The 55,215-nt window shown below is 73.3% G+C and carries 52 protein-coding genes, 1 pseudogene and 1 riboswitch (2 of these 54 only partly in view); of the genes and pseudogenes, 30 read left to right on the forward strand and 23 right to left on the reverse strand.

Annotation, left to right across the window (positions count from 1 at the left end; genetic code table 11):
• The 6 genes from ureG to IF73_RS0112570 form a co-directional block, all read right to left on the reverse strand.
• Positions 1-636, reverse strand: the 5' portion of a protein-coding gene (gene ureG / locus IF73_RS0112545; RefSeq protein WP_031006754.1) for an urease accessory protein UreG. It extends 60 nt beyond the left edge of the window; only the first 636 of its 696 coding nucleotides appear in the window; its start codon is at positions 634-636; its stop codon lies beyond the left edge, outside the window.
• Positions 637-649: 13 nt separating this feature from the next.
• Positions 650-1,318 carry an urease accessory protein UreF gene (locus IF73_RS0112550; RefSeq protein ID WP_031006757.1) on the reverse strand — a complete coding sequence of 223 codons (669 nt, stop codon included), beginning with the start codon at positions 1,316-1,318 and terminating at the stop codon, positions 650-652.
• Entirely contained in the window at positions 1,318-3,039 is a 1,722-nt protein-coding gene (locus IF73_RS0112555; RefSeq protein WP_031006759.1) for an urease subunit alpha, read from the reverse strand. The genes IF73_RS0112550 and IF73_RS0112555 overlap by 1 nt, the downstream gene beginning before the upstream one ends.
• Positions 3,032-3,424 (reverse strand): urease subunit beta, encoded by a 393-nt coding sequence (locus tag IF73_RS0112560; protein WP_078868037.1) that lies wholly within the window; start codon positions 3,422-3,424, stop codon positions 3,032-3,034. The genes IF73_RS0112555 and IF73_RS0112560 overlap by 8 nt, the downstream gene beginning before the upstream one ends.
• 15 nt (positions 3,425-3,439) lie before the next feature.
• A complete protein-coding gene (locus IF73_RS0112565; RefSeq protein ID WP_031006762.1) occupies positions 3,440-3,742 on the reverse strand; it encodes an urease subunit gamma in 303 nt (100 codons plus the stop codon).
• A gap of 162 nt (positions 3,743-3,904) precedes the next feature.
• Positions 3,905-4,537: a TetR/AcrR family transcriptional regulator gene (locus tag IF73_RS0112570; protein ID WP_031006765.1), complete on the reverse strand. Its 633-nt coding sequence runs from the start codon at positions 4,535-4,537 to the stop codon at positions 3,905-3,907.
• Between the two features lie 174 nt (positions 4,538-4,711).
• Here IF73_RS0112570 and IF73_RS0112575 point away from each other — a divergent pair, with 174 nt between their 5' ends.
• On the forward strand, positions 4,712-5,713 hold the full coding sequence (locus IF73_RS0112575) for a hypothetical protein (RefSeq protein WP_031006767.1): 1,002 nt from the start codon (positions 4,712-4,714) through the stop codon (positions 5,711-5,713).
• 156 nt (positions 5,714-5,869) lie between these two features.
• Here the strand turns inward: IF73_RS0112575 and IF73_RS0112580 are convergent, their stop codons facing one another.
• Positions 5,870-6,169 carry a type II toxin-antitoxin system Phd/YefM family antitoxin gene (locus tag IF73_RS0112580; protein WP_031006770.1) on the reverse strand — a complete coding sequence of 100 codons (300 nt, stop codon included), beginning with the start codon at positions 6,167-6,169 and terminating at the stop codon, positions 5,870-5,872.
• Positions 6,170-6,227: 58 nt separating this feature from the next.
• Here IF73_RS0112580 and IF73_RS0112585 point away from each other — a divergent pair, with 58 nt between their 5' ends.
• The 4 genes from IF73_RS0112585 to IF73_RS0112600 all read left to right on the forward strand — a co-directional run bounded on the left by IF73_RS0112585 (position 6,228) and on the right by IF73_RS0112600 (position 8,720).
• Positions 6,228-6,851: an ATP-dependent Clp protease proteolytic subunit gene (locus tag IF73_RS0112585; protein WP_031006772.1), complete on the forward strand. Its 624-nt coding sequence runs from the start codon at positions 6,228-6,230 to the stop codon at positions 6,849-6,851.
• A gap of 7 nt (positions 6,852-6,858) precedes the next feature.
• Entirely contained in the window at positions 6,859-7,164 is a 306-nt protein-coding gene (locus tag IF73_RS0112590; RefSeq protein ID WP_031006774.1) for a hypothetical protein, read from the forward strand.
• 327 nt (positions 7,165-7,491) lie between these two features.
• A riboswitch (cyclic di-AMP (ydaO/yuaA leader) is annotated at positions 7,492-7,686 on the forward strand.
• A gap of 3 nt (positions 7,687-7,689) precedes the next feature.
• The gene (locus tag IF73_RS0112595; protein ID WP_031006776.1) at positions 7,690-8,166 is read left to right on the forward strand and encodes a C40 family peptidase; all 477 of its coding nucleotides are present in this window, start codon (positions 7,690-7,692) and stop codon (positions 8,164-8,166) included.
• Between the two features lie 110 nt (positions 8,167-8,276).
• Complete coding sequence (locus IF73_RS0112600) at positions 8,277-8,720, forward strand: cytidine deaminase (RefSeq protein ID WP_031006778.1); 444 nt, start codon at positions 8,277-8,279, stop codon at positions 8,718-8,720.
• A gap of 9 nt (positions 8,721-8,729) precedes the next feature.
• Here the strand turns inward: IF73_RS0112600 and IF73_RS0112605 are convergent, their stop codons facing one another.
• Together IF73_RS0112605 and IF73_RS0112610 are read right to left on the reverse strand one after the other, a co-directional pair.
• Positions 8,730-9,173 (reverse strand): ATP-binding protein, encoded by a 444-nt coding sequence (locus IF73_RS0112605; RefSeq protein WP_031006780.1) that lies wholly within the window; start codon positions 9,171-9,173, stop codon positions 8,730-8,732.
• Positions 9,174-9,413: 240 nt separating this feature from the next.
• Positions 9,414-10,592 (reverse strand): 8-amino-7-oxononanoate synthase, encoded by a 1,179-nt coding sequence (locus IF73_RS0112610; protein ID WP_031006782.1) that lies wholly within the window; start codon positions 10,590-10,592, stop codon positions 9,414-9,416.
• Positions 10,593-10,760: 168 nt separating this feature from the next.
• On the opposite strand from IF73_RS0112610, the gene bioB reads away from it, so the two are divergent.
• The 7 genes from bioB (at position 10,761) to IF73_RS0112645 (ending at position 17,584) form a co-directional block, all read left to right on the forward strand.
• The gene (bioB, locus tag IF73_RS0112615; protein ID WP_031006784.1) at positions 10,761-12,005 is read left to right on the forward strand and encodes a biotin synthase BioB; all 1,245 of its coding nucleotides are present in this window, start codon (positions 10,761-10,763) and stop codon (positions 12,003-12,005) included.
• Between the two features lie 9 nt (positions 12,006-12,014).
• On the forward strand, positions 12,015-13,295 hold the full coding sequence (locus IF73_RS0112620; protein ID WP_031006786.1) for an adenosylmethionine--8-amino-7-oxononanoate transaminase: 1,281 nt from the start codon (positions 12,015-12,017) through the stop codon (positions 13,293-13,295).
• 37 nt (positions 13,296-13,332) lie between these two features.
• A complete protein-coding gene (gene bioD / locus IF73_RS0112625; RefSeq protein ID WP_031006788.1) occupies positions 13,333-14,049 on the forward strand; it encodes a dethiobiotin synthase in 717 nt (238 codons plus the stop codon).
• A gap of 134 nt (positions 14,050-14,183) precedes the next feature.
• Positions 14,184-14,528, forward strand: coding sequence for a VOC family protein (locus IF73_RS0112630; protein ID WP_031006790.1), 345 nt, complete (start codon positions 14,184-14,186; stop codon positions 14,526-14,528).
• A gap of 67 nt (positions 14,529-14,595) precedes the next feature.
• On the forward strand, positions 14,596-15,027 hold the full coding sequence (locus tag IF73_RS0112635; protein WP_031006792.1) for a GNAT family N-acetyltransferase: 432 nt from the start codon (positions 14,596-14,598) through the stop codon (positions 15,025-15,027).
• A 200-nt stretch (positions 15,028-15,227) separates the two neighbouring features.
• Positions 15,228-16,568: a hemolysin family protein gene (locus IF73_RS0112640; RefSeq protein WP_031006794.1), complete on the forward strand. Its 1,341-nt coding sequence runs from the start codon at positions 15,228-15,230 to the stop codon at positions 16,566-16,568.
• Entirely contained in the window at positions 16,565-17,584 is a 1,020-nt protein-coding gene (locus tag IF73_RS0112645) for a hemolysin family protein (protein WP_031006796.1), read from the forward strand. Before IF73_RS0112640 ends, IF73_RS0112645 begins: the two co-directional genes overlap by 4 nt.
• Positions 17,585-17,671: 87 nt before the next feature.
• Here IF73_RS0112645 and IF73_RS0112650 read toward each other — a convergent pair whose 3' ends face one another.
• A complete protein-coding gene (locus IF73_RS0112650) occupies positions 17,672-18,751 on the reverse strand; it encodes a maleylpyruvate isomerase N-terminal domain-containing protein (protein WP_031006798.1) in 1,080 nt (359 codons plus the stop codon).
• Between the two features lie 64 nt (positions 18,752-18,815).
• Between IF73_RS0112650 and IF73_RS0112655 the strand changes: the two genes are divergently transcribed.
• The 3 genes from IF73_RS0112655 to mug all read left to right on the forward strand — a co-directional run bounded on the left by IF73_RS0112655 (position 18,816) and on the right by mug (position 21,700).
• A complete protein-coding gene (locus IF73_RS0112655) occupies positions 18,816-19,598 on the forward strand; it encodes an SGNH/GDSL hydrolase family protein (RefSeq protein ID WP_031006801.1) in 783 nt (260 codons plus the stop codon).
• Between the two features lie 99 nt (positions 19,599-19,697).
• The gene (purB, locus tag IF73_RS0112660) at positions 19,698-21,140 is read left to right on the forward strand and encodes an adenylosuccinate lyase (protein WP_031006803.1); all 1,443 of its coding nucleotides are present in this window, start codon (positions 19,698-19,700) and stop codon (positions 21,138-21,140) included.
• A gap of 62 nt (positions 21,141-21,202) precedes the next feature.
• On the forward strand, positions 21,203-21,700 hold the full coding sequence (mug, locus tag IF73_RS0112665) for a G/U mismatch-specific DNA glycosylase (protein WP_199806640.1): 498 nt from the start codon (positions 21,203-21,205) through the stop codon (positions 21,698-21,700).
• 99 nt (positions 21,701-21,799) lie between these two features.
• On the opposite strand, the gene IF73_RS0112670 is transcribed toward mug, so the two are convergent.
• Entirely contained in the window at positions 21,800-22,237 is a 438-nt protein-coding gene (locus tag IF73_RS0112670) for a hypothetical protein (RefSeq protein WP_031006809.1), read from the reverse strand.
• Between the two features lie 220 nt (positions 22,238-22,457).
• On the opposite strand from IF73_RS0112670, the gene IF73_RS0112675 reads away from it, so the two are divergent.
• Positions 22,458-23,615 carry an ROK family transcriptional regulator gene (locus IF73_RS0112675; RefSeq protein ID WP_031006811.1) on the forward strand — a complete coding sequence of 386 codons (1,158 nt, stop codon included), beginning with the start codon at positions 22,458-22,460 and terminating at the stop codon, positions 23,613-23,615.
• Positions 23,616-23,781: 166 nt separating this feature from the next.
• On the opposite strand, the gene IF73_RS0112680 is transcribed toward IF73_RS0112675, so the two are convergent.
• On the reverse strand, positions 23,782-24,522 hold the full coding sequence (locus tag IF73_RS0112680; RefSeq protein ID WP_031006813.1) for a GntR family transcriptional regulator: 741 nt from the start codon (positions 24,520-24,522) through the stop codon (positions 23,782-23,784).
• A gap of 365 nt (positions 24,523-24,887) precedes the next feature.
• Here IF73_RS0112680 and IF73_RS0112685 point away from each other — a divergent pair, with 365 nt between their 5' ends.
• A complete protein-coding gene (locus IF73_RS0112685) occupies positions 24,888-25,724 on the forward strand; it encodes an alpha/beta fold hydrolase (protein ID WP_031006815.1) in 837 nt (278 codons plus the stop codon).
• A 51-nt stretch (positions 25,725-25,775) separates the two neighbouring features.
• On the opposite strand, the pseudogene IF73_RS39480 reads toward IF73_RS0112685, so the two are convergent.
• Positions 25,776-26,669, reverse strand: a pseudogene (locus IF73_RS39480) (EamA family transporter); the annotation flags it as partial.
• Here IF73_RS39480 and IF73_RS0112690 point away from each other — a divergent pair.
• From IF73_RS0112690 to IF73_RS0112710, 5 genes are all read left to right on the forward strand, one after another.
• The gene (locus IF73_RS0112690) at positions 26,660-28,138 is read left to right on the forward strand and encodes a PLP-dependent aminotransferase family protein (protein WP_031006817.1); all 1,479 of its coding nucleotides are present in this window, start codon (positions 26,660-26,662) and stop codon (positions 28,136-28,138) included. The pseudogene IF73_RS39480 and the gene IF73_RS0112690 sit on opposite strands and share 10 nt — an antisense overlap.
• A 150-nt stretch (positions 28,139-28,288) precedes the next feature.
• On the forward strand, positions 28,289-29,902 hold the full coding sequence (locus tag IF73_RS0112695) for an alkaline phosphatase D family protein (RefSeq protein ID WP_078868038.1): 1,614 nt from the start codon (positions 28,289-28,291) through the stop codon (positions 29,900-29,902).
• A gap of 85 nt (positions 29,903-29,987) precedes the next feature.
• Positions 29,988-31,355: an SWIM zinc finger family protein gene (locus tag IF73_RS0112700; RefSeq protein ID WP_031006822.1), complete on the forward strand. Its 1,368-nt coding sequence runs from the start codon at positions 29,988-29,990 to the stop codon at positions 31,353-31,355.
• A 52-nt stretch (positions 31,356-31,407) separates the two neighbouring features.
• Entirely contained in the window at positions 31,408-34,119 is a 2,712-nt protein-coding gene (locus IF73_RS0112705; protein WP_051716720.1) for a DUF6493 family protein, read from the forward strand.
• An 88-nt stretch (positions 34,120-34,207) separates the two neighbouring features.
• Positions 34,208-35,635, forward strand: coding sequence for a GNAT family N-acetyltransferase (locus tag IF73_RS0112710; RefSeq protein WP_031006826.1), 1,428 nt, complete (start codon positions 34,208-34,210; stop codon positions 35,633-35,635).
• On the opposite strand, the gene IF73_RS0112715 is transcribed toward IF73_RS0112710, so the two are convergent.
• Positions 35,562-36,773 carry a trans-sulfuration enzyme family protein gene (locus tag IF73_RS0112715; RefSeq protein WP_031006827.1) on the reverse strand — a complete coding sequence of 404 codons (1,212 nt, stop codon included), beginning with the start codon at positions 36,771-36,773 and terminating at the stop codon, positions 35,562-35,564. The two genes, IF73_RS0112710 and IF73_RS0112715, sit on opposite strands and share 74 nt — an antisense overlap.
• Before the next feature lie 59 nt (positions 36,774-36,832).
• Here IF73_RS0112715 and IF73_RS0112720 point away from each other — a divergent pair, with 59 nt between their 5' ends.
• From IF73_RS0112720 to IF73_RS0112730, 3 genes are all read left to right on the forward strand, one after another.
• Positions 36,833-37,330: an Lrp/AsnC family transcriptional regulator gene (locus IF73_RS0112720; protein WP_031006828.1), complete on the forward strand. Its 498-nt coding sequence runs from the start codon at positions 36,833-36,835 to the stop codon at positions 37,328-37,330.
• A 40-nt stretch (positions 37,331-37,370) separates the two neighbouring features.
• On the forward strand, positions 37,371-39,080 hold the full coding sequence (locus IF73_RS0112725; RefSeq protein WP_037879036.1) for a DUF885 domain-containing protein: 1,710 nt from the start codon (positions 37,371-37,373) through the stop codon (positions 39,078-39,080).
• Between the two features lie 107 nt (positions 39,081-39,187).
• Complete coding sequence (locus IF73_RS0112730) at positions 39,188-39,634, forward strand: Lrp/AsnC family transcriptional regulator (protein ID WP_031006830.1); 447 nt, start codon at positions 39,188-39,190, stop codon at positions 39,632-39,634.
• On the opposite strand, the gene IF73_RS0112735 is transcribed toward IF73_RS0112730, so the two are convergent.
• The 4 genes from IF73_RS0112735 to IF73_RS0112750 form a co-directional block, all read right to left on the reverse strand.
• Positions 39,624-42,668 carry an AAA family ATPase gene (locus IF73_RS0112735; protein WP_031006831.1) on the reverse strand — a complete coding sequence of 1,015 codons (3,045 nt, stop codon included), beginning with the start codon at positions 42,666-42,668 and terminating at the stop codon, positions 39,624-39,626. The genes IF73_RS0112730 and IF73_RS0112735 overlap by 11 nt on opposite strands.
• Positions 42,665-43,840, reverse strand: coding sequence for an exonuclease SbcCD subunit D (locus tag IF73_RS0112740; RefSeq protein ID WP_031006833.1), 1,176 nt, complete (start codon positions 43,838-43,840; stop codon positions 42,665-42,667). Before IF73_RS0112740 ends, IF73_RS0112735 begins: the two co-directional genes overlap by 4 nt.
• Before the next feature lie 166 nt (positions 43,841-44,006).
• Positions 44,007-44,633 (reverse strand): YigZ family protein, encoded by a 627-nt coding sequence (locus IF73_RS0112745; protein ID WP_031006836.1) that lies wholly within the window; start codon positions 44,631-44,633, stop codon positions 44,007-44,009.
• Positions 44,634-44,642: 9 nt separating this feature from the next.
• On the reverse strand, positions 44,643-46,073 hold the full coding sequence (locus IF73_RS0112750) for a PucR family transcriptional regulator (protein ID WP_078868039.1): 1,431 nt from the start codon (positions 46,071-46,073) through the stop codon (positions 44,643-44,645).
• 186 nt (positions 46,074-46,259) lie between these two features.
• Between IF73_RS0112750 and IF73_RS0112755 the strand changes: the two genes are divergently transcribed.
• From IF73_RS0112755 to IF73_RS0112765, 3 genes are all read left to right on the forward strand, one after another.
• On the forward strand, positions 46,260-47,765 hold the full coding sequence (locus IF73_RS0112755) for a long-chain-fatty-acid--CoA ligase (protein ID WP_031006841.1): 1,506 nt from the start codon (positions 46,260-46,262) through the stop codon (positions 47,763-47,765).
• 167 nt (positions 47,766-47,932) lie between these two features.
• Positions 47,933-49,585, forward strand: a complete 1,653-nt coding sequence (locus tag IF73_RS0112760; RefSeq protein ID WP_051716722.1) for a carboxylesterase/lipase family protein — start codon at positions 47,933-47,935, stop codon at positions 49,583-49,585.
• Positions 49,586-49,708: 123 nt separating this feature from the next.
• Positions 49,709-50,149 carry a CoA-binding protein gene (locus tag IF73_RS0112765; protein WP_051716723.1) on the forward strand — a complete coding sequence of 147 codons (441 nt, stop codon included), beginning with the start codon at positions 49,709-49,711 and terminating at the stop codon, positions 50,147-50,149.
• A gap of 15 nt (positions 50,150-50,164) precedes the next feature.
• Here the strand turns inward: IF73_RS0112765 and IF73_RS0112770 are convergent, their stop codons facing one another.
• Positions 50,165-50,728, reverse strand: a complete 564-nt coding sequence (locus tag IF73_RS0112770; protein WP_031006849.1) for a YbaK/EbsC family protein — start codon at positions 50,726-50,728, stop codon at positions 50,165-50,167.
• A 44-nt stretch (positions 50,729-50,772) separates the two neighbouring features.
• A complete protein-coding gene (locus IF73_RS0112775) occupies positions 50,773-51,345 on the reverse strand; it encodes a helix-turn-helix domain-containing protein (RefSeq protein ID WP_031006852.1) in 573 nt (190 codons plus the stop codon).
• Positions 51,346-51,464: 119 nt separating this feature from the next.
• On the opposite strand from IF73_RS0112775, the gene IF73_RS0112780 reads away from it, so the two are divergent.
• Entirely contained in the window at positions 51,465-52,328 is an 864-nt protein-coding gene (locus IF73_RS0112780) for a DMT family transporter (RefSeq protein ID WP_031006854.1), read from the forward strand.
• Between the two features lie 192 nt (positions 52,329-52,520).
• Here the strand turns inward: IF73_RS0112780 and IF73_RS0112785 are convergent, their stop codons facing one another.
• Entirely contained in the window at positions 52,521-53,297 is a 777-nt protein-coding gene (locus IF73_RS0112785) for an acyltransferase (protein WP_051716725.1), read from the reverse strand.
• A gap of 146 nt (positions 53,298-53,443) precedes the next feature.
• Here IF73_RS0112785 and IF73_RS0112790 point away from each other — a divergent pair, with 146 nt between their 5' ends.
• Positions 53,444-53,971: a gamma carbonic anhydrase family protein gene (locus IF73_RS0112790; RefSeq protein WP_031006858.1), complete on the forward strand. Its 528-nt coding sequence runs from the start codon at positions 53,444-53,446 to the stop codon at positions 53,969-53,971.
• A 78-nt stretch (positions 53,972-54,049) separates the two neighbouring features.
• Here the strand turns inward: IF73_RS0112790 and IF73_RS0112795 are convergent, their stop codons facing one another.
• Positions 54,050-54,715, reverse strand: coding sequence for a DedA family protein (locus IF73_RS0112795; RefSeq protein WP_031006860.1), 666 nt, complete (start codon positions 54,713-54,715; stop codon positions 54,050-54,052).
• Between the two features lie 441 nt (positions 54,716-55,156).
• On the reverse strand, positions 55,157-55,215 hold the 3' end of the coding sequence (locus tag IF73_RS0112800) for a DUF4442 domain-containing protein (protein ID WP_031006863.1). 403 nt of this gene lie beyond the right edge of the window; the window shows 59 of its 462 coding nt (coding positions 404-462); its start codon lies off the right edge, out of view — the gene reads right to left on this strand; it ends in the stop codon at positions 55,157-55,159.

Raw genomic sequence — 55,215 nt, forward strand, 5'->3', positions numbered from 1 at the left:
GACCGGGCCGACGCCCTCCGCCGAGCGGAGCGAGGTGAAGACGACGGGCAGGTCGCCGCGCTGCTCCGCCGCGTCGCGGGCCATCCGGCCGAGGTCGGAGCCGACGTACGGGGCGAGGTCGGTCTTGTTGACGACGAGGAGGTCGGCGGTGGTGACGCCGGGGCCGCCCTTGCGGGGGATGTCGTCGCCGCCGGCGACGTCGATGACGAAGATCTGCGCGTCGACGAGGCCCTTGGAGAAGGTGGCGGTGAGGTTGTCGCCGCCGGACTCGACGAGGATCAGGTCGAGCGGGCCGACGGTGTCCTCCAGTTCCTCGACGGCTTCGAGGTTGGCGGAGATGTCGTCGCGGATGGCGGTGTGCGGGCAGGCCCCGGTCTCGACCGCCTGGATGCGCTCCGGCGGCAGCACGGCCTCGCGGAGCAGGAACTCGGCGTCCTCGCGGGTGTAGATGTCGTTGGTGACGACGGCGAGCGAGAGGGTGTCGCGGAGGTCGCGGCAGAGCGCGGCGACGGTGGCGGTCTTGCCGGAGCCGACCGGTCCGCCGAGACCGACGCGCAGCGCGCGCCGGGTGCCGTCGGGTCGGTGGGCGTCGGCGGAGACGGCGCCGTGGTGGGTGTGGTCGTGGTCGAGGTGCATGGGTGCTCCCGGGTTACGAGGCGAAGAGGCGGACGGGCCAGGCCGCGTGCTGTTCGGCGGTGATGTCGAGGAGCGGCGCGGAGGCGGCGGGCAGCGCGTCGATCCCTTCGCGGGCGGCGGCGGTGGCCCGCCGCGCGACCTCGTCCATCGCGGGTGCGAGCCGGGCGAGGACGCCGGTCGCCTGATAGGGGTCGAGGCCGAGGAGGCGTACGGTCGCGGTCGCGGGGCCGCCGACCGTCTCGTACGCGGCGCAGTGCGCGGCGTCCTCGGGGCCGAGTCCCGCCGCCCGGGCCGTGACGCCGAGGACGACGGGCTGGTGCGCGCCGCGCGGGAAGGCGGCGGCGAGCGCGTCGAGTTCGGGGTGCGGCCAGGCGGCGCGGGCGGCCCGCATCAACTGGCGGCCGAGCCGCCGGGCGGCGGTGCGCAGCGCGGGCGAGGGGGTGCGGGCGTCGGCGGCGGCGTCGAGCTCGTGCGGGTCGAGCCCGAGGGCCGCCGCGGCGGCGAGGCCCGCCGCGGTGAGCCCGACGGTGTGCAGACGCCCAAGGCAGAACGCTTCGAGCCCGGCGGCGTCGCGGATGCGCCCGGCCTTCACCGCGGCCTCGGCGCCGCCGGAGTGGGCGTGCCCGCCGGCGGGGAAGCGCCCGTCGGCGAGCACCAGGAGTGCGGAGCGGGAAGCGGTCATCAGAAGAGGAAGTAGCGCTGTGCCATGGGCAGTTCCACAGCGGGGGCGGGTTCGACCGCTTCGCCGTCGATGGTGACGGTGAAGGTGTCGGCGTCGACCTCGACGCGCGGCAGGGCGTCGTTCTCCCGCATGTCCGCCTTGGTGAGGCGGCGGGTGGAGCGGATCGGGGTGAACTCCTTGGCCAGGCCGAGCCGCTGGGGCAGGTCGTCCTCGATCGCCGCCTCGGCGGTGAAGTTGACGGAGCCGGCGGCCGCCGCCCGGCCGAGGGCGCCGAACATGGGGCGCGGCAGCACCGGTTGGGGCGTGGGGATCGAGGCGTTGGCGTCGCCCATCTGCGCGTAGGCGATCTGGCCGCCCTTGAGGACGGCGAGCGGCTTCACCCCGAAGAAGGCGGGCTCCCACAGGACGAGGTCGGCGAGCTTGCCGGGTTCGACGGAGCCGATGAGGTGGTCCATGCCTTGGGCGACGGCCGGGTTGATCGTGTACTTGGCGACGTAGCGGCGCACCCGCCGGTTGTCGGCGCGGCTGTCCCCCGGCAGCGTGCCGCGCCGCTTCTTCATGACGTGGGCGGTCTGCCAGGTCCGCAGGATCACCTCGCCGATCCGGCCCATGGCCTGGGAGTCGGAGGAGATGATCGAGATGGCGCCGAGGTCGTGGAGGACGTCCTCGGCGGCGATCGTGGACGGCCGGATCCGGGATTCGGCGAAGGCGAGGTCCTCGGGGACGGCGGGGTTGAGGTGGTGGCAGACCATCAGCATGTCGAGGTGTTCCTCGACGGTGTTGACGGTGTGCGGCCGGGTCGGGTTGGTCGAGCTGGGCAGCACGTACGGCTCGGAGACCACGGTGATGATGTCGGGCGCGTGCCCGCCGCCCGCGCCCTCGGTGTGATACGCGTGGATGGTCCGGCCCGCGACGGCGGCGAGGGTGTCGCCGACGAACCCGGCCTCGTTGAGGGTGTCGGTGTGGATGGCGAGCTGGGCGCCGGTCTCCTCGCAGACGCCGAGGCAGGCGTCGATGACGGCGGGGGTGGCCCCCCAGTCCTCGTGGATCTTGAAGCCGAGGGCGCCGCCGCGCAGCTGGGAGTGCATCGCCTCGCGGGACATGGTGGTGCCCTTGCCGAGGAGGCCGATGTTGACGGGGAAGGTGTCGAGGGCCTCGAACATCCGGGCGGTGTGCCAGGGGCCGGGGGTGACGGTGGTGGCCTTGGTGCCTTCGGCGGGCCCGGTGCCGCCGCCGACCAGGGTGGTGACGCCGGTGGCGAGCGCCTGCTCGACGACGGTCGGCGAGATGAAGTGGACGTGGGCGTCGACGGCGCCCGCGGTGACGATCCGCCCGTTGCCGACGACGACCTCGGTCTCGGGGCCGATGACGAGCTCGGGGTGGACGCCGTCCATGGTGTCGGGGTTGCCGGCCTTGCCGAGGGCGGTGATCCGGCCGTCGCGGATGCCGATGTCCGCTTTGACGATCCCCCAGTGGTCGATGACCACCGCACCGGTGATCACCGTGTCGGGGGCGCCTTCGGCGCGGGTGGTACGGGCCTGGCCCATCGACTCGCGGATGACCTTGCCGCCACCGAAGACGGCTTCCTCGCCGGCCCGGCCGGGGCCGCCGGAGCGGTCCTCCTCGATCTCCACCAGCAGGTCGGTGTCGGCGAGCCGGATCCGGTCGCCGGTGGTGGGGCCGAAGAGGTCGGCGTACACGGCGCGGTGGAGGTCAGGCACGGGGGGCTCCGTTCGGCGTCACGGGCTGCGGGGCGGCGGGACGGGACCCGGAGCCAGGGGCGCCGGACGCGTCCGGCGGGTCGAGGGGGCCGGCGGTCTCGCCGCGCAGCCCCGGGACGATCCGGCGGCCGGCGATCGGCACGAGTTCGACCTCGACGGGGATGCCGGGCTCGAAGCGGACGGCGGTCCCGGCGGCGATGTGCAGCCGCAGCCCGTGGGCGGCGGCGCGGTCGAAGTCGAGACCGGGGTTGACCTCGGCGAAGTGGTAGTGGGAGCCGACCTGGACGGGCCGGTCGGCGGCGTTCAGGACGGTGAGGCGGGTGACGGGGCGGCCCTCGTTGAGGGGCACGGGCCCGACCGCGTACAGGATCTCTCCGGGGATCATCGGCTCAGGCCCCCGTCAGACGATCGGATCGTGGACGGTGACGAGCTTGGTGCCGTCCGGGAAGGTGGCCTCGACCTGGACGTCGTGGATCATCTCGGGGATGCCGTCCATGACGTCGTCGCGGGAGAGCACCTTGCGGCCGGAGGCCATGAGTTCGGCGACGGTGCGCCCGTCCCTGGCACCCTCCAGGATGTGGGCGGTGATCAGGGCGACGGCCTCGGGGTGGTTGAGCTTCACCCCGCGGGCGCGCCGCCTCTCCGCCACGTCGGCGGCCACGTGGATGAGCAGGCGTTCCTGCTCGTGCGGGCTCAGTTGCACTCTTCCACCTCACAGTCGTCCACCGGGCCGCACCCGGACAGCTGCGGACCCTACCGACCGTCAACACTCTGTTGAACAGCGGAGATGCGGTGGACGGCCGGACATTGCACGTTAGGGCGGAAGTTTTTCCGGCGCGTTAACTCCGGCTTTGCGATTCCATGATCACCGGGTCGGCGGCGTGGCGGCGGTCACGTCCATCGACATGAGCCCGCGCAGCCCCTCCCTCAGGACGTCGATCTCGACGTCCCCGAAGAGCGCCTGCTGGGCGATGAAGCCCTGGACGGTGGCGATGAGGGTACGGGCCATGTCGGCGGAGGAGACGTCGGCGGGGACGAGGCCGTTGGCGCGGTACGCGTCGACGAGCCCCGTCCAGATCTCCCGCATGCCGCCGAAGCCCTGGGCGAGGGTCTTCGCCAGGTTCTCGTCCCGGAGGGTCTCCGCCCAGACCTGGATGATCAGGCGCGCGAACGCCTGCCGCTCCGCGCCGGCGATCCCCCCGTCCAGCACGATCGTCAGCACCCGGGCGATCAGCACGTCGGGCAGGAGCGGCGGGCTCACCTCGGTGGCCTCCGTGAACGCACCGCGGATGCGGACGAAGGTCTCGTCGGCGATGGCCGCGATCAGTTCGTCCTTGCTCCGGAAGTAGCGGTAGACCGCACCGGCGGAGAGACCGGCCTCGGCGAGCACGTCCTGCATGGAGGTCGCGTGGAAGCCGTTGCGGGCGAAGCAGCGGGCAGCGCCGTCGAGGATCTGGCGGCGACGGGCGTCGAGGTGTTCCTGGGAGACACGGGCCATGCCCCGAAACTAAAACGAATATTCATTCTTGACAACCGCGCCACCCGGGCGGAGAGTGTGGAGCAGATAAAACGAACGATCCTTCTCTTTGGGATCCGGTCGGCACCGCCCAGGGTCGGCCTGCCCCCGCCCGGCTCCGCTCCTCTCCTACCCGACCTGTGAATCGAGGCCGTCATGTCCGCCGCCACCGCCCCCACCGCGGGGCGCAAGACCCTCGCGGTACTCCTGCTCGTCCCCGCGCTCGCCGCCCTCGTCCTGTGGACCTTCGCCTGGCCCGCCGCCCGCATCGCCCCGCGCGACCTGCCCGTCGGCGTGGCCGGCCCGGCCGCGGCGGCGGACGGCTTCGCCCGCGAACTCGGACGTCACGAGGGGGCCTTCGAGGTCCACCGGTACGAGGACGCCGCCGCCGCGCGCTCCGCCGTCGAGAACCGGGAGGTCTACGGCGCGGTGGTCGTCACCCCCGCGGGCCCGGAACTGCTGACCGCCTCCGCCGGCAGCCCGGTCGTCGCCGGCCTGCTGCGCGAGGCCGTCACGGGCCGGGCGGCCGCCGAGGGCAGGACGGTCCCGGTCACCGACGTCGTCGCGCTGCCCTCGGGCGACCCGCGCGGCGCCGTGCTCGGCGCCAGCCTGCTGCCGCTCGCGATCGCGGGCGCCGCCACCGGTGCGGCCACCGTGCTCCTCGGCCTGCGCGGCGCCCGCGGCGCCGCGACCCTCGTCGGCGCCTCGGTGCTCGCGGGACTCACCGGCGCGGCGCTCGCGCACGGCTGGCTCGGCGCGCTGACCGGGAACGTCTGGGCGGAGGCCGGCGTGCTGTCGCTGACCGTGCTGGCGATCGGCGCGACCTTCGCGGGCCTCGCCACCGCGCTCGGCAGGCCCGGCTTCGGACTCGCCGCCGTGCTCACCATCCTCGCAGGCAACGCCTTCTCGGGCATGAGCAGCGCGCCGGAACTGCTGCCGTCCGGGATCGGTCTGCTCGGCCAGTGGCTGCCGCCGGGCGCGGGCGGCACGGCGCTCCGCTCCGTCGCCTACTTCGACGGCGCCGCCGCCGGCGGACCGCTGCTGGTCCTCTCCCTCTGGTCGGCCGCGGGCCTGGCGGCGCTGGCCTTCGGCGGCCGGCGGCGGACCGCGCCGGCTCCCGTACCGGCCCCGGCTCCGGTACCGACGGCGGCGGGCTGACCGCCCGCCGCACCGAGACGGCCGCGTGCCCCCGACGTAGCGGACGGGGGTACGCGGCCTCGGCGTATGCGGCCTGCTTCTCCGCGGCTTCCTCGCGGGCGGCTTCCTTGTATACGGAGGAGGGGCGCGGGCTCGGAGACCCCCTGGGCCCGGAGGTCAGCGCGCGCCGGGCTCGCGGTGGTGGGCGGCGATGCCGAAGCGGCGCTGTTCACCGGTGGCGGAACCGAGACCGCCCGCGATCCCCGTACCGGAGACCGAACTGATCACCGGGCCGTCGGCCGGCTCCGGCGCCTCCGCCTCCAGCTTCTCCAGTCGTTCCAGGTCAGCGGCGGAGACCAGGGCGACGAGCGGCTTCCCGTGGCGGGTCACGACCACGCGCTCGCCGCCGTACACCACGCGGTTGATGAGGTCGGCGAGCTCCGCCCGCGCTTGCGTCACCGGGATCTCGTAGGTCATGCTCCTCATCTTACGGCCTGTACGTCCTGTACATTTTTGACAGAAGGAGGTGCTCCTCATGGACGCGCGCCACGTACTGCCGGAGTTCTCGGAGCGGACCTCGTACGGCACCCGGACCCTCGACCCGTACACGAAGCTTCTGGAGAACCGGGTGGTCTTCCTCGGCACGACGGTCGACGACGTCACCGCGAGCGATGTGATCGCCCAGCTCCTGTATCTGGACGCCGACGCCCCCGGCCGGGACATCGCGCTCTACCTCAACTCCCCCGGCGGCTCGATCACCGCGATGACCGCGATCCACGACACGATGCGCAGCCTGGCGAGCGACGTGGAGACGACCTGTCTCGGACACGCGGGTTCCACGGCGGCGGTCCTGCTCGCCGCCGGCACGCCCGGGAAGCGGATGATGCTGCCCGGCGCCCGGGTCACCCTGCGCCAGCCGGTCCTGGACGAGCCGTTCGCCGGACAGCCCTCGGACCTGGAGCTCCAGGCGCGCGAAATGGGGCGGCTGCGCGCCGTGATGACGGGGCTGCTCTCCGCGTACACCGGTCACGGCGAGGCTCGGATCACCGCCGACACCGACCGCCCGACCGTCCTCGACGCGCCGTCCGCGCTCGCGTACGGCCTGGTCGACCACATCGTCAGCGACCGCCGGACGGCCTCCGGCACGTCGGCCCGGTGAGGCCGCGATGGTGCCGGAGCTTCCGCCGCTGCCCGCCCTGACGCGCGCCGAGGGGCAGTTGATCGACGCGTACCTCGAAGTCGTCGACCTCCTGGGGAAGATCAATCCATCCAGGGGTTCGCATACGTATGGGGCGCTGCGTGCGGCACAGGCGCTGGTCGGAAGGGTGGAGGCGCTGCGCGAGGCGCTGACGCTCATGCATATGCGGGGTGAGAGCGAGGTCCACGCGGAGACATTGGCCTGTGCGCTGCGGGTGTTGGACGGTGAGCGGCGGGCCGCCCGCGTCACCGTCCCCGGAACACGGGCCAGTTGACATTCCGACGTGTCGTGTCGAGCCCCGGACGGCCGACACCGGACGCAGAAACCGTCCCCCGTTCGGCGTAGCAGCGCGATCGACAGATGAAGTGTGCGAGTTGCGCAACAGGTGTACGCATTTGGCGGAATCGGGCATTCCGATGCTGGTACGGGGCTCGTCGGCCAAACCTACGACGATCACGAAACCCACTTGTCCACCCGTATGGATCAGTCGTGAGGAGCCTCACATAACGCCGTTTCCGCTCGGTTTTCGCCCTACTCGTGGGTCAAGATCCTCGACGACGACAAGCCCCCGCCACCCAGGCGGGGCGGCCCGGGCGGACGCCGAGTCCTGCCGCCGTCCCGGACGTCTGGTCGACAGGATTGGATCGGCAGGAGTGGAGGACCCGAGCAGTACGGGTCGATCGCGCCGGGCACACCGGCGTGACCGTCCCTTGGGGTGAAGCCGCAGCCGCGGCCGGGCATCTTCGCCTGCCCGAACCCGACAGGTCATCCTTCACAGGCGGCTGACGAAGGGTTGCGCATGACTGCGCAGATGCATGTCCCGTCTCTGCTGTCCCGGGCGGGAGCCGTCTCGGCTCTCACCCTCGCCGCCGTCGGCGGCACGCTCCTCGCACCGGGAGCGGCACCCGAAGCCCAGGCAGCCACCACGCACGCGACGAAGGCACTCAACGTCGCCGCGGCCAAGAAGGGCGCGCCCTACCGGTACGGCTCGGCGGGTCCCACCCGCTTCGACTGCTCCGGGCTCACGCTCTACGCGTACAAGAAGGCGGGCAAGTCGCTGCCCCGCACCGCGCAGCAGCAGTACAACAAGACCCGGCACATCTCCGCCTCCAGCCGGCAGAAGGGCGACCTGGTCTTCTTCCACTCCGGCGGCCGGGTCTACCACGTGGGGATCTACGCCGGCAGCGGCAAGATCTGGCATTCGCCCAAGACGGGGTCCTGGGTGAAGCTCGACAAGATCTGGACCTCGAAGGTCTACTACGGCCGCGTGCGCTGACCCACCGGCGCCTGCGGCCGTCCCCAGGGTGCGGTGGCGCCGCCGCACCCCGCACCGCAGGCGCCTCGGTCGTCCGCGCCGGAGTCCGACCGGATCCCTAGGATGCGGCGATGACTCTCGATCAAGCTCTTGTCGACGCCGCCATCGCGCAGGCGGACCGCCGCTGGTCCCCCGAGGAGCCGGGCGGGGCCGCCGCCGTCCGTCTGGACGACGGGCGGATTCTGACCAGCGTCGGCCTCGACAACATCCACGGCAGCGTCGCCCTCTGCCAGGAGACCGGCGCGTACTGCCAGGCGTACACCCTGAACCGCCGGGTGACCGCGTCCGTCTGCGTCTTCCGCGATCCCGAGGACGGCCGGTACGTCATCCTGCCGCCGTGCGGCGTCTGCCAGGAACGGCTCGCGCTCTGGGGGCCCGACGTCGAGGTCGGCGTACCCGACCCCGAGGACCCGACCCGCTGGGTGGCGCACCGGCTCGCCGAGCTGCATCCGCACTACTGGGCGCGCCACTTCGCCGGTGGCTCCTGGCCGTCGCAGGGCCTGCACGCGAGCTGAGCGGCGCGTTCAGCAGGCCGGGACGGCTGCCGGCGCGGCGGCCCACGGCAGCGTGATCCAGACGGTCTTGCCGCCCTCGGCGGTCGGCGTGACCGAGAGCCGGCCGCCCGCCTCCGCCGCGAGGACGCGGATGATCACCATGCCGCGTCCGTTGTCCTGCTGGACGGCGGCGGGAAGCCGGCGCGGAAACCGCGGATGGCTGTCGGTCACGCCGATGCGCAGCAGCTCGTCGCGGTCGAGACGCAGCTCGACGGTGAAGGTGGGCGATTGCCCAAAGGTGTGCTGTACCGCGTTGGTCGCCAGCTCCGAGACCATCAGCCGGATCGAGTCCGCCGCGTCCCCGCCGTCGTCCAGACCCCAGCGGCCGAGCACCTCCGCGACGAACCTCCGCGCCGTGGCGACCGCGGCGGGTTCGCTCGGCAGGGTGACGGATGCTTCCTGGTGATCTGCCATGGCGAGGTCGTCCCTTTCCCGCCGGGGCCGTCGCCCCGGATCGCGCTCCGCGTCAGACTGCCACCGATCACGGGCCGGGGTGGGGCGTTCTCCCGAGATATGCCCCGTTCTGTCGCCCGAAGCGGTGAACTCTGCGCTCCTGGACCGCCCTTGGGCCCGCATCCGGGACCCGGAGTCGATCCCTGCCGCTCATCCCTGCCGCCGATCCCCGCTGCCCGGTCCCTCGCCCGCCCCGCGGTGTCAGCGCGCTCCGGCCGGCGCGGTCCGCACGATCGTCGCGACCGCCCGCTCGATCTCCGCGTCCGTGAGGTCGGCGCGGGCCGTCAGCCGCAGCCGCGAGATGCCGTCCGGCACCGACGGCGGCCGGAAGCAGCCCACGGACAGGCCCTGTTCGCGGCAGTCCGCCGCCCACCGCAACGCCTCCTCCGGCCCCGGCGCGTGGACCGAGACCACCGCCGCGTCCGGCCGGGCCGCGGTGAACCCCGCCTCGGTGAGCGTCCGGTGCAGGGCGGTCGCGACCGTACGAGCCCGTCCGGCCAGGCCCGGATCGGCGGCGAGCAGCCGCAGGCTCGCGAGCGCCGCGCCGGTGGCGGCGGGGGCGAGCCCGGTGTCGAAGATGAAGGTGCGCGCCGCGTTGACCAGGTGCTCGATGACCCGGGCCGGGCCGAGCACCGCACCGCCCTGGCTGCCCAGCGACTTGGAAAGGGTGAGGGTCGCCACCACGTCCTCGTCACCGGCGAGCCCGGCGCCGTGGAGGGCGCCCCGGCCGCCGTCGCCGAGCACACCGAAACCGTGCGCGTCGTCCACGACCAGGCCGGCGCCGTGGTCGCGGCAGGCGGCGGCGAGTTCCTCCAGCGGGGCCCGGTCGCCGTCGACGGAGAAGACGGAGTCGCTGACGGCGAGCGCCCGCCGCCCCGGATGCGCCTCCAGCGTCTTGCGTACGGCCTCGGGCTCGGCGTGCGGGACGACGGCGGTCTCCGCCCGGGCGAGCCGGCAGCCGTCGACGATCGAGGCGTGGTTGGCGGCGTCGGAGACGATCAGCGCGCCCGGACCGCCGAGCGCGGTGAGCGCGGCGAGGTTGGCGGTGTAGCCGGAGGAGAAGACGAGGGCGGCCTCGAAGCCGCAGAACGCGGCCAGTTCCTCCTCCAGCCGGGTGTGCAGCCGGGTCGTGCCGGTGACGAGCCGCGAGCCGGTCGCGCCGGCGCCCCAGCGGCGGGCGGCCTCGGCGGCCGCCCCGGTGACCTCGGGGTGCCGGGTGAGACCGAGGTAGTCGTTGCCCGCCAGGTCGAGCAGCTCCGACTCGGCCGCCCGCGGGCGCAGCGTCCGTACCAGCCCCGCCTCCGCCCGCCGGCGGGCCTCCGCCCCGGTCCAGTCGAAGGCGGAACGGCGCGCGGACGGGGTCGGCTGGGCCTGGGGCATGGGGCGTTCCTTCGTCGGCACCGATGGTCGGCACCTTTTGTAGGCAGCGCACAGACCCTAACGGCAGGAGGCCGAGGTCGGGATGTGGTCATACACACACCTCGATCGGGCTCGTTTGTTCAGATCCTCCTTGGCCGGGGGGTGTGCCGTAGGCAAGGATCAGCCCTTATGGACCTGCTGAACACGCTGGTGGAGAAGGGGCTGCGGCGCGAGACGCCGACCCGTGAAGAAGCGCTCGCCGTGCTGGCGACCTCCGACGACGAACTGCTCGATGTGGTGGCGGCGGCCGGCAAGGTGCGCCGGCAGTGGTTCGGGCGGCGGGTGAAGCTGAACTACCTCGTCAACCTGAAGTCCGGGCTGTGCCCGGAGGACTGCTCGTACTGTTCGCAGCGGCTCGGCTCCAAGGCCGACATCCTCAAGTACACCTGGCTGAAGCCGGACGAGGCGTCCCAGGCGGCCGCGGCGGGCATCGCCGGCGGCGCCAAGCGGGTCTGCCTGGTGGCGAGCGGCCGCGGTCCGACGGACCGGGACGTCGAGCGGGTCGGCAGGACCATCGAGGCGATCAAGGAGCAGAACGAGGGCGTCGAGGTGTGCGCCTGCCTCGGTCTGCTCTCCGACGGCCAGGCCGAGCGGCTGAAGTCGGCGGGCGCCGACGCGTACAACCACAACCTCAACACCTCCGAGGGCACGTACGGCGAGATCACCACCACCCACACCTACGCGGACCGGGTGGACACCGTGCAGAAGGCGCACGCGGCGGGCCTCTCCGCCTGCTCGGGCCTGATCGCCGGCATGGGCGAGACCGACGAGGACCTGGTCGACGTGGTCTTCGCGCTGCGCGAGCTGGACTCGGACTCGGTGCCGGTCAACTTCCTGATCCCCTTCGAGGGCACGCCCCTGGCGAAGGAGTGGAACCTCAGCCCGCAGCGTTGCCTGCGGATCCTCGCCATGGTCCGCTTCGTCTGCCCCGACGTCGAGGTGCGGATCGCGGGCGGCCGCGAGGTCCACCTGCGGTCGATGCAGCCGCTGGCGCTGAACATCGCCAACTCGATCTTCCTCGGCGACTACCTCACCAGCGAGGGCCAGGCCGGCCAGGCCGACCTCGACATGATCGCGGACGCCGGCTTCGAGGTGGAGGGCGCGGGCACCACCACGCTGCCCGCCCACCGCGCCGACGCGCTCGCGGCGGCGGGCGGCGGCTGCGGTTCGCACGCCTCGGCGGGCGGCTGCGGTTCCGAGGCGGCGGCAGGCTGCGGCTCGCACGCGGACGCGGCGGCCGGCGGCGGCTGCGGCCCGTGCGGCGGCCACGCGCAGGCCCCGGCCGAGGCGGCCGCCCCGGCCTCGGAGGCGCGGACGGACCTGGTGGCGGTGCGCCGCCGCGGCGCCGGCACGGACCTGGCACCGAACGCGTAACGGGTGACGATGCGCAACGACGAACTCCTCGCCCTGGACCGGGCGCACGTGTGGCATCCGTACGGCCCGATGCCGGGCCGTACGGAGCCGCTGGTGGTCGCGTCCGCGTCCGGTGTGCGTCTGCACCTCGCCGAGCCCTCCGAGGGACGGTCGGAGCTGATCGACGGCATGTCGTCGTGGTGGTCGGCTGTGCACGGCTACAACCACCCGGTGCTCAACGAGGCGGCGCGCGGTCAGCTCGACCGGATGAGCCACGTGATGTTCGGCGGGCTCACCCACGAGCCCGCGGTACGGCTCGCGGCCCGGCTGGTGGAGATCACGCCCGAGCCGCTGCGCCATGTCTTCCTGAGCGACTCCGGTTCCGTCGCGGTCGAGGTCGCGGCCAAGATGTGCCTGCAGTACTGGCGTTCGCTCGGCCGCCCCGCCAAGCGGCGGCTGCTGACCTGGCGCGGCGGCTACCACGGCGACACCTGGCAGCCGATGTCGGTGTGCGACCCCGAGGGCGGGATGCACCAGCTGTGGTCCGGCGTGCTCCAGCAGCAGGTCTTCGTGGACGCGCCGCCGGCCGCGTACGAGGAGTCGTACGCCGAACTGCTCCGCACCGCGATCGCGCGGCACGCGGACGAGCTGGCCGCGGTGATCGTGGAACCGGTGGTGCAGGGCGCGGGCGGCATGCGCTTCCACGACCCGGCGTACCTGCGGGTGCTGCGCGAGGCGTGCGACGCGCACGACGTGCTGCTCGTCTTCGACGAGATCGCCACGGGCTTCGGGCGTACGGGCACGCTGTTCGCCGCGGACCAGGCCGGGGTCTCCCCCGACGTGATGTGCCTGGGCAAGGCGCTGACGGGCGGATACCTGTCGATGGCGGCGACCTTGTGCACCCGCACAGTGGCCGACGGCATCTCCCGAGGCGAGGTGCCGGTGCTCGCGCACGGTCCGACGTTCATGGGCAACCCGCTCGCCTCCGCGGTCGCCTGCGCCTCCATCGACCTGCTCCTCTCCCAGGACTGGGCGAGGGAGGTCAAGCGGATCGAGGCCGGGCTGCGCGACGGCCTCGCGGGCACCGAGGACGTCCCCGGCGTCCGCGAGGTGCGGGTGCTCGGCGCGATCGGCGTCGTCCAGCTCGACCACGAGGTCGACATGGCGGCGGCGACCCGGGCGGCGGTCCGGGAGGGCGTGTGGCTGCGTCCGTTCCGCGACCTCGTCTACACCATGCCGCCGTACGTGACCGGCGACGCCGACCTGGCACGGATCTGCGCGGCGGTGCGTGCCGCGGCGACCGCGGGCTGAGTCCGCCGACGACGGCGGACGGACAGAAGGGAACACCATGAGCATCGTCGTCGTCAGCGGGACGGGGACGGAGATCGGCAAGACCGTCGTCACCGCGGCGGTCGCCGCCGCGGCCGTCGCCGCCGGGCGTTCGGTCGCGGTCCTCAAGCCCGCCCAGACCGGGCTCGCGCCCGCCGAACGCGGTGACGCGGACGAGGCGGTACGGCTCTCGGGCGCGAAGACCGCCGCCGAGCTGGCCCGTTATCCGGAGCCACTGGCGCCGGGCACGGCCGCCCGGCGCGCGGGCATGGCGCCGGTCGGGCCGGCGCGGGTCGCGGAGGCGGCCCGCGCGCTCGCCGAGGAGCACGACCTGGTGCTCGTCGAGGGCGCGGGCGGACTGCTCGTCCGCTTCGACGAGGACGGCGGCACGCTCGCCGACGCGGCCCGGCTGCTCGGCGCACCCGTCCTGGTGGTCGCGCCCGCCGGGCTCGGGACGCTGAACTCGACCGCGCTGACGGCGGAGGCGCTGCGGGCGCGGGGGATCGCGCAGCTCGGTGTGGTCGTCGGCAGCTGGCCGGCGGCGCCGGACCTCGCGGCGCGGTGCAATCTGACGGACCTGCCGGAGTCGGCGGGGGCGCCGCTGCTCGGCGCGGTGCCGGAGGGCTCCGGCGCGCTGGACCCGGCCGCCTTCCGCGCGGCGGCGGGCGGCTGGCTCGCCCCCGCGCTCGGCGGCACCTGGGACGCGGACGCGTTCAGGCGCGCGGCAGGGGCCTGAGCCGGCCACCCCCACCCCCGGCGCGTCCCCACTCCCCCGCGCGTCCCCTCTCTCTTCGCGTGTCCCCTCTCTCTTCGCGGAGCGTCTCTTCGCGGAGCGTCTCCCCACGGAGACCGTCTCCGTAGAGTGAGGGGATGCGCGCACACGTTCAGGAGCTCGTCTTCGACTGCGGCGAACCGGCCGCGCTGGTCCGGTTCTGGGCGGGTCTCCTCGGCGGGGAGCCCGTCGACCGGAGCCCCGACTGGTCGTACGTGGACCCGCCGGGGTTCGTCCGCATCGCCTTCCAGCGGGTTCCCGAGGGCAAGGCGGCGAAGAACCGGCTCCACCTCGACCTGGAGGTGCCCGACCCGGAGGCGGCGGCCGACGAGACGTCGCCGCGCGGCGCGGTCCGCGTCGGCGGCCTCGTCACCGACGAGCAGGGGTCCTTCCAGGTGATGCGGGATCCGGAGGGCAACGAGTTCTGCTTCGTCACGGGGTGACCGGTCCCGCCGATCCACCCTGTGGAACGTGCTGGCGACGCCCCGACCCGCGTGGTGGGATCGAGCCATGATCGATACCGATGTGGAGATCCGCCCCGCGGTGCCCTCCGACGCCGAGTCCGTGCTCGCCTTCTGGCGGGAGTCCGCCGAGGGCACGTCCATCTCCGACGACGTCGACGGAGTGAGGCGGCTCCTCGACCGTGACCCGGAAGCCCTGATCCTCGCCGTGGACGGCGACCGGATCGTCGGTTCCGTGATCGCCGGCTGGGACGGCTGGCGCGCCTCGCTCTACCGGCTCGCGGTGCTCCCCTCGTACCGCAGGCGCGGTCTCTCGAAGGCGCTGCTCAAGGCGGCGGAGGATCGTTTCGCCGCGCTGGGCGGGCGCCGCGCGGACGCGATGGTCCTGGAGGCGAACGAGCGCGCGCACCGCGCCTGGGAAACGGCGGGGTACGAACGGCAGGAGCAGTGGCGTCGCTGGGTGAAGCCGTTCAGCGGCTGATCGGCCTGCCGTTTTGCCGATCCTTTACGATGAGATCTCCCTTCGAAGACCGAGACAACCGAAAGGTGTGAACGTCCGCCCATGGGCGAGCCTCCCAGTAGCACTGGTGTCACCCCTCCCGAAAGCACCGGTTCCGATTCCGGCGACCGACATCGCGCGTTCCGTGCCCCGCTGACTGATCATGGGACGGAGGTGAACCGATGACCGAAGTGCTTCTGCTCCTGGTGGCGCTGCTGCTCGCGCTCGCGTGCGGTGCGTTCGTGGCGGCGGAGTTCTCGCTGACCACCGTCGAGCGGGGCGAGCTCGAAGCGGCCGTCGAGCGCGGCGAGCGCGGCGCCGCCGGCGCCCTCAAGGCCGTCAAGTCGCTCACCTTCCAGCTCTCCGGCGCCCAGCTGGGCATCACCGTCACCAATCTGGTCGTCGGCATGCTCTCCGAGCCCTCCATCGCCGCGCTGATCAAGGGACCGGTCGAGGCGCTCGGGCTCTCCCCCTCGGTGGCCTCGTCGATCGCCCTGGTCCTCGGTACCGCCGTGTCCACCGTGGTCCTCATGGTGGTGGGCGAGCTGGTCCCCAAGAACTGGGCGATCTCACATCCGCTCGCCGTCGCCAAGGTCGTGGCGACGCCACAGCGGGTGTTCACGGCCATGTTCAAGCCGCTGATCAGCCACCTCAACAACACGGCCAACCGGATCCTGCGCCGCCTGGGCATGGAGCCCACCGAGGAGCTGGCGTCCGCGCGCTCCCCCCAGGAGCTGGTGGCGCTCGCGCGCCACTCGGCGAAGGAGGGCGCCCTGGAGGCGGACACGGCCGAATTGTTCGTTCGCACACTGAACCTCGCGGAGCTCACCGCCGAGAACGTGATGACGCCGCGCGTGCAGGTGACCGCCCTGGAGGTGCAGGCCACCGCCGAGGACGTCGCCAACGCCACGCGCGCCACCGGTCTCTCCCGCTTCCCCGTCTACCGGGGCAACCTGGACACGGTCGTGGGCATCGCGCACATCAAGGACGTGCTCGCCATACCGGCCGACGAGCGGCGGATGCGCCGTGTCGGCGACATCGCGCGCGAGCCGCTCCTCGTGCCCGAGACGCTGACCGTCGACAAGCTGCTCGACCGGCTGTCCGGGAAGCAGACGATGGCCGTCGTCATCGACGAGTACGGCGGCACGGCCGGCGTCGCGACGCTGGAGGACATCGTCGAGGAAGTCGTCGGCGAGGTGCGCGACGAGCACGACCCGCACGAGACCCCCGACCTCGCCCGCGCCGGTGAGGACCAGGACGGCCGCCTGCTGTGGTCGGCCGACGGAGCCGCTCGTACCGACCAGTTGGAACGCATCGGCCTGAAGGTGCCGGACGGACCGTACGAGACCCTCGCAGGCGTCCTCGCGACCGAGCTGGGCCGGATCCCGGCCGTCGGCGACACCGTGGAACTGGGCGGCTGGCGCCTCGACGTCGCCGACGCCTCCGGGCGCCGCGCCGCGCGCGTCCTGCTGCACGCGCCGCTCCCCCAGGACGACGACGAGACCGGGGAGGCGCGCCGATGACCGCGATCCAGTTGCTGATCGGCCTGCTCACGCTGGTCGTGAACGCCTTCTTCGTCGGCGCCGAGTTCGCCCTGATCTCGGTCCGGCGCAGCCAGATCGAACCCCTCGCGGAGGCCGGCGACCGCCGGGCCCGCAGCGTCGTCTGGGGTCTGGAACACGTCTCCGCGCTGCTCGCGGCGGCGCAGCTCGGCATCACGCTGTGCACCCTGGTGCTCGGCATCGTGGCCGAGCCGGCCATCGCGCACCTGCTGGAGCCCGTCTTCGACGCCGTCGGCGTGCCGCACGGCCTGGTCCACCCGATCTCGTTCGTGATCGCGCTGACCGTGGCCACGTATCTGCACATGCTCCTCGGCGAGATGGTGCCGAAGAACATCGCGCTCGCGGAGCCGACCCGGACCGCGCTGCTCCTCGGCCCGCCGCTGGTGACGCTGGCGCGCGCGCTGCGCCCGGTGATCTTCACCGTCAACGCCTTCGCGAACGCGCTGCTGAAGCTGATGCGGGTGGAGGCGAAGAACGAGGTGGCGGCGACGTTCTCGGACGACGAGCTGGCCCGGATGGTCACCGACGCGAGTGACGCCGGTCTGCTCGACGACCGCGCGACCGAGCGTCTGCACGACGCGCTGGAGCTGGGCCGCCGCCCGGTGCGCGACGTGGTCATGCCGGTCGAGAAGGTGATCTACGCGCAGGTGGGCACCACTCCGGAGGAGCTGGAGGCGCTGTCCGCCGAGTCGGGCTTCTCCCGCTTCCCCGTGGTGGACTCCGACCGCCGGATCCTGGGCTACCTCCATGTGAAGGACGCCCTGGACATCACCCCGCGCGACCTTCCGCTCCCGGTGTCGGCGCTGCGGCCGATCGCCCGCGTGCGGGCGGCGACGCCGATGGACGACGTGCTGACGGCGATGCGCCGCAGCCGTACGCACCTGGCGGCCGTGCTCGACGACGACGGCAAGCTGGCCGGCCTGGTCACGATGGAGGACGTCCTCCGCGAACTGGTGGGGCGCCCGGCGGCGCCGTAGCCGCACGCGGCGACGTCACACATGGGGAAGGCCCCCGGGATCTGGGATCCCGGGGGCCTTCCCGTGTCCGTCGCGTGGTGCGCCCCGTCAGAGGGCGGACGCGGCGAGCCAGTCGTCGAGGAGGTCGCGGTCGCCTGTGTGGGTGAAGCGCGGGTCGTCGGGGGCGTACCGGCGATGCAGCAGGAGGAGCAGTTCGCCGGCGTCGGCCGTCACGCTCGCGGTGGGCTCGGCGCCGCCGCCCGTACCGCCCCTGCTCCAGGTGAAACCGCCGCCGCCGAGCACCAGCGTCCAGACGGCGCCGCTGTCCCGTGCCGCCAGGCGGAGTACCGCGCCGTCGCGGTCGAGGTGGGCGAGCGGTTCGGCGATCCACGGGATGTAGGGAGCCGTGGTGAGGAAGTGGTCGAGCGCGTCGGCCGCCGTGCCCGGGTCGAGCGGCCGGGCGGCGCCGGTGAGCGCGATCTCGGCGTCGGCGAGGTGGACGACCGTCTCGGCCAGGACATGGCGCGGGTAGTGCCGCACCGACGGGTCGGCACCCGGCGACCACACCGGCGCCGTGGGATCGGCCGCACGGGCGGCGGCGGTGAAGCCCTCGGCGCGGGCGGCGAACCAGCCCGGATACGAGGACGGCTCGACCGGCGGGTCCAGTGGCAGGTCCCCGGCGCGGACGCGCGTGGCGGGGCGGGCGGTCACGAGGTGCTCGGCCCAGACGTGGACGGTGCCGAGGTGGCGGGTCAGGTCGCCGAGCGTCCAGCCGGGGCAGGTCGGCACGGGGGTGGCCGGGTCGGCGCCCCTGACGGTGTCCACGTACCGGCCCGCCCGCTCGGCGACGGTCTCGACGAGGGCGAGGTGCGCGTCCACATCGAGTCGGAGGCCGTGGCCGACGGGCTTCAGCAGGCCGTCGCGGGCGTCCGCGTCGAGCCGGAAGCGGGTGGAGACCCTGAGCAGGCCGTCGCGCCGCGGTCCCGGCGGCTCCCGGAGCGCGCCGGCGCGGAAGAGTCCGTCGAGGGTGCGCCGGTCGGCGTGGCCGAGTCCGGAGAGCGCGTGCCCGGTGTCTTCGAGCCACCGCGCGGCGGTGTCGGGGTCGAGGGTGTCCTCGTCGCTGGTCTCGACCGCCGTCACCAGCCCGGCCAGCGCCTCGGCCAGGGCGTGCAGGAGCGCGTCGCTCATCGGATTTCCCCTCCCGGGTTCTCCACGGCACCCGCGCATACCGCACGGTATGATCGGCTCCGCCATGGAGATCAATGCCACGTACAACAGTCTCGTCGCCGTCGGGGACAGCTTCACCGAGGGTATGTCGGACCTGAGGCCCGACGGTTCGTACCGGGGCTGGGCGGACGTCCTCGCGGGCCGGCTCGCCGCCCGCACGCCCGGCTTCCGCTACGCCAACCTCGCGGTGCGCGGGAAGCTCATCGGACAGATCGTCGAGGAGCAAGTCGCCCTGGCCGCAGGGATGAAGGCCGACGTGGTCACCCTCGTCGGCGGCCTCAACGACACCCTCCGCCCCAAGGTCGACATGGTCCGCGTCAAGGACCTCCTGACCGAGGCCGTGGAACGCCTCACACCCTCCTGCGGGCAGCTGGTCCTGATGCGGAGCCCCGGCCGGAACGGTCCGGTCATGGAGCGCTTCCGCCCCCGGATGGAGGAGCTCTTCGCCCACATCGACGAGCTGGCCGGCCGGCACGGCGCGCTCGTGGTCGACCTGTACAGCGCTCCGGTCCTGGGCGACCCCCGGCTGTGGGACGTGGACCGGCTGCACCTCACCGCCGACGGGCACCGGCGGGTGGCGGAGGCCGTGTGGCAGACGCTGGGGCTCGCCGCCGAGAACGACTGGCGGGCGCCGCTCCCGGCCTCCGTACGTCCGGGCTGGATGGCGCGGCGCGCCGCGGACGCCCGGTTCGCCAGGGAACACCTCGGCCCGTGGATCGGCCGCCGGCTCACCGGCCGCTCGTCCGGCGACGGCCGCCCGGCGAAGCGGCCCGAGCTGCTGCCGTACGAGACGCGGTCCGAGGTCTGAGCCGGCGGCGGGCACCCACCACGTGACGTGGGTCTCGTAGCAAGCTCCAGCCGGGACCACGGCGCTGGCCTGCAGAAATCACCAGTAAACTCTGGACACGTGACTGCTGCGACTGTGAAGCCCCGTATCCCCAACGTCCTGGCCGGCCGCTACGCCTCCGCGGAGCTCGCCGTCCTCTGGTCCCCCGAGCAGAAGGTGAAGCTGGAGCGCCAGCTGTGGCTCGCCGTGCTGCGTGCCCAGAAGGACCTCGGGATCGAGGTTCCGGACGCGGCGATCGCCGACTACGAGCGCGTCCTCGACCAGGTCGACCTCGGCTCCATCGCCGAGCGCGAGAAGGTCACCCGGCACGACGTGAAGGCGCGCATCGAGGAGTTCAACGCTCTCGCCGGCCATGAGCACGTGCACAAGGGCATGACCTCCCGCGACCTCACGGAGAACGTCGAGCAGCTCCAGATCCGCCTCTCGCTGGAGCTGGTCCGGGACCGTACGGTCGCCGTCCTGGCCCGCCTGGGCAAGCTGTCCGCCGAGTACGGCGAGCTGGTCATGGCTGGGCGGTCGCACAACGTCGCCGCGCAGGCCACCACCCTCGGCAAGCGCTTCGCGACCACCGCGGACGAGCTGCTCGTGGCGTACACCCGTCTGGAGGAGCTGCTCGGCCGCTACCCGCTGCGCGGCATCAAGGGCCCGGTGGGCACCGCCCAGGACATGCTCGACCTGCTCGGCGGCGACGCCGGCAAGCTCGCCGAGCTGGAGCAGCGGATCGCCGGTCACCTGGGCTTCGCGCACGCCTTCACCTCGGTCGGCCAGGTCTACCCGCGCTCGCTCGACTACGACGTGGTCACCGCGCTGGTGCAGCTCGCCGCCGGCCCGTCGTCGATCGCCAAGACGATCCGCCTGATGGCCGGCCACGAGCTGGTCACCGAGGGCTTCAAGCCCGGCCAGGTCGGCTCCTCCGCGATGCCGCACAAGATGAACACCCGCTCCTGCGAGCGCGTCAACGGCCTCATGGTCATCCTGCGCGGTTACGCGTCGATGACCGGCGAGCTGGCCGGCGACCAGTGGAACGAGGGCGACGTGTCCTGCTCCGTGGTCCGCCGCGTGGCGCTGCCGGACGCCTTCTTCGCGCTCGACGGCCTGCTGGAGACCTTCCTCACCGTGCTGGACGAGTTCGGCGCCTTCCCGGCCGTCGTCGCCCGCGAGCTCGACCGCTACCTGCCGTTCCTCGCCACCACCAAGGTCCTGATGGCCTCGGTCCGCGCGGGCGTGGGCCGCGAGCTCGCCCACGAGGCGATCAAGGAGAACGCAGTGGCGTCGGCCCTCGCCATGCGCGAGCAGGGCGTCGAGCGCAACGAACTGCTCGACAAGCTCGCCGCCGACGACCGCATCCCGCTGGACCGCGCGCAGCTCGACGAGCTGATGGCGGACAAGCTCTCCTTCACCGGCGCCGCCGCCGACCAGGTCGCCACCGTGGTGGCCCGGATCGAGGAGCTCGTCAAGCAGCACCCCGAGGCCGCCGCCTACACCCCCGGCGCGATCCTCTGACCCGGACCCGCCGGTTCACCCGCGAGGAACTGGAGGCCGCCCGCGACCGCGTCGTCCCCGACGTGGCCGAGGGCGGCCTCGCCGTTCTCTTCTGCGGCATCAACCCGGGCCTGATGACCGCCGCGACCGGTCACCACTTCGCCCGCCCCGGCAACCGCTTCTGGCCGGTGCTCCATCTCTCCGGCTTCACGCCGCGCCTGCTGCGCCCCGACGAGCAGGACGAGTTGCTCTCGTACGGGCTCGGCATCACCAACGTCGCCGCCCGTCCGACCGCGCGCGCCGACGAACTGAGCCGCGAGGAGTACGTCGAGGGCGGCCGCATCCTCACCGAGAAGGTCCTGCGGCTGAAGCCCCACTGGCTCGCGGTCGTCGGCGTCACCGCGTACCGCACCGCCTTCGGCGAGCCGAAGGCCGCGATCGGCCCTCAGGAGCGGACCATCGGCACGACGCGGATCTGGGCCCTGCCCAATCCGAGCGGGCTCAACGCGCACTGGACGGCGCAGACGATGGCGGAGGAGTACGCGCGGCTGAGGCAGGTGGCCCGCCTGCCACCCGCATGACCGCTCACGCCGCCGTCCTCCTCCTCGACGACGCTGCCGCTGCTGCCGCCACCGCCGCCGCCGCCGCCGCCGCCGCCGGGAACGATGGCGGAGGCTCCCTCACGGCGGATCCACGTCGGTGATGACGGCGAGGAGCTGGAACGGCAGCTCCTTGTCCCACTGCGAGACGCCCAGCCCGATCCATCTGCTGTCCACACGCCACAGCGTGAGGTCCGGTACGTGCGCGCACAGCACCGACCAGGGCTCCGGCAGCAGCTCCCCCTCCATGCTGCGATGGTGCAGCGACCACAGGCTCATGCGGTCCGGATCGCCCCAGCGCGCGGCGAGCAGGGCGGCGAGTCCGTCGCGCTCCGCTTCGTACTGTTCCTCGACCGCTTCCCGGCGGCTCCCGTCGTCCTCCCAGAAGTCCTCGCTGGTGGCCAGCGCGGCGACATGGAAGCCCGGCCCGCTGTCGAGGTGGCCGGCCCGCTCCGGCCGTGTCGGGAACTCCCTCGACCGCAGTAAGTCGAGGTCCGACAGAAGGCGTGTCGTGGTCATGTGCCCAGTAAACCGCCCGGCACTGACAGTTGGCGCCACGTCAGCCGGCCCGAACGCGCGAACCGGCTGCGGCCCCGACTGCGGACCTGGGTCCGGCCCCGGGTGCGGACCCGGGTCTCGGCGCGGACACGGCCCGGACACGGCCGGGGGCGGCCCTCGCCGCCTCCGGAACCATTGAGTACCATCCGCCTGACACGGGCACGAGCTGGGAGGACACACTGTGGGGCGGCTGACCGGCGGGGATCCGTCGCTGCTGCGGCGGATCAATTCCGCGGTGGTACTCCATGCTCTGCGCGGCTCGGACCCGCGCACGCTCACGGATCTGACCCGGATCACCGGGCTGTCCCGGCCGACCGTCGAGGGCGTCGTCGAAGGACTCATCGAAGGCGGCCTCGTCGTCGAGGCCGCGCCCGAGGAGGGTGAGGCACGGCGCCAGGGCCGCCCCGCCCGGAGGTTCCGGTTCCGCGCCGAGGCCGGTCATCTGCTCGGCATCGAGATCGGCCCGCACCGCGTCGCCGCCCTCCTCTCCGGTCTCGACGGCCGGATCATCAGCGCGGGCGCGCGCGAGGTGTCGGAGACGGCGCCGGAGGACGAGCGCCTGGACAAGGTGCGCATGGTCGTCGCGGACGTCCTGCGCCGCGCCGGCGTGCCCCGGTCGAACCTCCGGGCGGTCGGCGTCGGCACCCCCGGGATCGTGGAGGCCGACGGCACGGTGCGGCTCGGCACGGCACTGCCCGGCTGGACGGGCCTCGCGCTCGGCGAGCGGCTGCGCCGCTCCTTCCGCTGCCCGGTGATCGTGGAGAACGACGCCAACGCTGCGGCCGTCGCCGAGCACTGGAAGGGCGCCGCGACCGACTCCGACGACATCGTCTTCGTCCTCGCCGGGCTGAGCCCCGGCGCGGGCTCGCTGATCGGCGGCCGGCTGCACCGCGGTTACGGCGGTGCGGCGGGCGAGATCGGCGCACTGCACCTCCTGGGGCGCGGCGTCACGCCGGAGCACCTGCTGTCGACGACCGACGAGCCTCTGCACCCGCTCGACGAGCAGGCGGTGACGGAGGTCTTCGCGCTGGCGAGGAAGGGTGACGCCCGGGCCGAGGCGGCGGTCGAGCGGTTCATCCAGCGGCTGGTGCACGACGTGGGCGCCCTCGTCCTGGCGCTCGATCCCGAACTGGTGGTGGTCGGCGGCTGGGCGGCCGGCCTGGACGGCGTGCTGCAGCCGCTCCGCGACGAACTGGCGCGATTCTGCCTCCGCCCGCCGCGCGTGGTGCTCTCGCTGCTCGGCGAGGCCGCCGTCGGCACCGGCGCGCTGCGCCTGGCGCTCGACCACGTCGAGGAGCAGCTGTTCGCGGTCGAGGGCAGCGTGACGGCCCGGCGCTGAGTCGGGGCCGGGGCCGGGCCAGAGCCGTCAGACGTTCACGTACCGCGAGAACCGTCGTCGGCGGGCACGATCGTCCTCAGGGAGATCGCGAAGACCCGGCCTCGGAAGGCCGGGTCTTCGGGCTGACCGGGGCGGCGGCTCCGGGGAACCGCCGCGGCGGGCTGGGTCAGGAGGCCATCGCCAGGTCGACGGAGTCGCCGAAGGTGAGGCGGCAGGTATCGGCGCGGTAGGTGGCGACGGAGACGGCGGCGGTACGGCCGCCGGAGAGGTAACGGGTCGTCACGACCAGCACCGGCGAGCCCGGCAGGCGATCCAGTTCCTTGGCGTCGTCCGCGCGCGCGGAACCCAGCTCCACCGAACGGTCCTGCCCGTCGAGGGCCAGGTGCTGGAGCTCGCGCAGCACGGCGCGGGCGCCGGCGGGCCCGGCCGGGGCGTCGACGGCGGTGAGTCCGGCGACCGAGCCGGCGGGCACGTACAGCAGTTCCGCGGCGACGGCCTGACCCTGGCTGAGGCGCACCCGGCGCACCAGGTGCACGTCCTCGTCGACGGGGGTCTCCAGCAGACGCGCCACGGCGGCGGGGGCCTTGCCGAGAACGGCGTCCTGCGGCTCCCAGGCGTCGTCACCGACGCCGGGCCATGCCTGCTGCTTGGTCGAGACGTCGACGCCGACGCGCGGGGGCGCGACCGTCGTGCCGACGCCGCGCCGGCGCTGGAGGCGTCCTTCGAGCTCCAGCTGCTCCAGAGCCTGGCGGAGCGTGGCCCGTGCGACGCCGAAACGGGCCGCGAGCTCGCGCTCGTTGGGCAGAATCTCACCGACCGCGAAGTCGGAGTCGAGTGCCTCGCCGATCACCGTCTTGAGGTGCTGGTACTTCGGTTCCTGGACCGATTCCAGCTGCGTGGTCCCCACCCTGTCCTCCGCAATTCGCCGTGTCCCGCGGCGTTTCCGCGCCCTTGTTTATTAAAGGTTCCTGCACTAACTCTGCGACCATAAGGCGAGCCACCACCTTGGTCAAGACCAATCCTCCGCCGAACGTCCGGAAATGTGACCCTCTGACCTTGATCGTTCACAGGACGTTCGCACCCCCGTGAGGCACGACAAGCCAGAAGCCCCGCCCACCGATCCGGTGGGCGGGGCTTCTGGCGTGGAGGGGCGTGGAGGGGCGGGGAGGCGGTGATCGACGACGCCTCTTTCGGCAGGCCCCTTGAACTCGTGCCTACCGACCAGTAAATGTTGCTGACAAGACGTCTAAGAGGATGTACGAGGGAGCCTCCATGCCGGCACGGATCACGTTCGAGTTCGAGACCCCGCGGGGCCGCCGCACGACGTCCCTGGTGTACGAGCGCCGCGGAACGGGTGCGCCACTGCTCCTCCTCCACGGGATCGGCCACCACTGGCAGGCGTGGGAGCCGGTCCTCGACGTGCTCGCCACGGAACGCGACGTCATCGCCGTCGACCTGCCGGGGTTCGGTGCGTCCGACGGCCTCCCGCAGGGCTGCGCCTACGACCTGACGACCGTCACTCCCGTACTCGCCGCCTTCTGCGCTGCCCTCGGGATCGAGCGGCCGCACGTGGCGGGCAACTCGCTCGGCGGACTGCTCGCCCTGCAGCTCGGCCGCGAGAAGGCCGTCCGCTCGGTCACGGCCCTCTCCCCCGCGGGCTTCTGGACCGAGAGCGAGCGACGGTACGCCTACGGCACCCTGCGCGCCCTGCGCGGCGCGGCCCTGTCGATGCCCCTCCCCCTCATCGACCGCCTGTCACGGACCCCGGCCGGACGCACGGCGCTCACCAGCACCATCTACGCCCGGCCCGGCCGCCGCTCACCCGAGGCGGTCGTGGCCGAGACGCTGGCGCTGCGCGAGGCCACCGGCTTCCACCAGACCCTCGACGCGGGGCGGACCGTCCTCTTCCGCGACGACATCCCGTCGCTGCCGGTCACCGTCGCCTGGGGCACCCGCGACCGTCTGCTGCTGCGCCGCCAGGGGATCCGCGCCAAGCGGGCCATCCCCGGTGCGCGCCTGGTGCGCCTGCCCGGCTGCGGCCACGTCCCGATGAACGACGACCCCGCGCTCGTCGCCCGCGTGATCCTCGACGGCAGCGCCGCCGGCTGAACCGGCCGCCGACTTCCGCCTGGTCAACAGCCCGGTACCGAGCGCGGCCCCGGCTCCCACGAGAAGACCGCCCACGGCCTGCGGCAGACCGAGCGCGGCCTCTCCGACCGCGGCCGCGCTCAGCGCGGCCGCCACGGGGATGGCGCCGGTATAGAGCGTGGCGCGCTCCATTCCGATGCGCTCGACACCCATGTAGAAGAGGACGAACCCGACGACGGTCGCGAGCACCGCCTGCCACAGCAAGGCACCCGCCTCCACCCCGGTCGGCATCCGCACGACCCCGGCACCGTCCACCACCACCCCGAGCAGCGCCGCCTCCACCGCGCCGGCCCCGCAGACGGCGACCGTGAGCGCCCGGGCCCCGAGCGGACGCAGCACGGGCACCGCGAGCACCGTGAACCCGACCTCGCCGCCGAGCGCCGCCACCGACCAGCCGAGCCCCGGCAGGTCGGTACGCCCCCATCCCTGCACGGTGAAGGCACCGGCGACGACGAGCAGCGCCCCGTACAGCACCGCCGGCGCGGGCCGCCGCCCATCGAGGAGCGGAACGAGGACGGCGACGACGATCGGGGCGCAGCCGACGACGACTCCGGGGACGGCGGGCTCGGCGGTGCGCTCGGCGGCGAGGACGGCGAGGTTGAAGCCGACCATGCCGACGGCGGCCAGAACCGCGATCCGCGCCCATTGGCCTGGGCGGAGCCGCCGCAGCAGGGCAAGCCCTCCCCGGCCGAGGAGCGGCAGCAGGAGCAGACAGGCGGCACCGTAGCGGAGGGCCTGCCCGCCGGCGTACGGGTAGTCGCCGAGCAGTCCGTTGGCGGTGAAGGAGGCGCCGACAAGGGCGTAGGCGAGGGTCACGAGCAGGACCCCGCGCAGGGCGTTCGCGTTCATGGTCCTGACGCTAGGGAGCGGCGCGGCCCGGATTAAGGTCCACTTCCATGACGCCATCGGGGACCACTTCAGGCACGGCGCCGGTTCCGCCGGCCGGAAACGCCGACGCTCAGCCGGCGTGGGAACTGCTGCTTCCCGCCGCGGAGGCGCCCGCGCGCCGACGAGGCCGCGCTCTGCAGGAAGCCCTGCGCGATGCGGTACGGACCGGACGGCTCATGGCCGGCACGCGTCTGCCGTCGAGCCGAGCGCTCGCCGCCGACCTGGGCGTCTCCCGCGGCCTGGTCACGGAGACATACGAGCAGCTGACGGCGGAGGGCTATCTGCGCAGCGGCCGGGGGTCGGGCACCTGGGTGAGCGGGGCGGTCCGTACGGCACGGGCGACCACGCCCTCCGGCCCGAACGCGCCTGAGGCATCGGATCCGTACGGCTCCGGCGTCACGGTGGACTTCCGGCCTGGCACCCCCGATCTGTCCCTCTTCCCGCGCGCGGCCTGGGCCGCGGCGCAGCGAGCGGTGCTCACGGCGCTCCCACATCAGGCACTCGGGTATCCGGATCCACGGGGGCTGCCCGAGCTGCGTTCGGCACTCGCGTCGATGCTGATCCGGCGCAGGGGCGTGGTGGCTGATCCCGACCGTCTGGTGGTGTGCTCGGGCGTGGCACAAGCGGCGACGCTGCTCGGGTTCGCGCTCCGGTCGCGGGGACACGGCGCGGTGGGTGTGGAGGACCCCGGCAGCCCCGAGCACGCGCGGCTCTTTGCGGCGACGGACCTGACAGCGGTAGGGCTGCCCCTCGACGAGGAGGGTCTGCGTCCCGGCCCGCTCACCACGGCGGGTCTCCGGGCTGTGGTGGTGACGCCGTCGCACCAGTTCCCGTCCGGCCTCGCGTGGTCGGCGGAGCGACGCGGCATGCTCCTGGACTGGGCGCGGACGGTGGACGGCTACGTACTGGAGGACGACTACGACGGTGACTTCCGCTACGACCGTGCTCCGGTCGGGGCGCTCCAGGGCCTGGACCCCGAGCGGGTCGTCTACGCCGGCTCGGTGAGCAAGTCCCTCGCCCCCGGATTGCGGCTGGGCTGGATGGTGCTGCCCGAGGCTCTCGTCGACGAGGTCGTCGAACGGAAGCGGACGATGGATCTGGGGCATCCGGCGCTCGACCAGGCGGCGTTGGCGCACATGGTGACGAGCGGGGGATACGACCGGCAGTTGCGGCGTTGCCAGCGCATGTACCGGGAGCGGCGTGACGCCCTGTTGGCCGCGTTGGAGAAGTACTTCCCCGGCACGGAGGTGACCGGCATCGCGGCCGGCCTGCACGTCATCGCCTGCCTCCCGGTCCGGTTCGGGCCGTCGGAACGGTTCCTCGCCGAGGCCGCGAGCGTGGGTGTGACGCTGCGACCGCTGGAGGAGTACGGGACTGCACGCCCCTCGGACGGCGCCGTGCGACTGGTCATCGGATACGCGCATCTGGCACCGACGACGATCTCGGCAGGGATACGACGCGTGGCGGAGGCTCTGGGGGGCTCCTGAGGCGGCAAGGTCTGTCTGTTCACGCTGGGTTCGCGTGGCCGCTGCTCCTGGCGACTAGGCAAGGTTCCGGTGCGAACCGTCGCGCCGGACGCCGATTTCGACGTCGTCGCCATGGCGTCGTGTCGGCCCTGATCCGCTCTCGGAGGCCACATGTCCAAGAACCCGCCCGGCTCTCACGCCGCCACGCCGGCCACGATTCCTTCCGCTCCCGCACGCCGCAGTGTGCTACGCGGCTCGCTCGCCGCGTCCGCCGGAATCGCTTTGGGCAGCGCCGGTCTCGCGGCGCCGGCCTTCGCCCTGTCGGGACGGCCTGCGGCGCGGTGGGGTGTGCAGACCGGCGACGTCTCGGCCCGTTCCGGGTTGGTGTGGGTCCGATCGGACCGGCCCGCCCGGATGATCGTCGAAACGTCCGCGACGGAGTCGTTCCGACGGGTACGCCGGCATCACGGGCCTCTTCTGGGCGCGGACACCGACTTCACGGGCACGACGTCTCTGCGGGGCCTGCCGCCCGGCGAGCAGATCCACTACCGGGTCGTCCTCGCCGACGTCGACGATCCACGCCGCACGAGCGAGCCGGTCCTCGGCACGTTTCGTACGGCTCCGGAGCGGCGTCGCGACGGCGTGCGCTTCCTCTGGTCCGGGGATATCGCGGGGCAGGGCTGGGGCATCAACCCGGACATCGGTGGGTTCCGCGCCTTCGAAGCCATGCGCCGGCTCAACCCCGACTTCTTCCTGTGCAGCGGCGACACCGTCTATGCCGACGGTCCGCTGCAGACGTCGGTGACGCTCCCCGACGGACGGATCTGGCGCAACCTCGTGACACCGGAGAAGGCGAAGGTCGCCGAGACCCTCGACGAGTACCGGGGGAACTTCCGCTACAACCTGCTCGACCAGAACGTCCGGGCGTTCAACGCGCAGGTGCCGGCGGTGGTCCAGTGGGACGACCACGAGGTGCGCAACAACTGGTACCCCGGCCAGATACTCGACGACGCGCGGTACACGGAGAAGGATGTGGACGTGCTGGCCTCGCGGGCGTCGCGCGCCTTCGCCGAGTACTTCCCGGTCTCGACGATGCAGGCCGGTTCCGGCGCCGGGGGCCGTATGCACCGGGTGGTGCGATATGGACCGCTGCTCGATGTCTTCGTGCTGGACATGCGCTCCTACCGCAACGCCAACTCCCCCGGCCGACAGGCGGACGACACCACCGGCATCCTCGGAGCCGAGCAGCTGGCCTGGCTGAAGCACGAACTGACCCGTTCACGTGCGGTCTGGAAAGTGCTGGCCGCGGACATGCCGATCGGTCTGATCGTGCCCGACGGCTCCACCGCCTTCGAGGCGATCGCACAGGGCGACCCGGGTGCTCCGCTCGGACGAGAGCTGCAGATCGCCGAGCTGCTGCGGTTCATCAAGCATCGTCGGATCACCGGCACCGTGTGGCTCACGGCGGACGTGCACTACACCTCGGCACAGCACTACGCACCGGAGCGGGCCGCCTTCCAGGACTTCGCTCCTTTCTGGGAGTTCGTATCGGGTCCGCTGGCCGCGGGTGGGTTCCCGGCGAACAAGCTGGACTCGACGTTCGGCCCAGAGCGCGTGTTCGTGCGAGCGCCCGAGCGGGCGAACGTGTCACCGATGGAGAGCCCGCAGTACTTCGGTGAGGTGGACATCGAGGGAGCCAGCGGTGAGCTGACGGTGCGTCTGCGAGGGGACGACGACACCGTGCTGTTCACCAAGGTGCTGCAGCCGGGCCTGGTGGGACAGTAGCTCCGATTCCGGGCGAACGGAGTTATCCACAGGACGGCCTGTGGATACGAGCGGGATGTCAGTGGCGGGCCCTACGGTCGATTCCATGACGCGATCCGTTCAGGCGCTCGCTTACGCACGCCCATCTTCACTTGAGTCCACGGCCTCCGGCCGGCTCCTCGGCCTGGAGACGGCCGGAGGTACGACACCTCGTGGTACCGAGGTCCATCCCCACTTCTTCGCCGGTTTCCTGGCTGCCCCTCAGATAGCCGCGCGGGGCCTGCTGGCGGTGGCGGACGTGGCTGCGGCCCGTTACTACCAGCGGACGAGACCGGGCTCGCTGGATCCTGTCGTGACGGGGAACGGGGACCGTCTCAGGTTCGAGTCCTTCTCCGGATGCGGCGGGGTGTACGCGCGGCTCGACGTGCTCGACGAGGGCCTCGGCGGGACGGAGACAGGCCACGGCACCACCAACGTGGACGTGAACGACCGGCTTCGCGAGGCACTTTCGCGGATGACCGGCGATGATCCGATGCATCTGCGGGTGGGACCCGACGAGATGGCGGTCTCGACGCTCGGTGGATCGGTCGTGGAGAAGAAGGTTCCCCTGCCCGACCGCTGGTTGCGGGGCTTCGCGGAAGCGCAGGTCGCCTCGGCCCGGTTCGACCTGCGGGCCGAGCTGACCGGTACGGAGGCCGTGCGGTTCCTTCGCGGGCTTCCGCGCGCGCAGAACCGGGGTCGGTCGCCGCTGTGGGTGGTCCAGGCCGGCCGGACTCTCCGTCCGACGGCACGACCGGGGATGGGCGCCGTATGCCTGCCCGGTCCGGACCGGCTGGTCGCCCTGGAGCGGGTTCTGCGCTTCGCCACGGCACTCCGGGTGTACGGGCCGGTGCCCGACGGCATGTCGGCACCCAGTGCGTGGGAACTGACTCTGCCGGGCATGCGGCTGACACTCACCCTCTCCCCCGATCCCGCCCGCGGGTTCTCCGGGGAGGGCGGGGTGCTCGAAGCCCTCGCCACGGACGACGCCGCTGCGGACGCGGAGCTGATCGCCGTCCTCCTCGCCTGGGAGCCGAGGATCGATCCGGCCGATCTCGCGGAGCAGTCCGGTCTCACCGCGGGCCGGGTCCGCGCCGCCCTGACCCGGCTCGGCACGGCTGGGCGGGTGGGTTACGACGTCGCGGATGCCGCGTACTTCCACCGGGAGCTTCCCTACGACGCGGACCGGGCCGAACGGCACAACCCACGGCTCGTCTCCGCGCGACGGCTGGCGGCGCAGGGCGCGGTGACCCTCGACCGGGAGAAGGCGACGGTCGTCTCCGGCGAACGGCGTTACCGAGTCAGGGAAGCGGACGGGGTGCTGAGCTGCACCTGCACGTGGTGGACGGACTATCGCGGGCGGCGTGGGCCGTGCAAACACGCCTTGGCGGTACGCATGGTGCGGCGCGGCGCGGGAGGGGCGTCGGCGGCATGACAGCGGGTGACGTGTGCGACTCGGGCGCAGCAGTGAAGGAAGCAAGCAACCCATGGGGGTGGAGATGACGACAGAGGTACTCAGCGGGACGAGCGACGCCAGTGGTGTCGACGCGCTGATGAAAGCAGTTCGCGCCGGTCGCGCGGGCGAGGTTCCAGCGCTTCTGGAACCGTTGGACACCGCCGCACGCGCGGAGGCACTCCCGCAGCTCAAGGCCCTGCGCTCCGAGGTGCGCTCGTGGAACTGGAACCGGTGGGAGGAAACGGCTCGCGTCCGGCGGGCGTTGTACGTGGCTGGGGCAGGCTGCCACACGGGGGCCGCGGCGGCCGCGAGCTGGCTGGGCGGACGCGATCTGCTCAGCTGGCGTACCGAGGACGGTGCCCTGGCCCTGCGGGTGCTCTTGGACCGGACGCCCGTCTGGCGTGCCGACGTCGCTCACCGGCTGGCGGCCAAGCCGGCGGTCGCGGAGGAGTGCTACGGGCTGATCCGTGGGCTGGTCGAGAGCTCAGGAGCCGCGGTGCCGGCCACGGACGGCTACGTACTCGGCTGGACGCGCAAGATCACGGACAGCAGGCTTCTGGAGAGTCTGAGGGCGGATCCGCAGACGCCAGTGCTCGTGGCCCACGCGCTCGCGATGCAGGAGACCCCGGAGCAGCTGGCCTCGTCGGGGAAGAGCGACCCCTCGGCGCACTGGCCCACAGCTCTGGCGGCGCTCGTGAGCGAAGGGGTGCTCGACCGCGCCGAGATCGTCGACCTGTGCGTGTCGCGGCTCCTGCGCGGCGGACGCCAGCGCAACCTGCGGTTCGCCTTGGCACTGTTGCAGTTGGTGCCGCTGAACGCGGAGGAACGGCGGGACCGGATCGCCGACTGGGTCGGCATGACCGCCGACGCCGTCTCTCCGGTTGCCGGGTACGCCCAGAAGGAACTCTCCGGCCTGGCGCTTGAGGGAGCCCTGCCGGGCGGGGCCTTCGCGGAGATGACGGCGGGGGTGCTGTTCCGCACCGAGAAGAAGCTGCTGCGGGCCCAGTTGTCGCTGGTGAGCAGGGCGCTCGCAAAGAATCCGGCCCTCGCCGTCGAGGTGCTGCCCGTGGTCGCCGACGCCTTCGGTCACGACGACTCGGAGATCCAGGAGCGAGCCCTGCAGGTCGTGGCCCGTCACCTGAAATCCGTCGACGAGGAGACGAGCCGTGCACTCGCCGAGGCGGCTTCCCTTCTCGGTCCAGCGCACCGGATCGCCGCGGAGGCGGTCTTCGGCAGCCTTGTCGGGACACCCGACAACCTGCCCTACGAGGAGATCCTGCCTCCCGTGCCGGAGCCTGAGTTCCTCCCGGGGCCCGAGGGGTCGCTGGAGGAGCTGATGGAGGACCTACTGGTCCAGCAGCGGCGATCGGGTAGTGCGATGGAGTTCGAAAGGGCTCTCGACGGTCTGGTGCGGCACGCTCATGAGGACCGGGAGGGGGTCGCCGCCCAGGTACGAGAGGCGTTCGCCGACGCGTACTGGTACGACTCGAGCGCTTTCGGACACCACCTGCGATATGACTCCTTCCGTCAGGGTCCACGCGGCATGGAGGCGGTCCTGGCCTCGCTCGTGGGGAAGGTGAAACCGGAGCGGATCGAAGCGGGCCGGAATCAGCCCGTTCCGCCGAAGGCATGTATCCACGGAGCAATGGAGGTGACGCAGGACACCCGGATCTGGGAGATCGCTCACCTGATCGGCGGCGGAACACTGCCGTTGCTCCTGTCCACACCGACCCGGCACACCGGGGGCATCGACCCCCTGGCCCTCGTGCGGCGGCTCCGCGAGTACGCGGATGCCGGCCTCGAACCGGCGCCGGTGGATCTGGGCCACGCGCTGTTGAGGGTACGCCGGCAGGACCCGTCCGCCGGACAGGCTGCCGAGCAAGCCGAGGCGCTGGGCAGCCAGGCGGGGGCACGGTTGGCTGCGTGGCTGCGGTCGGAGAACCCGCTGGCGGCGACGGTGCGGTTCCATCCCCGGACGGACAAGGGCTCGGACCGCTGGTCGCTGGTGAACCGGATCCTGGTCGAAATGGCGAAGCGCCCGGAGTTCAAGGAGGACTTCCCGAAGACCTTTCACTGGCTCGCCGGTGGTCTGCTGCCGAACGCCCGAGGCTGCTACCACTGGGAGCAGGTCCCCGAGCAATGGGCCACGCTGCTGCCGGCGGACCGTGAGCTGCTCGCGGCCTTCCTGCTCTCGTCCATGGCGAGCGCGGTCGACGGCGACTCGGCACGAGACGTGGCGGGGCCGCTGACCCTTCTCGCCGAGGGCGAAGGGCGGGTGGGCCGAGCCGTCGCGCTGGTGCTGGCCTTCGGCCTCGGTTGCCGGGACGCGGACGACCGTCTCCGGGCCGTCGACGCCCTGCTCGTCCTGGCGGCACGCGGTGAGCTCGATGCCCGCCAGGTGGGCCGGGATCTGGCCTGGCTCCTCGCCGAACGCTCCATGAAGCCCAACCGCCTCGCGGACGCCGTCCGGACCGCGGCCGCCACCGGCGCGTACGGAACCGTGTGGACGATTCTTTCGGAGGCGCTCCCGGCGCTCCTCGAGGCCGAAAAGCCCATGCGGGGTCTGGGCGAGCTGCTGGCGATCGCGGCGGACTGCGTGGAGCGGTGCGGGGCGACCGGGGAACTGGCAGGACTCGAGCGGCACGCTTCGGCGCGGGGCACGTCACAGTTGGTGACGCAGTCCAAGCGCCTCCTGAACGCACTCCGTCAGAGGACCGATCAGGGCACGACAGAATCGCCCTGAATCAGTCAGAAATCCTCCAGATCGCCACTTAACCCGCCAGTCACAAAGCGTTCGTGATCACGCAACACCTCTCGGTCACAGTGAAGCCATGACCGATGTGACGTCCTCGAAGAGCACCCGCCGTCCGCACCACTGGCGGCACGACCTGATCGAGCTCGCGGCCCTGTTCACCGCCGTGGTGGTGGCCGACACGATCGCCAAGACCATCGTCAAGGGCCCCGACGGCCCCTATCTTCTGGTGTTCTCGGCCATCGCGCTGGTTGCCACCGCCGGCTTCCACACGTGGTGGGCACGCAGGCACAGCCATGCCCCACCCACCACCCGAACGGCCACGCCCACGGCCGCCGTCGTCGCCGAGGGACCCAGGGGCCGGCACACGGATCAGGACGACTCGGCTCCGGCCGCGGAAGCCCTCGAGACCGTGTTGTGGCGCATGAGGACCACGGTCGACGATGCGCCGGGCAGCCTGGCCGCTCTGTGCGCGGCGCTCGCGCGGCTCGGTGTCGACATCCTCACCCTCCAGACCCATCCGCTGACCGAAGGCACGGTCGACGAGTTCCTGCTGCGCGCTCCGGCATCCCTCTCGTCCACCGATCTCGCCCACGAGATCGGAACCGCCGGCGGACGGGACACCTGGACCGAACGGGCGGACACCCACGACCTGGTGGACACGCCCACCCGAGTCCTGGGCCTCGCCACTCGCACCGCCCTCGATGCCGCCGAGCTGCCCCTCGCACTTCGGCAGCTCCTCGGCCGGTGCACCCTTCACTCCGTGCCGGCCGTCTCACTGACCGGTCGCCCGACCGGTGAGCAGGCACCTGTCGAGGGCGTGCTCGAAGAGACCGTCATGAAGCTGCGTGACCCGAGTGGGGGCACACTGCTGATCGAACGGCCCTATCTGCCCTTCACTCCGACCGAGTTCGCCCGAGCCCGCGCCCTCGTCGAACTCGACGCGCGACTCGGCCCCCGCGTCCCCCGCAGCCAGGACGTGCTCACCCTGCCCGAGGGGAACGAGATCACCGTCCGCCGCGCGGACCAGCGCGATCTGCCGGCCGCCCGCGCCATGCACGACCGGTGCTCGGCACGCACGCTGAGCCTGCGCTACCACGGGCCGGTCGGCGACGCGGACCGCTACCTCGACCATCTGCTGAGCCCGCGCTTCGGGCGCACCCTCGCCGTGCAGACGGCGTCCGGACGTCTGGTCGCCCTCGGGCACCTGCTGTGGGACGGTGACGAGACCGAGGTGGCGCTCCTGGTCGAGGACGACTGGCAGCGGCGCGGGATCGGCTCCGAGCTCCTCGGCCGGCTCGTGGCGATGGCCGAGGAGGCCGGATGCGACAGCGTCTACGCCGTGACCCAGGCGTCCAACACCGGCATGGTGGCAGCCATGCGGGCGCTCAACCTGCCCCTCGACTACCAGATCGAGGAGGGGACCCTGGTGATCACCGCTCGGCTGGACGCGGCACCGCGACGGAGTGAGCGGACACAGCCGCAGGCTCGGCAGAGCGAGCGCTGAGCGCCTGGGTGAGGTCGCGCCACAGGTCCTCGACGTCCTCCAGGCCCACCGACATCCGCAACAGCCGATCGCTGACGCCCGCGGCGCGGCGGTCGCCTTCGTGCACGATGCGGTGGCTGATGGAGGCCGGGTGCTGGATCAGGGTGTCGACGCTGCCGAGGCTGACCGCCGGGGTGATCAGCCTGACTCCGGCGATCACCTCGTGCGGGTCGCCGTAGACCTCGAAGGCGACCATCGCCCCGCCGATCGCCGGGTAGTGGACCCGGGCGATCCGCGGGTCGGTGGCCAGGCGCCGTACCAGCTCCGCGGCCGTCGCCGAGGCGGCTCGGACCCGTACCGGGAGGGTGGACAGTCCCCGGAGCAGCAGGTAGCCGGCAAGCGGGTGGAGCACACCGCCCGTGGCGAATCGGACGCGACGGAGTTCGCGGGCGAACTCCTCGTCGCAGGCGACGACGCCGCCCATGACGTCGCCGTGTCCGCCCAGGTACTTGGTGGCGCTGTGCAGGACGATGCGGGCGCCGAGGCCGGCCGGTCGCTGCAGGACCGGGGTGGCGAAGGTGTTGTCGACGAGGAGCGGGACCGAGCCGCAGGAGTGGGCGACGGCGCGGATGTCGACCTCGGCCAGGGTCGGGTTAGCCGGGGACTCCACCATCACGAGACCCGTGTCCGGGCGGATGGCGTCGGCGACGCCCGCCGGGTCGGTCCAGGTGACCTCGGTGCCGAGCAGGCCGGCGTCCAGGAGGTGGTCGCTGCAGCCGTACAGCGGGCGGACCGCGACGACGTGGCGCAGGCCCTGGCTCGCGCGGGCCAGCAGGACCGCGGTCAGGGCGGCCATGCCGCTCGCGAAGGCGACGGCGGCCTCGGTGCCCTCCAGCCGGGCCAGTGCCTCCTCGAAGCGGGCCACGGTCGGGTTGTCCAGGCGGGCGTAGACGGGCGGGCCTTCGAGGCGGGCTCCGGTGGCGGCGAACTCGTCGATGCGGGCGGCCTCCGCCCGGGCGTCGTACGACGGGTAGGTGGTGGACAGGTCGAGCGGCGGGGCGTGCACTCCGAGCGCGGCGAGGTCTTCGCGGCCGGCGTGCACGGCTTCGGTGGCGAGCGCCCTCGGGGTGGCCGAAGGGGCGTGATCCATGGCGTCCATGGCGGCACTGTGAACGGATACCGGGAAGTAGCGCGGAACATCCGTGCTACGTTCGGCCGATGGCCGAATCTGTCGTACTGGACGCGGTCGATCTGCACATTCTCCGCCTCCTGCAGAACGACGCCCGGACCACCTACCGTGAGCTCGCCGCCGAAGTCGGCGTAGCGCCCTCCACCTGCCTGGACCGGGTGGCCCGGCTGCGGCGTACCGGCGTCGTGCTCGGGCACCAGCTGCGACTGGATCCGGCCAAACTCGGACGCGGCCTGGAGGCGCTTCTGCTGGTGCAGGTACGGCCCCACCGACGGGAACTGATCGGTCCGTTCGTCGACCGGATCCGCGCCCTGCCCGAGTCCCGGGCGCTGTTCCACCTCACCGGCCCCGACGACTACCTGGTGCACGTGGCCGTCGCCGACCCCTCCGACCTGCAGCGACTCGTCCTCGACGAGTTCACCTCGCGCCGCGAGGTGGCACGGGTCGAGACCCGGCTGATCTTCCAGCAGTGGGACTGCGGTCCCCTGATGCCGCCCGGCGCGGGAGCGTCCTTGTCAGCCGTGTAAAGCAGGTCGAGGGTGACGGGAGACCGGCAGAGGCACCAGGATGAGACACATGCCAGAGAGTTCCCGCAGCAATCTGCCCCGTCAGGTCGCCGACGCCTATGTCGACGACCTCATCGCCCTCGACCCGATCACCGGCACCCATCTGGGTGTCCGGGAGAGCGCCGGCCGGCTTCCCGACTTCTCCCCCGAAGGCCAGGAGGCCGTGGCCGCGCTCGCGCGCCGGACCCTCGCCCTGCTCGACGAGGCGGAGCGGACCCCGGGCGCGGACAGCGACGCCGAGCGGCGCTGCGCCCGTCTGCTCCGGGAGCGGCTCACCGCCGAGCTGGCCGTGCACGACGCCGACGAGGGACTGTGCGCGGTCAGCAACATGCGGTCCCCGGTGCACAGCGTGCGGATCGTCTTCACGGTGATGCCCACCGAGACCGAGGACGACTGGACGGCCGTCGCCCAGCGGCTGCGGGCCGTCCCGGCCGCGCTGGAGGGATACCGGGCCTCGCTCGCGCTCGGTCTGGAGCGCAAGCTGTTCGGCGGGCCGCGCGCCACCGCCACCTTCGTCGGCCAGCTCACCGACTGGGCGGGCGGCGACGGCGAACCGGGCTGGTTCGAGCAGTTCGCCGCGGCCCGCCCCGAGACGCTCCCGGAGGAGCTGCGTACCGAACTCGCCGCGGCCGGCGCCGAGGCGAACGGCGCCGTCGCCTCGCTGCGCGACTGGATGCGCGACGTGTACGCCCCCGCCGTCGCCGACGCCCCCGACACCGTGGGCCGCGAGCGTTACCAGCGCTGGAGCCGGTACTTCAACGGCACCGACCTGGACCTCGACCAGGCGTACGCGTACGGCTGGTCCGAGTACCACCGTCTGCGCGGCGAGATGCACGCCGAGGCGGACCGGATCCTGCCCGGCTCCGATCCGTGGGCGGCGCTCGCGCACCTCGACGAGCACGGCACCCACATCGAGGGCGTCGACGAGGTCCGCGAGTGGCTCCAGGGGCTCATGGACGAGGCGATCGACGCGCTCGACGGCACCCACTTCGAGCTCGCCGAGCGGGTGCGGAAGGTGGAGTCCCGGATCGCCCCGGCGGGCGGCGCCGCGGCCCCGTACTACACCGGCCCCTCCGAGGACTTCTCGCGTCCGGGCCGTACCTGGCTGCCGGTGGACGGCCAGACCCGGTTCCCCGTGTACGACCTGGTGTCGACCTGGTACCACGAGGGCGTGCCCGGCCATCACCTGCAGATCGCGCAGTGGGTGCACGTCGCCGACAGCCTCTCCCGTTACCAGGCCACGATCGGCATGGTGAGCGCGAACGCCGAAGGCTGGGCGCTGTACGCGGAGCGGTTGATGGACGAGCTCGGTTTCCTGCCGGACGCGGAGCGCCGGCTCGGTTACCTGGACGCGCAGATGATGCGGGCCTGCCGGGTGATCGTGGACATCGGCATGCACCTGGAGCTGGAGATCCCGGCGGACTCGCCGTTCCACCCGGGCGAGCGGTGGACGCCGGAGCTGGCGCAGGAGTTCTTCCAGCGGCACAGCAGCCGGCCGCCGGCGTTCGTGGAGAGCGAGCTGACCCGCTATCTGTCGATGCCGGGCCAGGCCATCGGGTACAAGCTGGGCGAGCGCGCGTGGCTGCTCGGCCGCGAGCGCGCCCGCGAGGCGCACGGCGACGCCTTCGACGCGAAGGCGTGGCACATGGCCGCGCTGAGTCAGGGGCCGCTGGGGCTGGACGACCTCGTGGACGAGATCTCCCGGCTCTGATCTCGGCTCGCGGGCGGTTTCCCCGGCGGACGGCTTGATCCGCCGGGGAAACCCCTGTTGGCTCTGGTCCCATGAACGGTCCCACGAACGGTCCTGTGAACGGCCCCATGAACGACTACGCCCCGGACGCCACCGACTGGCGGATCCTCGACGCCCTGCAGGCCCACGGCCGGGCCAGTTACGCCGAACTCGCCCGCGCGGTGTCCATGTCGCCGTCGGCCGTGACGGAGCGGGTGCGGCGCCTGGAGGAGGCCGGGGTGATCACCGGGTACACCGCCGTGGTGGACCACGAGCGGCTCGGGCTGCCGATCCTCGCCTTCGTTCGGCTCCGCTACCCGACGGGCAACTACAAGCCGTTCCACGACCTGGTCGCCGCCACGCCCGAGGTGCTGGAGGCGCACCACGTCACCGGCGACGACTGTTTCGTGATCAAGGTCGCCGCCCGCTCGATGCGGCACCTGGAGGAGATCTCCGGGAAGATCGGCACGCTCGGGTCGGTGACGACCAGCGTCGTCTACTCGTCGCCGCTCCCCCGCCGCGCCGTCAGCCGCTGAGCCCGTCGCCGCCGACGCGGAGCCGTACGGCCGAGCCGTGGCGGGACTTGGTGACCTCCAGCTGGGCCGGGATGCGGCGGCGCAGGTCGGCGACGTGGCTGACGATGCCGACGCTGCGGTCGCGTTCGCGCAGCGAGTCGAGGACGTCGAGGACCTCGTCGAGGGTCTGGTCGTCGAGGCTGCCGAAGCCCTCGTCGATGAAGAGGGTGTCGAGGCGGACGCCGCCGGCCTCGTCGGTGACGACGTCGGCGAGGCCGAGGGCGAGCGCGAGCGAGGCGAAGAAGGTCTCGCCGCCGGAGAGGGTGGCGGTGTCGCGCTCGTTTCCGGTCCAGGCGTCGACGACGTGCAGTCCGAGGCCGCTGCGCCGGGCGCCGGCGCGCGCGTCGGAGTGGACGAGGGTGTAGCGGCCGGAGGACATCCGCTGGAGGCGCGCGGAGGCGGCCGCGGCGACCTGTTCGAGCCGGGCGGCGAGGACGTAGGACTCCAGGCGCATGCGGCGTTCGTTCTCGGCGGAGGTGCCGGCGGTGAGGCCGGCGAGCCGCGCCACCCGGTCGTGTTCGGTACGCAGCGGGCCCAGGCCCCGTACCTCGGTCTCGGCCTGTCGGGCGAGGCCGGCGAGGCCGGTGACACGCTCGCGGGCGGCGGCCAGGGCGGCGCCGGCGGCGCGCAGGGACCGTTCCGCGGCGGCGTGGACGGCCTCGGCGGCGGCCGGGGCGGCGGGCGGGAGCGCGGCGGCCTCCTCGATGCCGGGTTCGGCGAGCCGGTCGGCGACGGCCGCGGCCTCGGCCTGCCAGACGTCGAGCCGCTGCTGGCGGGAGCGGCGGCCGTGCTCGTCGAGGAGGGCCGCGGCGGCTTCGGCGGGGGTGGAGAATCCGGCGCGGTAGGCGGCGTCGGCGAGTTGGGCGTCCGCCTTCTTGAGCCGGTCGGCGGCGAGCTCCTCGGCGCGTACGGCTCCGGCGGCGTCCACCAGGAGGGCGATGCGGCGCTCCAGGCGGTCGGCGTGTTCGGCCACGGTGGCGAACGCGCCGCGGCCCCGGGCGAGCTCCTCGGCGAGCGCGGCGCGCTGCCGCTCGATGGCCTCGCGGTGTGAGGTGCGGGCCGCGACGCGTCGCTCCGCCTCGCGCTGGGCGGCCACCCGCTCCCCGTGCTCGCGTTCCGCCCGCGCCAGCACCTCGCGCGCCGCGTGGGTCTGGGCGGCGAGCGCGTGCGCCTCGGCGTGGCGGGCGGTCAGTTCCTCGACGGCGGCGGCGAGCTCCGCGACCGTCGGCTCGCTGTGCAGTTGCCCAGGAGCGGCCAGGGAGTGGACCTCTTCCCGGGCGGCGGCGAGCGCCTCGCGGGTGCCGGCGAGTTCGCGCTCGGCGGCGCGGCTGGCCTCGTCGGCCTGCGTGTACCGGGCGTACGCGGTCTCCTCCGCGGCCCGGTCGACGTGGTCGGCGGTGGCGGCGGTCGGCGCGGGGTGGTTGGTGGATCCGCACACCTGGCAGGGGTCGCCGTCGGTGAGGGTGGCGGCGAGTTCGGCGGCGATGCCGCGCAGGCGGCGGGACTTGAGGTCGAGCCAGGTCTCGTGGGCGGTGTTGCGGTGCTCGCGGGCGGCGGCGTACCGCTCCTCGGCCTGGGTGAGGGTACGGGCGAGGCCGTCGCGGCGGCGGGCGGCGGCGAGCCGGAGGCGGAGGGGTTCGAGCCGGCCGGCGAGCTGTTCGGCGCGGGCGGCGGCCTCCTGCGCGGTGTCGACGCGCTGCTGGAGGACGGCGCGCCGGGACTCCCAGTCGGCGAGCCAGTCGGCCGCCTCCTGGAGGGCTTCCTCGTCGGCCCGGGCCTCCCGGTCGAGGAGGGTCCGTTCCTCGGCGAGCGCGGCGGCGCGGCTCTCGGCGCGGCGGGCGGCGGCGAGGCCGCCGAGTTCCTCGCGGAGCCGGTTCTCCAGGGTGGAGAGCTGTTCGGCGGAGGCTTCGGCGAGGTCGGGGCGCAGCAGGGAGCGGGCGGATCCGCGGGTGGCCAGGGCCGCGGCGTGCTCGCGTTCCGCCTCGTGGCGCAGGGCGAGCGCGGGGGCGACCCGGTCGGCCTTGAGGGCGAGGTCGAGCTCGGCCTGGTCCCGATCCCGGTCGGGGATCCGGGCGGTGAGCGCCTCGCGGCGGCGCAGGGCCTCGGCGTGCCGGGCCTGGCGGGCGGCGAGGTCCCGGGCGTGTTCGGCCGCGGCGCGGGCCTCGGCCTCGGCGTGTTCGGCCGTGGCGAGGCGTACGGCGGCGATGTCGGCGGCCTCGCGGGCCTCCGTGCGGGCGACGGCGCCCCAGCCGAGGACGGCCTCGGCGAGGCCGGGCTCGCCGGGCTTGGCGTCGACGGGGGTGCGGGCGACGGGAAGGCCCTCGGCGGCCTGGGCCATGCGGTGGGCGAGTGCGAGGAGCCGGGCGTCGCCCTCCTCGACGCGGTGCGCGGCGGCGCGGCGCAGTTCCGCGAGGCGTTCCTCGACGGCGGCGAAGCGGCGGGTGTCGAAGAGGCGGCCGAGGAGCCTGCCGCGGGCCTCGGCGTCGGCGCGCAGGAAGCGGGCGAAGTCGCCCTGCGGCAGCAGGACGACCTGGCAGAACTGGTCCCTGCTCATGCCGAGGAGCTGGGTGATCTCCTCGCCGATCTCCTGGTGGGACTTGCTGAGACCGGTCCACGCGCGCGTGGCGGGGTCGTACGCGCGCAGGGTGCTCTGTGCCTTCTCGGTGGTGAAGCCTCCGCCGCGCTTCTTGGGGCGCGGCTGGGCGGGGCTGCGCCTGATCTCCAGGCGGCGGCCGCCGACGGTGAGTTCGAGTAGCACCTCGGTGGGGGTGTCCACGGGCGCGTGGTCGCTGCGGAGGGTGGTGCCGGGGGCCTGACGGGCGCCGGGGACGCTCCCGTACAGGGCGAAGCAGACGGCGTCGAGGACGGAGGTCTTGCCGGCGCCGGTGGGTCCGTGGAGGAGGAAGAGTCCGGCGGTGGACAGGGCGTCGAAGTCGACGGTCTGGGTGGTGCCGAAGGGCCCGAAGGCGGTGATCTCCAGGCGGTGCAGCCTCATCGGCCCCCCTCTCGCTCGGTGGTGGCGGCGTCGACGCGGACGTCGTCGAAGGCGCCGTACAGCACGGTCCGTTCGGCCGGGTCGAGTCCGCCGCCGGCGCGGACGTGGGTCACGAAGTCCTCGGCGATCTGCTGGTCGCTGCGGCCGCGGAGCCGCTGGGCGTAGGAGGCGAGGGAGTCGGTGTCGGCGCGGTCGGGCTCGAAGACGAGGTTGAGGGTGTGCGGGAAGCGTTCGGTGAGCCGGGCCATCGGGTCGTGGGGGCGTACGGCGTCGGTGAGGGTGGCCTCGATCCAGGACTCCTGGTGCCGGTCGTGCGCGGGGTCGGCGAGCAGGTCGTCGAGGCGGCCGCGGAGCCGGGCGAGGGGGCGCGGTACGGGGCAGTCGACGCGTTCGGCGGCGGTGACGGCTCCGTCGGCACCGAGGTCGATCAGCCACATGGTCTTGCGGTGGTCGGCCTCGGAGAAGGAGTAGGCGAGCGGGGAGCCCGAGTACCGCACGCGGGGGGTGAGGGTCTGGGAGCCGTGGAGGTGGCCGAGGGCCACGTAGTCGACGCCGTCGAAGACGGTGGTGGGGACGGCGGCGACGCCGCCGACGGTGATGTCGCGCTCGCTGTCGCTGGGCGCTCCGCCGGCGACGAAGGCGTGGGCGAGGACGACGGAGCGGGTTCCGGCGGGGCGGGCGGCGAGGTCGGCGCGGACGCGGTCCATGGCGGCGGCGAGCACCGATTCGTGCCCGGATTTCGCGGCGCCGAGCTGTTCGCGCACGAGGGCGGGCTCCAGGTACGGCAGGCCGTAGAGGGCGACCTCGCCGTGGGCGTCGGTGAGGACGACGGGAGTGCCGATGCCTGCCGGGTCGGTACGGAGGTGGATGCCGGCGCGGCCGAGGAGTCCGGCGCCGACGCCGAGGCGGCGGGCGGAGTCGTGGTTGCCGGAGATCATGACGGTGGGCACGTCCGCCTCGGCGAGCCGGTGGAGCGCGCGGTCGAAGAGTTCGACGGCGGGCAGGGGCGGCACGGCACGGTCGTAGACGTCGCCGGCGACGAGGACGGCGTCCACCTCGCGGTCGCGGACGGTGGCGACGAGGTGGTCGAGGAAGGCGGCCTGGGCGTCGAGGAGGCCGACGCGGTGGAAGGACCGGCCGAGGTGCCAGTCCGAGGTGTGCAGGAACCTCACGTCGTCTTCCCACCCCGCATGCGCGTGCCGCTCCTCGCCCCTGGTGTCTCTGTTCTGTGTGTGACCACCACGTTGTGTGTCCACCACGCTAACCCGGCGGGGGCTGTGGGCGGGGCCACATGGGGGACGTGACGTGGGGGCGCGGGTCAGCGGGAGCGGGGGCGGGTCAGGCGTCGCCGTACGCCTCGCCGCCGAGTTCCACGGTGGCGGTGCCGGCGGTCACGTCGGCGAGCCACGCCCGGAAGGCGGGCACGTCCGCGTCGGGAAGGCCGATCTCTAGGGTGACGGCCTCGGCGTACCGCACGTCGCGCACGGCGCGGCCGGTCGACCGGAGGTCGTTCTCCAGCTTTCCGGCCCGCTGGTGGTCGACGGTGACGGTGGCGAGGCGATAGCGCTGCCGCGTGATGGTGCCGAGCGCGTCGAGCGCTTCGCCGACGACACCGCCGTACGCGCGGATCAGACCGCCGGCGCCGAGCTTCACGCCTCCGTAGTAGCGGGTGACGACGGCGGCGACGTACCGCATCTCGCGGCGGAGCAGCATCTGGAGCATGGGGACCCCGGCCGTGCCGCCGGGCTCGCCGTCGTCGCTCGCCTTCTGGACGGAGGCGTCGGCGCCGAGGACGTACGCGAAACAGTTGTGGGTGGCCGTCGGGTGCTCCCGGCGGATGCGCGCCACGAACTCCTGCGCCTCCTGTTCGTCGGCGACCGGTGCGAGTGCACAGAGGAAGCGCGAGCGGTTGATCTCGGTCTCGTGGACGCCCTCGCGGGCCAGCGTGCGGTACTGCTCCTGCATTCCGCCAGCCTACGTGCCGTACGCGTCCCGTTCTGCGTCGCCCGAGGCGGACGGCTCCACCAGGGTGGAGGTGGCTCCGGGGGCTTCGGGCTCCCCGACGTAGGGGAGGGCCCGCAGGGCAAGTGCCCAACCGAGGCGCGCCTCGCCCGATTCGCTGGAGCGGCCGGTGAGCTCGGCGACGCGTCCGATGCGGTTGAGCACCGTGTTGCGGTGGCAGTAGAGGAGCTCCGCCGCGCGGGAGGCGGAGCAGCCGTGGTCGAGCCAGACCCGGAGGGTGGTCAGGAGCGCGGTGCGTTCGCCGCCGGTGACGAGGACGGGCCCGAGGTTGACGGTGACGATCCGTTCCGCGATGTCGGGGCGTCCGCTGAGCAGGACCTCCGTGAGGCGCGTGTCGAAGATGGCGGCCTCGCCGCTGCCGGCCTGGAGGGTACGGAGGGTCTGCTCGGCGAGCCGGAGGGCGCGGCCCGCCTGGGAGAGGCGTTCGAACTCGGGCGAGACGCCGGCGGTGGCGCCGGTGCGTTCGCGCAGCGCGTCGAGGAGCCTGCGCAGCGCCGGGTCGGGGCCGGCGCCGGGCGGGGGCAGTCGGCCGGCGGGCGTGTCGCTGCGCGGGAGGCGGACGATGCCGGCGTACCGCCCCGAGCGGGGGCGCCAGAACGACCACAGTCCCTGGGCCTCCAGGACGGGCGCGGGGTGCGGCGGCGCGGCCGGGTCCTGGGTGGCGACCACGACGACGTACCGGTCCTGGGCGGGCACGCCCAGCGCGGCGGCCGCGGCGGCCGCGACGGCGGGGTCGTCGGCGCGGCCGTCGAGGAGCGCCTCGAAGAGGGCGGCCCGGCGGGTGTCCTGGCGGTTCTGGAGCTCCAGCTGACCGAGGCGGTACGCGTCGGCCATCGCGACCGAGTAGCGGTCGATGGTCTCCCAGACGGCGCCAGCGACGTCGAGCTCCAGGTCACGGCTGTCCGCCGCGCGGCCGGCCCGGGTGCGCAGGTGCTCGGCCATCATCTGCCACAGGACGCGACCGCCGCGGCGGTACGCCCGGAGGACGGTGTCGAGCGGCACGCCCTGTTCGGCGCGGCGGCGGCCGGTCTCGCGGGCGGCGCCCTCGAAGTCGCCGCCGGTGGGGGCGAGCCCGCCGAAGTCCTCCAGGGCGCGCAGCATGTTGTCGCGGCAGATCGCCCAGAGGTCCTCGCGGGAGACGGGGTCGCCTGCGGCGTACGTGCCGGAGTGGGCGCGGATGTCGGCGACGGCCCGGTCGGTGAGCCGGTCGACGTCGGCCAGGAGCGCGGTGGCGAGGGAGCGGCGCAGCGCGCCGGAGCCGCCGGTCGATCCGAGCGGGGTGTGCGCGCGGGGCGCGCCCGTCACGTCGGGCGAGGGGCGCGACGGGGCGCCGGACGGACGGTCGCGCGAGGGGTCGGGGGCGCCGGGCGGGCGGGGCGTCATGGCTCGCACGGTAGCGCCGCGCTTTGGCGATTGCCACGCTCCGGCGGCGGTTGAGGGGCCGATGCCCAGCTCGGAAAGGCACATGGTGGGCGTCTGCACATGGCCTCGGGGTGCTTCCCCGATCGATTCTGTGCCGTGTCACGGAATGTTGACACCGCCGTCAACTTCACGTCTCTGGAGCGTGTCATGTCACTGAGCGTCGCCGGCGTGCTGGGCGAGTCCGCCCGCCACTTCCCCGACCGGATCGCCGTCGTCGAGGGCGCGAGCCGGTTCACCTACCGCGAGCTGTGGGACGCGGCGCTGCGCTGCGCCGCCGGCCTGCGCGAGGCGGGGGTGAAACCGGGCGACCGGGTGGCGGTGCTGCTGCCGAACACGACGGAGTTCCTGCGCGTCTACTACGGCGCGCTCGCCGCCGGCGCCACCGTCGTGCCGGTGCACGCGCTGCTCGTCGCCGACGAGGTGCGCTTTGTGCTGGAGCACAGTGGCGCGGTGGCGATCGTCAGCGGCGGACCACTGTGGGCGGTCGCCGACGAGGCGGCGCGGGCGGCGGGCGTGCGGGCCTTTGAGGGCGCGCCTGCGGCGCCGGAGCCGCTGGCGGCGGCGGAGCCCGCCGAGCCGTCCGACACGGCGGTGATCCTCTACACGAGCGGCACCACGGGGCGCCCCAAGGGCGCGCGGCTCACTCATCTCAACATCGTCATGAACGCCTCCGTCACCTCGCAGGATCTGCTCGGCCTCGGCGCGGGCGACGTCGTCCTCGGCTGTCTGCCGCTCTTCCACAGCTACGGCCAGACGTGCGCGATGAACGGCACGCTGCGCCAGGGGGCCACGCTTGTGCTGATGCCCAGGTTCAGCGGGCCGGCGGCGCTGCAGGTGCTCGTCGACGAGGGCGTGACGGTGTTCATGGGCGTGCCGACGATGTACCACGCGCTGGTGGAGGCGGCGGCGGGCTCGGACCGGCGTCCCGCGGCGCTGCGCGCGGCGGTCTCCGGTGGCGCGGCGCTGCCGGTCGCGGTGCTGGAGCGCTTCGAGGAGACCTTCAGGACGCAGGTCCTGGAGGGGTACGGCCTGACGGAGACCTCGCCGGTGGCCACGTTCAACCAGCCGCACCTCGGGCGGCGCCCCGGCACGGTGGGCCACCCGGTCTGGGGCGTCGAGGTCGGCGTGGCCGACGCGGCGCTCGACGACGCGGTCCGTCTGTTGCCGGACGGGGAGATCGGCGAGGTGGTCGTGCGAGGGCACAACGTCTTCGCCGGCTACCTAGACGATCCGGAGGCGACGGCCGCGGCCGTCGTGGACGGCTGGTTCCGGACCGGCGATCTCGGCGCGCGGGACACGGACGGCTTTCTGCGGATCGTCGACCGGAAGAAGGACCTGGTGATCCGCGGCGGCTTCAACATCTATCCGCGTGAGGTCGAGGAGGTCCTGGTCCGTCACCCGTCGGTCTCCGAGGTCGCCGTGGTCGGCGTCCCCGACGAGGCGAAGGGCGAGGAGGTCTGCGCGGTGGTGGTGCGGCGCGACGGCGTCGCCCCCGTCACGGAGGACGAGCTCGTCGACTGGGCGCGCGAACGCCTCGGCCGCCACAAGTACCCGCGCGTCGTCCGCTTCGTCGACGCGCTCCCCCTCGGCCCGACCGGCAAGGTCCTCAAGCGCGCGCTGGTGAACACCGGCGCCCTGACCCCGGCGCCCTGACCCAGACGCCCTGACCCAGGCGCCGGCCGCCCGGCACAACCCGCGCCCGTCGGTACGCCGCTCCGTACACGGTCCCGTACACCGTCCCGCCCCGGGAGCCGAGCCCCGCTCCCGGGCGGCCGACAGGTCGACGGCGGCGCATCCAGTCGACACGGAAGGACTCGGGCATGACGACGCCGGACCAGGATCGGGACCAGCACGCCGGGTACGGGGCGGGGGCGCCGGAGGTCGCTCTCGTCGCGGGGAGGGTGAGGGGCGCGTATGTGGGGGACGGCGTCGCGGGCTTCCTCGGCGTGCCGTACGCGCGGGCGCCGTTCGGGCCGCTCCGTTTCCGGGCGCCGGAGCCGGTGGAGCCGTGGGAGGGGGTGCGGAAGGCGACGGAGTTCGGGCCGACCGCCCCCAAGCGTCCCTACGCTCCGCCGCTGGACGCGCTGTTGCCGGATCCCGTCGTCGAGGGGGACGACTGTCTCCACGTCAACGTGTGGGCACCCTGGAGTTCGACGGGTCCGACGGCTCCGACGGGTCCGACGGCCGACCACTCCGACAGCAGCGGCAGCAACGGCAGGCCCGTGATGGTGTGGATCCATGGCGGTTCACTGATCCACGGTTCCAACGCCGTGCCCGTCTACGACGGGACCGCCTTCGCGCGCGACGGTGTCGTCCTCGTCTCCGTCAACTACCGGCTCGGCGTGGAAGGGTTCGGCGTGTTTCCCGACGCGCCCGCCAACCTCGGGCTGCGCGATCAGATCGCCGCGCTCGTATGGATCCGCGACAACATCGCGGCGTTCGGCGGCGATCCCGGGCGGGTCACGGTGTTCGGGGAGTCGGCGGGCGCGATCTCGATCGCGGCGCTGCTCGCCTCGCCGCTCGCCCGCGGCCTGTTCCGGCGGGCCATCGTGCAGAGCGGGGCCCCGATGGCGGTGCCGCTGGAGCGGGCGCGGCGGACGACGCGGGCGATGGCCGAGCGGCTGGGGATTCCCGCGACGACGGAGGCGTTCGCGGCGGTGGACCGGGAGCGGCTGCTCACGGTGCAGACGGAGGTGACGGCGAAGGGCTCGCCGTTGACGGGCGCTGGGCACTCGTTCCAGATCGCGGTGGACGGGGACGTACTGCCGCGCGATCCGGCGGAGACGCTGACGTCCGGGGGCGCGAGCGCGGAGGCCCGCCGCCGGAAGGCGTCTGGGCACCTGCCCAAGGACGCCCTCGGGGACGCGACCCACGAGTCGGCAGTGGACCTGGCCGTGGACTCGGCCGATGTGGACCTGCTTCTCGGGACGACCGCGGAGGAGTACCGGCTCTGGTTCGTGCCGAGCGGGCTCGTGGAGCGGTTGTCGCCGGTGATGCTGCGGCTCGCCCTGTGGAAGGCACGGGTGCCGTCCCGTGCGGCGCGCGTCTACCGGGCGAACCGGCCGCGGGCACGGCCCGGCGAGGTCCTGGGCGCGCTCGCCACCGACAGGTTGCTGCGGGTGCCGCTGAACCGGGTCGCCGACGCGCGGCTGCGGTCGGGGGCGGCCGGCCGGACGTTTCTGTACGAGTTCGGCTGGCCGTCGCCGGTGCTCGGATTGGGCGCCTGCCACGCGCTGGAGCTCGGCTTCGTCTTCGACACCCTGGACGCGCCGGAGGCGGAGGCGATGACCGGCCCGGACGCGCCGCGCGCCCTCGCCGCGGCGATGCACGCCGCCTGGGTGGCGTTCGCGACGGAGGGCGATCCCGGGTGGCGGGCGTGGGACGCGGAGCGGCCCGTCATGACCTTCGGCCCGGGCCGGCCGTCCCTGGTCCTGGCCCCGAGAGAGGACGAACGCCGCTCCTGGGGCGCCTGAGCGAATGACGCCCGGTCCGGTCGCCGCGCCCCCACCGGTACGGGAAGCATCCGGGGCCGTGGCTGGTTCACCACGAAGGAAGCACGGACTGAAGGACGCACGGACAGAGAGAAGGCACCACGGATGAGCGTCGACACCACGACCACCGAGGCGGCGGAGCGTTCCGAGGAGGAGACCGTCCGCCGGATCCTGACCGGCACGGGTGACACCTGGGCGATCGTGGGTCTCTCGTCCAACCGGGCGCGGGCCGCCTACGGCGTGGCGGCCGTCCTCCAGCGCTACGGCAAGCGGATCGTTCCCGTGCATCCGAAGGCGGAGACGGTCCACGGCGAGCCGGGCTACGCGTCTCTCGCCGACATCCCCTTCCCGGTCGACGTCGTCGACGTCTTCGTCAAAAGCGACCTCGCCGGCGCGATCGCCGACGAGGCGCGGGAGATCGGCGCGAAGGCGGTCTGGTTCCAGCTCGGCGTCGTCGACGAGGCGGCGTACGCGCGCACGACGGACGCCGGACTGGACATGGTGATGGACCGCTGCCCCGCGATCGAGATCCCGCGCCTGGGCTGACGGCGACGCGCGCCGTCAGGCCGTCGGCACGCCCAGGCCCTCCAGGACGACGGCGTGGGGAAGTTGGGCGAATGCCTTGCCGGGGATGATGATCTTGCCGCGGCGGCGGCCGCTGCCGACGAGGACCCACGGGGTGTCGACGACGGCGGCGTCGATCAGGAGCGGCCAGTCGGCGGGGAGCCCGACGGGGGTGATGCCGCCGTACTCCATGCCGCTGTCGCCGGTCGCGGTGTCCGTCGGGGCGAAGCTCACCTTGCGGGCGCCAAGGTGCTTGCGTACGACGCCGTTGACGTCGACGCGGGTCGCGGACTTCACCACGCACGCGGCGAGGGTGGTCGTCTCGCCCCGCTTGCCGGCCACGACGACGCAGTTGGCGGACTCGTCGAGGAGCGCGGGGCCGTAGTGCTCGACGAAGACGGCGGTGTCGGCGATGGCCGGGTCGGTGTCGACGTAGAGGATCTGGTCGGCCGGGACGGGGCCACTCCAGGCGCGGACGGCCGCCGCGACGGGCGGGGTGAGGAGGTCCAGGCAGTCGGGGGCGGGCAGGGCGTCGTCGAAGTCTCCGATGGGTGCGCGCATGCGCGTCACGCTAGCCGCTGCCGCCCGCCGCGCGGCCGGACGTCTCAGCGTACGGGCGGGATGGAGACGGCCATGGTCATCTCGACCGTCTCGTCGCCGTCGTTGCGGTACGTGTGCGGGGCCGCGGCCTCGAAGACGGCGGAGGTGCCGGCGGGGACGGTGTGCTCGACGCCGTCGACGACCAGGGTGAGCACACCGGCGACGACGTGGAGCAGTTCGGTGGTGCCCTGCGGGTGCGGGTCGGAGGAGCTGCCCTCGCCCGGGACGAGGGACCAGGACCAGAGTTCGAGGGGGCCGCGGGCCTCGGTGCCGACGAGCAGCGTGGTGTGGCTGCCGGCCGGGGTGGACCACATGCGGACGGCCTGCTCCGGCGGGACGAGACGGACGTGGGGGCCCTGCTCGTAGTCGAGGAGGGTCGTGATGGAGACGCCGAGGGCGTCGGCCAGCTTCACCGTGGTGCCGACGCTCGGGTTGGTCCTGGCCTGCTCGATCTGGATGATCATGCCGCGGCTGACCCCCGAGCGGGCGGCGAGCGCGTCCAGGGTGAAGCCCCGTTCGTTGCGCCAGCGCTTCAGGTTGCGGGCGAGCGACTGGGTCAGCTGGTCGAGGTCCGACACATTCCGTCCAATATCCTGGATGACATAGTTCAACAGACTGCACTACGGTGAGGTGCACCCGACTGTGCACTGCACTGTACTGCCCTGTTCCACCCCGTACCTGCCCTGCGAGGACCCCCATGACCGCCGCGTTCGCCCTGGCCACCGCCCTCCTGTGGGGCTTCGCCGACTTCGGGGGCGGACTGCTCACCAGGCGCGTCCCGGCCCTCACCGTCGTCGTGGTCTCCCAGTGCCTGGCGGTCGTGGTGCTCGGCGCGGTCGTCGTCGCGACCACGGCGTGGACCGAGGCCGGTCCCGAGCTGTGGTTCGCGGTCGCAGCCGGCGTCGTCGGACCGGCCGCCATGCTCGCCTTCTACAAGGCGCTCGCGCTCGGCCCGATGGGCGTCGTCTCGCCGCTCGGCTCGCTCGGGGTGGTCGTCCCGGTGACGGTCGGCCTGCTGCTCGGCGACCGGCCGGGGCTGCTCCAGGTCGGCGGCATCGCCGCGGCGGTCGTCGGCATCGTCCTCGCGGGCGGTCCCGAGCTGCGCGGCGCGCCGGTCCGGCGGCAGGCCGTCCTGCTCACGCTGTTCGCGGCGTTCGGGTTCGGCGCCGTGATGGCGCTCATCGCCGAGGCGTCCACCACGCTGACCGGCCTGTTCCTGGCGCTGTTCGTGCAGCGCGTGACCAATGTGGCCGTCGGCGGCGGGGCGCTGTACCTCTCCGTGCGGCGCGGTGGCCGCGCGCTGCCCGCCGGGGGGTTCCGGGTGATCCGCGGCGCGCTGCCGGCGCTGGCGTTCGTGGGCCTCGCCGACGTCGCCGCCAACGGTACGTACGCGCTGGCCGCGCAGCGCGGCCCGGTCCTCGTGGCCGCCGTGCTCGCCAGCCTCTACCCGGTCGTGACCGCGCTCGCCGCCTTCGGCGTCCTCCGCGAACGGCTGCGGGCGATCCAGGCGGCGGGGGCGGGCCTCGCGCTCGTCGGCACGGTCCTCATCGCGGGCGGCTGAGGCAAGGAACCGCGCGGGGACGGAAGGCACGACGCCGCGCGGGAGCGGAAGGCACGACGCCGCGCGGGAGCGGAGGGCACGGCACCACGGGGGGGCGGAAGGCACGGCACCCCGCGGGGGCGGAGGACAAGACGCCGCGCGGCCGGGGCGGAAGGCGCGAAAGAAGCAGCGCAGGGCGGAGGGCGGCGGCCCTCAGGAGGTCGACACCTCCGCCGCCCCGGTGGCCTCCTCCTGCTCGATCTCCCACGCCGCCAGCGCCGCCAGCTGCTCGGGAGTGACGTCCTCCGGGATCGGCTTCGGGGCGGGGGTGCGCAGCGGCGGCTGCCAGCCCTGCTCGGGATCCCAGCGCCGTACGACCCTGGCCGGGGCGCCCGCCACCACCGAGTGGTCCGGCACCTCCCCGCGTACCACCGCGCCGGCGGCCACCACGACGTTGCGGCCGATCCGCGCGCCCGGAAGGATCACCGCGCCCGTGCCCAGCCAGCAGCCGGGGCCTATCGAGACGGGTTCCGAGCGGGGCCACTGGCGGCCGATGGGCTCGTGCGGGTCGTCGTAGCTGTGGTTGGTCGAGGTGATGTAGACGTACGGCCCGCAGTAGGTGTCCGAGCCGATGGTGATCGTGGTGTCGGCGATGACGTGGCTGCCGCGGCCGAGCACGACGCCGTCGCCCAGCGTGAGGACCGTCTCCGTGCCCAGGTCGAGCCCGGGCAGCATGCCGGCGGTCAGGGTGACCTGTTCGGCGATGATGCAGCACTCGCCTATCTCGATCCACGGCTCGCCGAAGAGGGTGCCCTGCGGGAAGGCCAGCCGGGTGCCCGCGCCCAGGCGCCGGAACCGCAGCTTCCCCTGGTGCTCGGCGGTCACCGCGCCCGCCTGCTGCGCCCAGCGCCAGCCGCCCTGGAGGGCGTGGGCGACGACCCGGCGCCGCCAGGCGGCGAGGGATGAGAACGTGTTTCCGTTTCTGGGCACCCCGCCACCGTAGTCGGCGGTGTCGGGCCTGATCAGTGCGGTCCCCTGTGATGTCCGTCATGGACGCGGCATAGGGTGCGGGCAGCAAGCGGAAGGCGCGACACCCACGGCCGCACGGGCCGTAGAGACCCACAGGAGTGACCCCCATGGCAGAGGCGTTGATCCAGGCCGTCGGCGGCAAGGAGCCGAGCGTCGACCCGACCGCCTTCACGGCCCCGACCTCGGTGGTGCTCGGCGAGGTGACGCTCGGCGCCCGGGCCAGCGTCTGGTACCACGCGGTGCTGCGCGCGGACTGCGGTCCCATCACCGTCGGCGAGGACTCCAACATCCAGGACAACTGCACCGTCCACGTCGACCCGGGCTTCCCCGTCTCCATCGGCGACCGGGTGACGGTCGGGCACAACGCGACCGTGCACGGCTGTGTCATCGAGGACGACGTGCTCGTCGGCATGGGCGCGACGGTGCTCAACGGGGCGCGGATCGGCGCCGGCTCGCTGGTGGCGGCGCAGGCGCTGGTGCCGCAGGGCATGGACGTCCCGCCCGGCTCGCTCGTCGCCGGCGTCCCCGCGAAGGTGCGCCGCGGGCTGACCGACGAGGAGCTGGCGGGCATCCGGCTGAACGCCGAGATGTACCTCCACCTGGCGAAGGGCCACGCGGAGGCGTACGAGGGCTGACACCGCGCTCCGCCCGTACGTGAACGAGGGCGGCGCCCGGGACAGGTCCCGGGCGCTGCCCTCACGTACGACCGGAGCTCAGTCCGCGGCGACCGTCTCCGGCTTCAGCGGTGCCTGCGCGGGCTGCGCGGTCGCCTCCGCGGCGGCCTTCTTGGCGCGGTTCTTGATGATGAGCATCGAGGTGACGCCGATGAGGACGGCGAGCACCAGGCCCAGCCAGGAGAAGCGCTTCAGCCACGCCTCGGCGACGATGCCGACGGAGTAGATGACGGCGGTGGTGCCGCCCGCCCACAGGATGCCGCCGAAGACGTTGGCGACGAGGAACTTCCAGTACGGCATCTGCAGGACGCCCGCGAGGGGCCCGGCGAAGATCCGCAGGAGGGCGATGAAGCGGCCGAAGAAGACCGCCCACATGCCCCACTTCTGGAAGGAACGTTCGGCCAGGGCGATGTTCGCCTCGCTGAAGTGCTTGGGGAACTTGCCGCCGAGCCAGGCGAGCAGGGGACGCCCGCCCTTGCGGCCGATGGCGTACCCGATGGAGTCGCCGATGATCGCGCCGGCGGTCGCGCAGCCGCCGAGCACGTACGGGTTGATGTCGCCGTGCTGCGAGGCGAGCAGGGCGGAGCTGACGAGGACGATCTCGCCGGGGAGCGGGATGCCGAGGCTCTCCAGTCCGATCACCACCCCCACCAGCGCGTAGATGGCGACGGGCGGGATCGTCTCCAGCCACTCCTGGACGTGCAACGCGGTCCTCCCGTTGTGCCGGCGCGGCCCCGGTCGCGGGCCGCTGCGGTGGCGTGCCCCGCGTCGGGCACGCCGGGGCAGCCTACCCGCTCGGCCGTGGCGGACCTCGACCGTGGTGCGGAGCCCGGGGTCCGTCGCCGACCGGCCGACGCGCAGCGGCCGCCGGCCTGTCCCGAGGACGAAACCGTCGCGTGCGGTGTCCCAGGAGGAGAGCGTGCGGGCGGTCAGGTGGACCGTACTTCGCCCGCTCCCCGTCCGCGTGGCGGGTCCGGCCCCGCGCGCAGTGTGCGGGACGCCCCCGCCGTCTCCGGGACGCCGCCCAGGAACGCGACCGCCCCCGCACCCGAAGGGGGTGCGGGGGGCGGAGGGATCCGGTCCGGCGGGCTCGCGTCCTGGCCTGTTTCCCCGTGGGCACGCGCGCGTGCCCACGGGGAGGGCGGGTCACTTGCCGAGGTCGTTGGGCCTCAGGGTCCACAGGACGGTCATCTCGCCGGTGACGG

Source organism: Streptomyces sp. NRRL F-5727 (assembly GCF_000719555.1).
Taxonomy (GTDB): Bacteria; Actinomycetota; Actinomycetes; order Streptomycetales; family Streptomycetaceae; genus Streptomyces.

What these genes read in the sequence shown, in the direction of transcription:
- IF73_RS0112550 (WP_031006757.1), bottom strand. Translation starts at nt 1,318, where the DNA reads ATGACCGCTTCCCGCTCCGCACTCCTGGTGCTCGCCGACGGGCGCTTC.
- IF73_RS0112560 (WP_078868037.1), bottom strand. Translation starts at nt 3,424, where the DNA reads ATGATCCCCGGAGAGATCCTGTACGCGGTCGGGCCCGTGCCCCTCAAC.
- IF73_RS0112570 (WP_031006765.1), bottom strand. Translation starts at nt 4,537, where the DNA reads ATGGCCCGTGTCTCCCAGGAACACCTCGACGCCCGTCGCCGCCAGATC.
- IF73_RS0112575 (WP_031006767.1), top strand. Translation starts at nt 4,712, where the DNA reads ATGTCCGCCGCCACCGCCCCCACCGCGGGGCGCAAGACCCTCGCGGTA.
- IF73_RS0112580 (WP_031006770.1), bottom strand. Translation starts at nt 6,169, where the DNA reads ATGACCTACGAGATCCCGGTGACGCAAGCGCGGGCGGAGCTCGCCGAC.
- IF73_RS0112585 (WP_031006772.1), top strand. Translation starts at nt 6,228, where the DNA reads ATGGACGCGCGCCACGTACTGCCGGAGTTCTCGGAGCGGACCTCGTAC.
- IF73_RS0112590 (WP_031006774.1), top strand. Translation starts at nt 6,859, where the DNA reads ATGGTGCCGGAGCTTCCGCCGCTGCCCGCCCTGACGCGCGCCGAGGGG.
- IF73_RS0112595 (WP_031006776.1), top strand. Translation starts at nt 7,690, where the DNA reads ATGACTGCGCAGATGCATGTCCCGTCTCTGCTGTCCCGGGCGGGAGCC.
- IF73_RS0112600 (WP_031006778.1), top strand. Translation starts at nt 8,277, where the DNA reads ATGACTCTCGATCAAGCTCTTGTCGACGCCGCCATCGCGCAGGCGGAC.
- IF73_RS0112605 (WP_031006780.1), bottom strand. Translation starts at nt 9,173, where the DNA reads ATGGCAGATCACCAGGAAGCATCCGTCACCCTGCCGAGCGAACCCGCC.
- IF73_RS0112610 (WP_031006782.1), bottom strand. Translation starts at nt 10,592, where the DNA reads ATGCCCCAGGCCCAGCCGACCCCGTCCGCGCGCCGTTCCGCCTTCGAC.
- bioB (WP_031006784.1), top strand. Translation starts at nt 10,761, where the DNA reads ATGGACCTGCTGAACACGCTGGTGGAGAAGGGGCTGCGGCGCGAGACG.
- IF73_RS0112620 (WP_031006786.1), top strand. Translation starts at nt 12,015, where the DNA reads ATGCGCAACGACGAACTCCTCGCCCTGGACCGGGCGCACGTGTGGCAT.
- bioD (WP_031006788.1), top strand. Translation starts at nt 13,333, where the DNA reads ATGAGCATCGTCGTCGTCAGCGGGACGGGGACGGAGATCGGCAAGACC.
- IF73_RS0112630 (WP_031006790.1), top strand. Translation starts at nt 14,184, where the DNA reads ATGCGCGCACACGTTCAGGAGCTCGTCTTCGACTGCGGCGAACCGGCC.
- IF73_RS0112635 (WP_031006792.1), top strand. Translation starts at nt 14,596, where the DNA reads ATGATCGATACCGATGTGGAGATCCGCCCCGCGGTGCCCTCCGACGCC.
- IF73_RS0112640 (WP_031006794.1), top strand. Translation starts at nt 15,228, where the DNA reads ATGACCGAAGTGCTTCTGCTCCTGGTGGCGCTGCTGCTCGCGCTCGCG.
- IF73_RS0112645 (WP_031006796.1), top strand. Translation starts at nt 16,565, where the DNA reads ATGACCGCGATCCAGTTGCTGATCGGCCTGCTCACGCTGGTCGTGAAC.
- IF73_RS0112650 (WP_031006798.1), bottom strand. Translation starts at nt 18,751, where the DNA reads ATGAGCGACGCGCTCCTGCACGCCCTGGCCGAGGCGCTGGCCGGGCTG.
- IF73_RS0112655 (WP_031006801.1), top strand. Translation starts at nt 18,816, where the DNA reads ATGGAGATCAATGCCACGTACAACAGTCTCGTCGCCGTCGGGGACAGC.
- IF73_RS0112670 (WP_031006809.1), bottom strand. Translation starts at nt 22,237, where the DNA reads ATGACCACGACACGCCTTCTGTCGGACCTCGACTTACTGCGGTCGAGG.
- IF73_RS0112685 (WP_031006815.1), top strand. Translation starts at nt 24,888, where the DNA reads ATGCCGGCACGGATCACGTTCGAGTTCGAGACCCCGCGGGGCCGCCGC.
- IF73_RS0112690 (WP_031006817.1), top strand. Translation starts at nt 26,660, where the DNA reads ATGACGCCATCGGGGACCACTTCAGGCACGGCGCCGGTTCCGCCGGCC.
- IF73_RS0112695 (WP_078868038.1), top strand. Translation starts at nt 28,289, where the DNA reads ATGTCCAAGAACCCGCCCGGCTCTCACGCCGCCACGCCGGCCACGATT.
- IF73_RS0112700 (WP_031006822.1), top strand. Translation starts at nt 29,988, where the DNA reads ATGACGCGATCCGTTCAGGCGCTCGCTTACGCACGCCCATCTTCACTT.
- IF73_RS0112705 (WP_051716720.1), top strand. Translation starts at nt 31,408, where the DNA reads ATGGGGGTGGAGATGACGACAGAGGTACTCAGCGGGACGAGCGACGCC.
- IF73_RS0112710 (WP_031006826.1), top strand. Translation starts at nt 34,208, where the DNA reads ATGACCGATGTGACGTCCTCGAAGAGCACCCGCCGTCCGCACCACTGG.
- IF73_RS0112715 (WP_031006827.1), bottom strand. Translation starts at nt 36,773, where the DNA reads ATGGACGCCATGGATCACGCCCCTTCGGCCACCCCGAGGGCGCTCGCC.
- IF73_RS0112720 (WP_031006828.1), top strand. Translation starts at nt 36,833, where the DNA reads ATGGCCGAATCTGTCGTACTGGACGCGGTCGATCTGCACATTCTCCGC.
- IF73_RS0112725 (WP_037879036.1), top strand. Translation starts at nt 37,371, where the DNA reads ATGAGACACATGCCAGAGAGTTCCCGCAGCAATCTGCCCCGTCAGGTC.
- IF73_RS0112730 (WP_031006830.1), top strand. Translation starts at nt 39,188, where the DNA reads ATGAACGACTACGCCCCGGACGCCACCGACTGGCGGATCCTCGACGCC.
- IF73_RS0112735 (WP_031006831.1), bottom strand. Translation starts at nt 42,668, where the DNA reads ATGAGGCTGCACCGCCTGGAGATCACCGCCTTCGGGCCCTTCGGCACC.
- IF73_RS0112745 (WP_031006836.1), bottom strand. Translation starts at nt 44,633, where the DNA reads ATGCAGGAGCAGTACCGCACGCTGGCCCGCGAGGGCGTCCACGAGACC.
- IF73_RS0112750 (WP_078868039.1), bottom strand. Translation starts at nt 46,073, where the DNA reads ATGACGCCCCGCCCGCCCGGCGCCCCCGACCCCTCGCGCGACCGTCCG.
- IF73_RS0112755 (WP_031006841.1), top strand. Translation starts at nt 46,260, where the DNA reads ATGTCACTGAGCGTCGCCGGCGTGCTGGGCGAGTCCGCCCGCCACTTC.
- IF73_RS0112760 (WP_051716722.1), top strand. Translation starts at nt 47,933, where the DNA reads ATGACGACGCCGGACCAGGATCGGGACCAGCACGCCGGGTACGGGGCG.
- IF73_RS0112765 (WP_051716723.1), top strand. Translation starts at nt 49,709, where the DNA reads ATGAGCGTCGACACCACGACCACCGAGGCGGCGGAGCGTTCCGAGGAG.
- IF73_RS0112770 (WP_031006849.1), bottom strand. Translation starts at nt 50,728, where the DNA reads ATGCGCGCACCCATCGGAGACTTCGACGACGCCCTGCCCGCCCCCGAC.
- IF73_RS0112780 (WP_031006854.1), top strand. Translation starts at nt 51,465, where the DNA reads ATGACCGCCGCGTTCGCCCTGGCCACCGCCCTCCTGTGGGGCTTCGCC.
- IF73_RS0112790 (WP_031006858.1), top strand. Translation starts at nt 53,444, where the DNA reads ATGGCAGAGGCGTTGATCCAGGCCGTCGGCGGCAAGGAGCCGAGCGTC.